Origin of the sequence: Glaciecola siphonariae (assembly GCF_042652645.1) — a bacterium.
GTDB lineage: Bacteria > Pseudomonadota > Gammaproteobacteria > Enterobacterales > Alteromonadaceae > Glaciecola > Glaciecola siphonariae.
Map to the genome: position 1 here is coordinate 1,845,201 of NZ_JBHSGU010000002.1, position 57,671 is coordinate 1,902,871.

The following is a 57,671-nucleotide window of genomic DNA, read 5'->3' on the forward strand; positions in this document are numbered from 1 at the left end:
GCAGGCTTGGTACGTCAACTGTCTTATGACGATGGCGTAGACGTAGATGAATCGGAAGTGTCTTATGGGGTGAGCCTCACCAGCAAAATCAAGCTTGGAAAAGCCACTGACGTGCGACTTGCATTTAACACAGGCTCAGGCTTGGGTCGCTATTTAGCCCTAAATGCTGCCAACGGGGCTGTTGTTACGCCCAATAATGAACTTGAGAATATCGACTCAATGGCATACGCGGTTTCGCTTCACCATAAGTGGAATTCGTCGTTTCGCAGTAACCTCACCTATTCTGCGTTTGATGCCGACATAGACACGACGCTTTTGAGCGAAGGCAGCACCGAAAAAACATTCAGTATGCGCGCTAATCTGTTTTATCAGCCTACCGCTAAAATTACCGTAGGAGGGGAGTACGCCTTTGCTAGAAGAGAGCTAGCCTCTGGCCTAGACGGAGACATGAACCGCTTACAATTTATGTTGAAGTACGCATTTTAAAGCCGCATCGCTCTGTCGGCATCGCTCTGTAGGCATAGGTCTGTCGGCATAGGTCTGTCGGCATAGGACCGTCAGTATCGACCATACGCTGATGCCACAGAGCACATTTCGAAAAAAAGATGCCAAGGTGAAAACGCCAAGACTAAGATGAAAGCGCGCCAACGAACACGTCACAATGACTGCATTCGTTGGCGCGCTTAATTCATATTTAATAAACGCTTTAGCATCAAACAAGCTCTAGCACCGCGCTAGAAGCCCCTAGAATACCACCGGATATTTTTTAATTAACGCAGCAATATCGTTTATGCATTCTTCGCTGAGTACTAAATCAAAGGCATCCATGTTTTCCGTTAACTGGTCCATCGTAGTTGCACCAATTATGGTTGACGTAACGCCGTCTATTTGATCACACCATGCCAGCGCAAGCTGACTCGGCGTCATGTCATAGCCTTTAGCGAGTGCGCAATACTCTTTTATCGCCGTTTGCGCAGTGGGTGTATCTCTAAATAGCCCTTGACGCTGCACCAAGGTAAAGCGACTGCCTTTGGGACGCGCGCCGTCAATGTATTTTCCCGAGAGCATACCGCCAGCAAGCGGAGACCACGGCAAATAGGCGACCTCTTCAAGCACGCACGACTCAATTAAAAAAGGCCAATCCTTTAGATGCAGTAAGCTAAATTCATTTTGAATAGATACGGGCCGAGGCACCCCTAACTCGTCACAGAGCACAAGATAAGTATGTATGCCCCACGGTGTGTCGTCAGACAGGCCCCAATGCTTGATTTTACCTTGTTCAATCGCCTGCCCTAGTGCTTGGACAATTCCTTTCATGCGCTCACGCTCTTGGGCCACGTCTAGCTTGCTTGATTTCACTTGATTGGGCCAGTGTTTACCAAAATGCGGTGACGTTCTATTCGGCCAATGCAGTTGATACAGGTCGATACAATCTGTTTTTAAACGCGCTAGAGAAGCGTCAATAGCCTTAGCGATGGTGTCTTTTGAAATAAACGCGCCGCTTCTAATATACGGTAAGCCTGCACCGGCAATTTTGCTGGCGATAATCACGCCTTCGCGTTTATCTGGATGTCGACTAAAAAAGTCGCCTATGACGCGTTCGGTATCGCCATAGGTTTCAGAGTTTGGCGGCACAGGGTACATCTCAGCGGTATCAATGAAGTTTACGCCACGCTCAAGGGCATAAATAATTTGCTCATCGGCGTCTTTTTGGGTGTTTTGGATGCCCCACGTCATACTGCCTAAGCAGACGCGCGACACAGACAGACCACTTCGGCCTAGAGGTGAATATTGCATAGCTTCCCTTTTGAATTATTGCATGTAGGCGCCAGATTGTTCACAAATCGCGCCCATAATGCAATGCATATACGTGCATCTACATACGCATTTTCAAAGCCAAAGGTGCAAGATTTTATCCAATGAGCGCCTTAATGTGCGCCACCGCGCTGCGGCTAAGGGCATTTAGTGAATAGCCACCCTCGAGCATCGAAACAATGTGCCCATTACAGTGTTTTTGAGCAAGCGCTTTAATATTTTCGGTGAGCCAAATGTAGTCTGCCTCCACCAAACGCAGATGCCCAAGACTGTCTTCGGCGTGCGCATCAAAGCCTGCTGAAATAAACATCAGTTGGGGCGAAAACGCGTCGAGCGCCTGCCACCAATGATTGACCATTTCTCGGTATTCTAATCCTTTAGTGCCTGCAGGGATGGGCACATTTAAGATGCCGTCTCGGGTAGGAGAATCGCCAGAAAAAGGATAAAACGGATGCTGAAATGACGAACAAAACATTACGCGCGCGTCATCTTTAAATATGTCTTCAGTGCCGTTGCCATGATGGACATCAAAATCAATTATGGCAACGCGCTCAAAGCCCCTGTGCTCAAGAGCATGAAGCGCGGCTAGGGCAACGTTGTTAAATAAGCAAAATCCAGATGATCTTGCGCGTTCGGCGTGATGTCCTGGCGGCCTTACTAAACAAAACGCGCTTTGCGTTTCATTTGCCACCACCATGTCGACGGCCACAATGCCCGAACCTGCCGCGTGCAGGGCCGCGTCTAATGTGCTTTCCATCATAATAGTGTCGTCGTCTATCCACACTCTTTCGCCAACCTGAGTGGGCGCTTTGTCAAAGATGTTTTGCACAAAATCTTTGTCGTGCGCGAGCACGAGCTCATCAAAATGAGCAGGTTTTGCATCGGCAAAGCGCACTACCAACTCTAAACCCGAAGACATGATTTGGTCGTTAATGCTGTGCATCCTTGCAGGTTGCTCTGGATGGTCTGGGTCCATATTGTGAAGTGCACATTGCGGGCTGCCAATAATGGTGATGGTCATGATTTATCCTTCAGATAGCGAATAAGCTCAATTTCACCTGGGTCAGGATTGAACACACGCTTAAATTCAAATTGTTCAAATACCGAAATCATTGGCTTATTCTCAGATTTCACAATAGCAAACATTTTGCTCAAACCCCGCGCCGTAGCGATACTGATCATGTGCTCAAGCAGAATCTTTGCCATGCCTTTACCCTGATGGTCTTCACGGGTGACAAAAGCGACTTCACAGGCATTATCCTGCGGATATAAATAATACCGCCCAACCGCCTCAATGATGTTTCTTGAGCCCTCTTGCCTGACTATGGTCAGCGCTACATCCTTGCTTTGGTCAACACTCACCAAATCACAGGACTTTTCGCGGGTCATGCCTTGAGGAATATAGTTATAGCGCAGGCGCACCGTCTCTTTTGTGTGCGAATAAAAAAATTCCTGCAGGCGGCGCTCATCAGCAGGGTTAAGCGCCCTTAGATAAAAGGTCTCGCCTTTTATGGGCACACGCTTTATTTGCACATTACCCAGTTCAGGAATGTCTGTGGGATATTGCTTTTGATAGTCGGGCACCCACACATGCTCGCGAATTTTACTCAACAAGGCCTCGCGAAATTTAGGGTGCGCGACGCGTATTAACTCCAGCGCTCGCTCTCGCACGCTTTTTCCTTTTAAACTGGCAATACCAAACTCGGTGACCACGTAATGCACATTACCTCTTGATGTAACCACGCCAGAGCCTTCGCTCATGGTTGCTACAATGCGCGATACCTCGCCACCTCGGGCGGTTGATGGCAACGCAATAATGGGCTTTCCGCCTTTGCTTTTGGAGGCACCAGACACAAAATCCACTTGCCCGCCAATGCCGCTGTAAAACTGATAACCAATAGAGTCGGCAACAACTTGGCCAGATAGGTCAACCTCCAGCGCGCTGTTTATCGACACCATGCGTGTATTTTTTGCAATATTTGCGGGTTTATTCACATAGGAGCTAGGGTAGAACTCCACGTGCGGATTGTTGTGTACAAATTCATAGAGTCGCTTAGTTCCTAAACAAAAACTGGTAACGGTTTTACCCGGGTGGAAAGTTTTACTGCGATTATTAACCACCCCTTTTTGCATCAATTCCATCACGCCGTCGCTGATCATTTCAGAGTGAATGCCAAGATTCTTGTGCTGATGCAAATATCGCGTTACTGCATCAGGCACTTTACCTATGCCTAATTGCAAGGTTGCTCCATCTTCAACCAACATTGCCACGTATTGACCAATTCGCTCTGTGATTGATGACTTTTCTGCAATGTCCATCTCAGGTATGGCTTGCTCATGCTCCACACAAGCACTAAATTCGCTAATATGTAAAAACGAATGACCGGCCGTACGCGGCATCTTGGGGTTAATTTGGGCGATGATGTGTTTGGCACTGCGCGCCGCTGACATCACCACGTCTACCGATACGCCCAATGAGCAATAGCCGAGTTCGTCGGGAGGTGAGACCATAATGAGCGCAGCGTCGAGGGGCAATGTTTCGTCGGTAAATAAGCTGGAAACCTCAGACAAAAAACAAGGCGTGTAGTCGGCTCTTCCCTCTTCTACCGCCTGCCTAACGGCATCACCGTGAATAAAAAACGTGTTTATTTTAAAACGATGTTTGTATTCAGGATTGGCCCATTTGTTATCTGAAATAGTCACGGTGTGCACCATTTCCAAATCTTTAATGTCTTTGGCGTCTTCAATAAGGCTGTCAATTAAATGATTGGGTACTGCGGCGTTTGAGCCAATAAATAAGCGGCTGCCCGATTTAATTAAGCTCGGCCAGTCTACGGCATTCGTAAATTGGGATTTAACTGACTGCATATTGCCTCTTTGCTGTTTTTATAACGGTTTTTTAAGCTTTGATTTTTACCTCAATGCTGGCGTTATCTGTTTAGACCCGTTGATTCAATTTATTGGCTGATATTTAAGACCCAAGTCTTTTGTTCTCAACAAGCTTAGCAATAAAGCATGACGAAAACATTGATCTGGCGCTAAAGTCTGATGTCGATGCTATCTGCACAGGCGCCATCCTGATAGACTGCTTGCTAATACTGATGCTACGTGCAAGTTACGTGCTCGCAACAACCTTACGAGAAAGCCATGAGCGAACAAAAGCAAACGCCAGCAACACGCCAAAATCGAGATATAAGCGCAAACACCACCGACGGTAGCGAAGGACGCCACCGTATGTCTTATCGCGATGTGGCTATGCACAAAGTCATGCTGCAAGATATTGTGCGCACCGAGGCTTACCAAAAATCGATTGAATCGGTGGTTAAATCACACCATAGCGTACTTGATTTTGGCTGTGGCACTGGCGTGCTCTCGATGTTTGCGGCGCGAGCCGGCGCCAAGCGAGTAATGGCCGTTGACCGCTCTGAGTTCATTCAGTCCGCTCAGCACATAGCGCGCGCCAATGGCTTTAACAATATCGACTTTTACCATGATGACCATGAATCTCTGAGCCTCGACGAGCCTGTTGATGTGCTTGTGTCAGAGTGGATGGGACACTGCTTATTTTACGAAGCAATGCTAGAGCCGCTGCTTAGCTTAAGAGACCGATACCTGAAAGACGACGGCATTATGATACCGAGTACGCTCTCTCTTCGCATGGGGCTGGTGAATGATGAGGCGATTTTAGAAGACTTGAGGTTTTTACATGAGCGCCCTTATGGGCTTGATTTTTCGGCCATTGCAGATGCCCCTTTAGAGCAATCCGATTTAGTTGCTCTTGAGCCTGAATGTATGCTTGAAAGCGTTGCCTTACTCGGCACGCTGAATATGAAAACACTTGAGAAAGCCAGTACGCCTCGCGTATTTACGGCAAAGCTTACGCCAAGCGAAACCACCGACATTTACGCGCTGTGCGGCTGGTTTAGCGCTCAGTTAAGTCAAGGGGTAGAGTTTGGTACGGGCCCTTTTGATACGCCCACGCACTGGGATCAGATATTGTTTCCACTGCCGAAGCCTTTTCACGTCTCGCCGGATAAAGACATTACAATAAGTTTATCGCCACTCACCGAACAGCTTGGCAAAGAACAGTTTTGGTCGTGGTCCATTTCAGATGGAGAAAACACACTAAGCGTGAATGAGCTAAGTCTTCAGCGGCAAAGGCTCAAAAGTGTCCCGCAGGGAAAGCTTTGAGGCATTAACAACTAGCCAATTATTGAGCAAGCCTCATACTTCGGTGAGGCGTCGTTAAGAGCCTGCCTCAATAGCCTTGAGGGACTCAAACGTCGACTTTTCATTCTCAACATATTTTGTCCATTGACGAGCGGCACCTCGGCTGCTCGCAAAACCCTCTGCCTTTGCCAACTCATCAAGCGCCATAGCAAACTGACGGGTGTTATAAAGTGCAAGCCCTAACACCATGTGAGTATTGCCAGGGTTATCCAAGTTGCCTTTTTCAATGGCAATATTTGCAGATGCGATGGCCTTGTCGTATTGTTCAAGGTTGAAATAGAGCAGCGCTAACTGAGCATCAATTTTACCGTCGTCCGACATTTGTGCGGCTCGCTGCATCACCGGCACTGCCTTTTTCTCTTCTTTAGCGCGCTGCCATGACTGGCCTAAAAACGTCAAGTTGCGCAGATTGGCTTCGAGCAAACCAGAGGCGATGGCATCTTCCATGAGCTTCGCACCTTTGTAGGGTACGCCATGGTAGTAATACAATTGCGCTAAATTATAGGTATCGGATGCGGTAGTAATAAAGCCTCGTTGATAGGCAACTTCCATGGTCGCAAGTTGCTCCTCTTCACGCTCCAATTCACCATACATACCGGCGAGCTGGATCCAGTATTTAGGCTCGTCATAAAGGCGAATAAGCTTCACGATGATATCTTTCACTTTCTCTGGCTGTTTAAGCTCAAAATAAATAGCTCGCTGCAAGGTAAGCCAGTTCTCATCGGGTAAATAGCCGGCCTCTTCATGATTGGCTATAGCCTGCTCAATGTACGAAGCCGCTTGTGTATATTGCTTGTTTTGATAAAGCGCTTGAGATTTTAATATGTAGTTTTTGGGCGGAATTTTACCGTCATTGAGCGCTTCCCATCGTTCTAAATATCCCACTACCTTATCGTACTGGCCCTGCATCATGCTGAGCTGCGCTAAACTAAAGAGGGTAGTCTGCTCAAAGCTTACCGGAATAGGCTGTTGTTCAATCGCAGTCTTAAATGCCTCGATAGTTTCGTCAAAGCGCTCTTCGTTGTAATAAATAAAGCCGTAAAAGTTATACATCATCGCGCGCTCGTAGCTGTTCATGCTATCGGCTTTACTGTTGACTTCATCGAGTATCGATATAGCTTCATCTACGTTGCCGGCATCTGCAGCGCTTTGCGCCCGAGCAAGCTGCTCATAAACTTTTGACCGAAGCGCTGGGGTGCGCCGCGTCGCTCTGTCACCTAGTTTTGCGCTTGTTTCGCTCTGGGCGTTCACAGATGATACATAGCCAAGTGAAAGCGCTACGCCAAATCCACCTAACATACCGTGGCTGCTCGGAAGAACTAACAGCGTGGTAGAGCAAAGCACTGCCAATCCACGATAAAAAGAGCGTAATATCTGCATGATCATCACCCGTCTATCTTAAAGGTTACGCGATTTTGCACGCCCGACACTTCGGTTGGTTCGCCATTAATAACGCGAGGTTTGTATTTAAATTTAAGCACAGCGTCCATAGCAACTTGCTCAAAAATACCTTCAGGCTCGGCTTCAACTACCACTGGGTCGCGAACCGCACCGGTCTTGGTCACTGTAAACTCCACAATTACATAGCCTTGAATACCGCGCTGCAAAGCACGACGGGGATATACTGCGGCCACTTTTGTGATGGGGACATATTCTCCGTCGCCAGACTCCAAAGCAAGGCCACCGTCGAGACCAATATCGTTACTGATATCGGAGCTGAAATCCATACCACCACCGTCGCCATCTGGAGTAGATGCTTCCATTTGCGGTGTTTCCATCTGCGGTGGCGGCTCTTGTGGTTTAGGCGGCTTTTTTGGCTTGCGCTCTTTTTGCTCTACCTGCTCATCTTGCTTTACGCGCACAAAGTCAAGCACGCTACCGCGGGGCGGTTCAGTTAATGCACTACCGCCACTCTTAATGAGCGACTGCATTAAAAAGAACAATCCCAAGGTAATAGCTGCGGCCAGCACTAGGGCGATGACAATTCTAAACATAATGATTCGGCTCTTTCTCGTTAGAGGGCAAAGTCTAAGGCTCTTGAGCCGCTATCGACACATCAAGTATGCCAGCAGCACGCGAGGCATCCATCACTTTTATCAGGGTTTCGGTAGTGGCCTTTTTATCTGCTTGAATCACCACTGTTCCCTGCGGGTTCTCAGCGTGCAAACGCTCGATATTTGCCTGAACCGCGCGCACATCTACCCGGCGCTTGTTAATCCAGATTTCGCCTTTGTCGCTAATCGCAACTAAAATGCTGGCACGGTCTTTTTTAACCGCTGTAGAGGCATCAGGTCGATTTACGTCGATGCCCGCTTCTTTTACAAATGACGCCGTAACAATAAAAAATATAAGCATGATAAACACCACGTCTAGCATAGGCGTCATGTCAATTGTTGCTTCTTCTTCATCTACTAAATTTTGGAAATGCTGTTTCATAATGTTTCCTTGCTAAGCCTCAGCCCTAAGGCTTAGTTAATGTCTCGTTGAAGTTGCAGAGCGTCTTCTAAGTGCGTGCGCTCTGCTTTTGATGTGCGCGTTAAATATGCTGATGCAAATACACCTGACAGCGCGCCCACCATGCCGGCCATAGTTGGAATAGTTGCTTTTGATACACCCGACGCCATGGACCGAGCGTTACCAGAACCAGAAATTGCCATCACGTCAAACACTTCAATCATGCCGGTAACCGTTCCCATCAAACCTAATAATGGACATAGTGCAACTAAGGCCTGAATAATCGGAATGCTGCCGTTGAGCTTTAAAGACAAGCGCGAGATGTGCGCCTGGCGTATTTGCTCAGCAAACCATGAGGAGCGATCTTTACGAGCGCGCCACTGCATGGTGATGTCTTTTTTTAGTTTCTTGTGAGTAATATTGATATAGAGCACGCGCTCTAATATCAGCAACCACATCACGAAAATCAATACGCCGATTACAATAAGAACCTGTCCACCGGTTTCTGTAAAATCGCGTATCGCTTCAAAAAACTCAATCATGCTTGTTGTCTCCGAATACTGCCTTTTTTAGCTTATTTAGCGTTACTGGCTTGCGTTTGCAGCTCTGCACGCTCAGCAATCACGCCAGAGGCTTGCTCTTGGAGTATGTACACTATATTTTTGCTGCGCGTATTAAGCACTGCATACAATAATGTCATCGGGATTGCGACAACTAAGCCTAACACTGTGGTAACAAGAGCTTGAGAGATACCGCCGGCCATTAATTTCGGGTCACCGGTACCGAATAAAGTAATGGCTTGGAACGTGTTTATCATACCCGTTACTGTCCCTAGTAGGCCCATTAGCGGAGCGACCACCGAGATAATCTTAATAATAGTTAAAAAGCGGCTAAGCTTTGGCACTTCGCCCAAAATTGCTTCGGTTAAGTGCAGCTCCAACGATTCGGTGTCGGCATGTGGGTATTTGTCACGCACCAACATGATGCGGCCAAGAGGGTTATTGTTTTTGAAGCTTGGGTTTTTCAACTGGCTATTCACCTTAGCGCGAATAATCGATAGGCTAATTAAGCGCTCTATTGCTAGCAGCAAGCCAATTGCGCCTACCACTAAAATGATATAGCCCACTAAACCGCCCTGCTCAACTCGCTCTTGCAGGCTGGGGGCTTGCACGAGTAAACCCAAAATCGAACCGCCTGTTGGGTCTAAACCAAAGCGCACCAAATCGCCGTTAGATGCTTCAAGTGCACTAATGGAGTTTAAAAAACGGTCTGCAGGTTGGCGCACAAGCTCAGATACTGTGCCGGTCACACCGTTGAACTCTAAATATTTGCCGTCGGCAACTAGCGCAAAAGGTCCTACCCGCGTCACTTCTTTAGTCACTTTTTGACCGCCGGCCTCAACGACTTGGGTGTTGAATTTAGTGACCTTACCCGACTCTGTCATTTCTCGCTGTACTTCAAACCACACACGCTCAATTTCTTCAATAGACGCAAGTTTTGAAGATGACCCCATCGACTGCGCCATTTTATCTAAAAATGTCGCGCGATCAGGTATCTGTGCCGAAATCACCGAATTGTAAAACTTGTTTTTAGTATCTCCAGCCACCTGCTGCAGTACGCCAAAGAGCTCTTTCAATGAACCTAAACGATTGTCTAAGGCACCGTTGAGATCAGCCAGTTTAAATTCGTTTTCTTCAAAATTAGTTTCAAGCTGCTCTGAGGTACGCAATAAAGCATCGCGCCGCGCAATCGTCTCACGCAATATACGGTCTTGTTCAGAACGCTGAGAAATAAAGTCTTGCTCTCTCGCTTGGTTCTGCTGAGACTGGGAAAACTTGCCCTCTTCAAGTTGCTTTAGCAAGGCATCTAAATCAAGCGCACGTTCATTTTGTTGAGCTTGGCCTGCAAAAGCGAACGCACCGATAATAGTAACAACAGCGGCCTTACTGACCCATGATTGAAATAAGTGTTTCATTTATCTTTAATCCTTAGTCAGTAATCGACACTGGCACCATGAGTAAGTCGGGTGCAAGTTGTTTTTTAGCGATACGCAAGCCTTTAGTGACCTGCGTGCGATAGCTTGAATCGAGCTCTTCCCACTGGCGTGTTTGTTTGTTGTAAACGCCTTGGCGCGATGCATCGCGAGTTTGGTATAAAAGTGCGGTGCGGCCTATACGCAAAAATTCAACGTCTCGTTCTTGACCGTCTACGGTCAGTAAACCTGAGTAAGCTTCGATAGTGCGGCCATAGTCCATTTCAACTTGAAAGGCCTCCATCACGCGACGAAACTTCTCAGAGGGCGCAACATCGGCTCTGTCCATCATCGCTTGCAAATCAACGATGCGGTCTTTGCGCTCTTGTTCCAAAAATGGAATATCTAGCGCAACAAACTGCTCAAGTCCGTCTATCATATTAATCATTAGCGGGGTGATTTGACGCTCAATCACACTAACCTCGTCAATGGCGTCGTTGAGGCTTTGCATTTCATCCTGCTGATTTTGGATTTGCTTGCGCAGTTGTCCGTTGTATACCTCTAACCCTTCCATTTCTTTTAATAGGGTTTTGTATTGCTGTAGTTTGCTGTCAATTTGTCCGGCAATGTTGTCTATCTTGTCTTGAGACTGCTGTGCAGACTCGTTAATTTGCTCGGCAAGCTCTGTGGCAGGCTCAAGATATTGGTCTTCTTGTGACTGCGCGGGGGCAGCAAATACGATGGCCATGAATACAACCATGGGTATCGCAACTGTAGGGGTAAACACCTTCATACAAAATCCTAATGATTTAAGTGGACGTTTTTGACAAATTGGTAGCCCAACTTGCCTGAAATAATCCGAAGAAGGATAGGGATTATCTGTGACAGTTTTATTACAAACATCCCCTTATGCATGTGATTCACAAATCTGTCATAAAACTAATTTGATCTAGAAAACGGCAAGATCAGTTAATACCTATTGGTCAGCACATTTACATACGTACCTAAGGAATCACCATTGAAACAATTGATGCAAAATACCCCACGCTCGCTTTTGTTTTTAACCCGTATTTTTTTTACCAGTACATTACTCGTGACAATAGCACTGGGCAACAAGGCTTTGGCTGCAAACACCTCTGGCGTGCACGGGCCAAATGTTGATGCAAACGACCGTTCGATGCAGTTACGACTTGCTCTGTCTCCTGGCGATGAAGATGGGCAAACCGACAATTGGGGATATCGGCTTCATTATCAACATTCACTGAATGACCGCGTAAGAGGGCGTGTTATTGTGCAGTTTCGAGACCGCAGTGAATTTCAGTATGAGTATCTGCGCGGCGAAATCTTATACAACTTCAAAAAACGGGCAGACCAAGGCATCTGGTCAAGCGGCGTGCGCTTTGATATTCGCCAAAGACGCAGTGATAACCCAGAAGAGTTTGCCGTTAACTGGACAAATCAGTGGGATTTGGCAAACGGTATTCGTATTCGCGGTATCTTAATCGGTGCTTGGCAGTTTGGGTCTGATCGCGCCTTTAGCGGAACTGAGATTGAAACACGCTCAAGCATCAGCAAAAAACTCGAAAATGGTCTGAGAGTGGGTGTTGAAATGTTCAATGAATTTGGTGAGATAGGCGATTTTGGTTCGTTTGACGAACAATCACATCAAATTGGTCCCTTCATTGGAGGCTCTGTGGCAGGCTTCAAGTATGAGTTTAGATACTTGGCCGGCGTGTCAGACGCAACGCGCGATCACAACTTCGGGCTGCGTTTCAACAAATCTTTCTAAGGTCGCATTTGTCGCAAGCCAGCACTTTGCTTGCCTTTGCGCCCTAGTTAGCAATTTTTAAAGCCTTTCGGGTATAATAGCACCTCATATTTAGTGAGGTGCACGCACATGAAGTATCACTTTTCATCCCTAATAATAAGCTCGATCATGATCTTTGTTTCAAGCTTTGCTCATGGCAACAATGGCGGCGTTCATGGCCCCATTGTAAAGGCTAATACCCAACAATTTGACTGGCGCATTACCCACTCGCCTGCCGACCAAGACGGCGCTCAAGATTTGTGGGCTCAGCGCGTGCATTATCAACACGCCCTGAATAATCGCTGGCGAGTGCGCATTGTGGGTCAGTATCGCAAACAACCCGATTGGGATTATGACAGCGCAAAAATTGAGATGCTGTACAACTTCAATAAATTTGGCGAAAACGACAATTTTGCCAGCGCCGTGCGCCTTGACTATAGAACACGCCGTGGATCGCGACCCGATGACATTGCCATACATTGGACCAACCAATTTAATTTTGATGCTAAGAACTTCGTGCGTGCCATTATGATAGTCGGTAAGAATGTTAGCGGAACGCAGAGCCGTGATGTGCGCATTGCCACTCGCTTTGCCTACTATCATCGCCTCAATTCAACATATCAAGTAGGACTTGAGTTGTTTGATCAATACGGGCAAATATCAAATATTGCCGATTACGATGAACAACGACATCAAGTCGGTCCGGCAGTCATGGCGAAATTTGGTAAGTTTCAGGTATTTGCTCGCTATTTAGCTGGCTTAACCGACTCAACGCCAAACAATAATTTCTCAATGCGCTTGATTTACAACTTCTAGCGCTCAGTAAAAAGAATCTGCGTACTATGCCTAAACGGAGCGCCTGTAGTGTTTGTCATTACCCAAGCAGCCATTGCATTTGCAAACATGTTACGCAAATCAGCAGCACGGTTGCAATTTCTATATTGCAGGACCCCACCGAAACAAAGCACGCAAAGAATTCGGCGAGGCTAATTCCATTAGTCATGCCTCAGGCCGAGATATTTGTGGGACTTTTCCCTAACGACTTTGTACCGGCGCGCGAAAAACTCAAGCAGTTTACAAATACGCTACTGCTCTACCCCAATGAAAGCTCACTCACGATGGATGAGTATCATCATCGCTGCGGTGAATTTGGCAAGCCGGACCACATCATTTTGCTGGACGGCACATGGCGAAAAGCAAAAAAGATGTGGCTTAATAACCCATGGTTACATGAGCTAACGACGGCCACACTGCCAGCAGACCGAGCGTCTGAGTATCGCATAAGAAAAGCGCCTTTTGCCCATAGCTATAGTTCGATTGAAGCGCTCGCAACAACCCTAAACATCTTAAATATTGCGCCAAGTGCGCCCTTGCTTAAAGTGTTTAGCGCAATGCAAGCAAAATGGCCCGTGCTGGGCACAAAAGCGCTGTAGTTTTTGTGTTTAGTGCCGATATTCTTTACGCAACCTTAATCAACTGTGCGCAATTTTCAGCGCACACGCCACGTAACCCACCATGGAACGCTGCATGCACTGGATGTTAGCAAAAGATGAAAAAGCGACCCTAGCTGAAAGAGTCAAGCTTTTGTACTGGAACGCAACCACCGGGGTTGTGATAACCCTCGCAGCGTTCTTTGGCGTGTGTATCATGCAGCTTGATAACGCCCCGAATTACCTCGTCGCAATTTATATGTTTTTGATGGGCTTAATTTGCGCAGTGAGGTTGGTTGATGCAAGACGCAAATTGGCAAGCGACTATGACTTTTCGCAAACGCCTGATCAAGATTTTGCGACTTTCAGCGCGGGCGTATTGGCAACCGGCTTGGTATGGGCAAGTTTTAGCGTCACGTTTATGCAGCATGCAAGCCTGATAGAGCTCAGCTTTAATGCGATTATCCTTGCCGCACTAACCGGCGGTGCATTAAGCGTTTTAGGTGCGGTACAAAAACTTGTTTTTTCATATACAAGCTTACTACTCGTGCCCTACTGCGTTGCTGGTTTTTTTGTTGACATAGAGAACTTTGCAATCATTTCAATGCTCGGTTTAGGCTATTGGTTAGTCAGTATAAAAGCGTCATTTATTAACAGTCAGTTTATACAAAACACGCTTGAAATCGCTGATCAAAATACCAAATTACTTTCGCAATTAACGCAAGAAAAAACCAGCCTAAGCGAGAGTAACAAGGCGTTATCTGAGGCGCGCAGTAGTCTGCACGCTTATACCCATCAGCTAGAACAAAAAGTGCAGGAACGCACCGACGACATTATGCGCCTATCAAACCTTGATAGTTTAACCAACTTATACAATCGCAAGGTTCTGCAATACAAAATCGAACAAGCGCTTGCCTACCGTATTGGTATTGATAAACACACAAAAGCGTCGATTTTGTTTATTGATTTAAACGGCTTTAAAGAAATCAACGACCAGATGGGACATTATGAAGGCGATCAAGTCCTACAAAACATAGCTGAACGGCTCAACGCCATTCGACAAGCCTTTACGCCGCATATAACCCTCGGGCGCTGGGGCGGAGACGAGTTTGTGATGCTTGCCATGCATCGAAGTGAAGACAATGTTTCATCCTTAGTTGAAATGATTCAGCATGACATCTCAAAGCCCTTAATGGTTGCTGGCGTTTCCCTCAGCGTTGAATGCTCAATTGGTGTCTCTTGCTATCCTGACCATGCTCAATCGGTTAACAAGCTCATTCAATATGCCGACATGGCCATGTATGAAAACAAACGCGCGATTAAAAATACCGACCCCATCTTCAGAGAACATCTTTTACACAAACATGAGCGCCAACGATTTATAAAAATTGGCTTGAACCAGGCAATTGAAAAACGCGAATTGCATCTGGCCTACCAACCGATTGTAGATACGCAAAATAGTGCCACCTGCGGTATTGAAGCGCTATTGCGTTGGCAGCACGCAGACGAGCTTATATCTCCTGCTGAATTTATTCCCGTTGCAGAAAAGAGTGAGCTGATAGTTAAAATCGGCTTGTGGGTCTTGAAGCGTGCTTGTGAAGAGTCTTTGCAATTATGTAAGCAAAATAAGCTCTATTTGTCGGTAAATATTTCTGCCATGCAGCTAAAACAAGCAGATTTTATTGATGATGTTCGAAAAGTGTTAGCCCAAACACAGTTTCCTGCACAAAGCCTTCAGCTAGAAATAACAGAATCATTGATACTGGAAGAAAAAGACACAGTGGCAGAGGTAATATCAACGCTTAGGCAAACCGGTATTCGCATTGCCATCGACGATTTTGGTACAGGGTATTCGTCGTTGAAACAGCTACAAGATGTGCCTTTTGACGCCATCAAGATTGACCGCTCGTTCATCATTAACATGACCGAAAAGGACATTGCAATTTTAACCGCTGCAGATTTTATTGCCCGCCAGTTAAACGCAGCGACTATTGTTGAGGGCGTAGAAAGTATAGAGCAGCTTAACAGCCTTCGCTCGCTCGGCTTTAAGCAATATCAAGGGTATTATTTTGCCCGCCCAATGCCGGCCGACGCATTGCCTGCATGGTTTGAGACACAGCTGAATCTTCCAAAAACAGCAAATGAAAAGGTCGACGTGTAATTGTTGAACTGTTCAATAACAAAAATGCGCCTGCGATGATTCAAACAGGCGCTTTAAGGGGCTTGGGAGCACTATTGACTAAAAGTCTCTCGAATAACTCAAGCTAAATGAAATACCTTCTTCCTCAAACAACAAATCAAGACCTTCTTGAGTGATTTGCTTATCTTGATTGAGCAGGTTCTTCACACTGAATTTAATTGATGAATTAAAATCAGGGAAGTAGGTATAAATCATATCAACAGAGTGAAAGGTTTCTTCTTCAGCGTCTTGGTTACCGCGCGTGCCAGGCACAATAATGCGTGGACCAAAAGCGTTATACACCAAGGTTGCACTATGCTCGCCATTGTCTGAATCGTAACCAAGCTGCAGATTGGCAACCCATTCGGAGTGACCGACTAAGCGACGTTGGTTGTTAGTCACAATGTTTGATGCGCTAGTGGCGTTTAGAGCATCAAGCACCTGACGCTCAAACAATGAAATTTCATCGTCATCAACCGCACCTAAGGTCACTTCTGAGTCAGACAAAGTTAAGTTGCCGCTTACATAAAAGTTAGAAAAATTGTCGCCTAAGAAAAGAAGGTCTTGCAAAAACTCCATTTCTATTCCGTACAACTCACCCGACTCACCGTTAGCGGTTAATAGGTTCGGTGCAGCGCCGCCCACTGTGCCTAGCTCAACAAGTTCGATGGGCGTTTCAATGTCTTTATAAAATACAGCCACTGACAGGTTGTTGCCGTTGGCCATATACCATTCCCAGCGAAAATCAAAATTATCTAATTTTGAGCTTTGCAAAAGAGGCGAGCCTCGAACTAAAAATTCCGTCAATGGATCTATAAAGAAAGTCGTGCTGATATCACGTAAGTCGGGGCGAATGGCCGTCTGACTTACATTTAATCTGAACTGCATTTCTTCGCTCATCAAATAGGTAAGCGCTAAAGAAGGAAAGAAATCATCTTCTTGAAACGCAATATCTCTGATTTCTTCACCTTCAACGGAAAAGGTGTTGGCATGCGCGCTAAAAGGCACGGATATCTGACGAAAATCCTCCCAACGAACGCCGCCGCTTACTCGCCAAAGATTATTAATGAACGCATCGGCCATTATATAGTAAGCGTCAATTTTTGTGCCGGCCGCGTATTTATCACCATCAGCAACACCAGACTCTAAGATACCTGAGCCGGTAGCACTATTGTAAAAATCATCGTTTTGGAGGTTTTCAGGCGAAAATATTTCGTTAACTCGATTGCCGAAGGTAAAGTCATCGGCAATTGCACGGTGGGGAACCGTTATCGAGATATTGTCAGCAGTACGGGCTTTTTCAAAAAAGTCTCCGCCCACTTTAAATTCAAGCTCTAAATCTTTCAGATATAAGGGATAGCCAAAGTTCCAACCCAAAGAATCAGAAACATCGCGAAGCGTTTGAAAGTCTCTTTGCACCGCGGTAGCAGAAACGTCCTGCAACTGCTGGCTTTCAAGTACGCCATTTTCAAAATTTAGCTGGTACACCAAATCTAAACTACCCGGCTGCTGACGGCGCGCGCGGCTGGTTCCGTAGTACCAGTCAAAATAGGTATTTTCTAGCTGCGGAAAGTTATGCGTGCCTTTGATTTGATTTGAGTTCATTCGGCGCTCTTCAAAGAGCATATCGATACGGCTGAGCTCTGTCGTACCAAAGATGGTCTCGTTAACGTCCACGAAATCGCGCACCCGAACCCGATCGCGCATGTCGTGCAACAAAACATTCGTGATATCAATGCGGTGGTTGTTGTTGTATTTGTACCCAACGTTGAACATCCCGCTCCAGTTCACGTTTTGTTCGGTAGAGATGCCATCAAAGCTTTGCGCAAAACATTTACCGTTATTTACATTTTCAGGCGCTAGGTCGCTACATCCTACCGTGCCTAAATTAGTGCCGTTAAATTGCTCTTCAACCTTCCAGCTGTTGTCATATGACAAAGTCGATAAAAAGCCAATTTCGCTCTCACCGCTTAAGGCATAAACATCGCCAAGCGTAACACCTAGGCCAAAGTCAGGGCCAACGCTTTTTTCATCCGGACCAATATCCCAGTACATTGAACTTAACAGGGCTTTACGTTCGTTAAGTGTCAAAGGGAAGCGACCGCTACCTTCAATGCCGTCATCAGACTGTGCTGTTTCTAAGTTATTGTAGATAATACTGGGCAGCGCTCTGGTGCCGTCATCACGACCAGACCAGTCTTGCCCACCACCGCTATAGAAGAAACCGTCGTCGCTGTTGTTGGTATTGCTACCGATACTGCCCGAAAGTTTAAATACGAAGTCGTCAGGGATAGTTTTGGTACGGATATTTACGTTACCACCACCGAAATGCGCTGGCATATCAGGAGAGAAAGATTTTTGTACGCTCAGACTCTCGATAATATCGGCTGGGAATAAATCCAAAGGCACAACTGAGCGAGTAGGGTCTGGCGATGGCACACCCATGCCATTAAGCTGAGTGCTTGAGTAACGTTCACCCAAGCCACGTACGTAAATAAATTTACCGTCTACTAAGGTAAGACCCGTTACACGTCTTAAGGCGCCTGCAGCATCAGAATCGCCAGTACGCGATATTTGATCTGCGCCGAGTATGTCTGCAACAAAGGCCTGATTTTGGCGCTCTTGTAATACTGCGGTAGCACTTCCTTTGAGGCGAGTACCCGTGGTCACCACTTCTTCAATGGCTTCATCTTCGTCAGACTGAGCATAAGCAGGTGCTAATACTGCGCTTGTCATCAATGAAGACAAAATAGCTAAATGAAGCAGTGACTTCTTTGTGCTGGTTTGAGGCAACAAGGTGCGTGAATTAAAACCCATGTTTTTAAAACTCCATTGTGCGCGATACATCGCTTGCACACATCTTTAGTTAAAACCATTAAGGGCCCTCTTACTGTTTCAAGGGGCCCTTAACTTAACCTGCTGTTTACTAACAATTAATCAAGGTTCGATTAATCGTTAAGCCCAACACTTACCCAACCTTGCGTCCAATCGTTGTTCGCATCCATGGCACCGATGTAGTCAACGCTGTCGAAGAAAGCATCTACTGCAGAAGGGTCAGCACCTGCACCAAGTAGCAAAGAATTAGCCGCAGGCTGATAACCGTTTGCCGCTAAACCAAGCTCGCCAGGAGCAACTGTCGCGTTAGTCGCGTCACCGTTGAAGAAATTTGCACTAAAGTCGCTGTCAAAATTCTCTTCGCCACAGGCAATCACAGAGTTTTGTATAAACAGAGTACCTGCTGTCGCGTTAGCTTGTGCTTCGTCGCCGTTTACGCGTAAGCAGTTTTCATAACCAGTAGGTCCTGTTACCGCAAAGTTCCAAAGCGAGCCTGCTGTGCCAGCACGTAAGCGCACACCGTTTGCACCCGCTTCGCCGATTACAGTCACGTTAGCAATGCTTGGATTGGTAAGTGGCGTTGCCGCTGCGTCAAATTCGCTGTTGTCTGCTTCAAAGGCGTTGTCGCCAGTGTCATCTTGCTTAATTAAGACAAACTGCGCATTACCCGTCCAACCAAATGACCAGTCGAAAGAGTCATCACCAATAGCGGTTAACACAACGTGCTTCACATTTACGGTACCGCCAAAGAACTCAATGCCGTCATCTAGGTTTTGGTGAACGTGAATGTAGTCGACTACTGTACCTGAGCCCACGCCAGCAAACGAAATTCCGTTTAGCTCATCGCCGTTACCTAAGGTACGACCGGCGTGTTTGACCACTACGTAGTTAAGCGTACCCGAATCGTCATTAGGCATGTTGCCACCGAACTGACCAGCATCGCCTTCGGCGCTTACGCCACAGTTATTTAACTCGTTTTCTGTGGTTTCACCCACCTGGTCACCGCAAGAGTTTGCAGGAGCGCGGCCTAACAGCACCAAGCCGCCCCACTGACCTTGCGCAGTTTCTTCGCCAGTCACATCTTGCACTGAAGTCATAACAATTGGCGCATCCGCTGTGCCTAATGCTTCAATTTTAGAACCGCGACGTACCACTAAGAAGTCTTCACCTTCTTGTCCAAAAAGCGTAGTGCCTTCTTGAATGTACAAAATCGCAGAATCTTCATTATCACCGCCCACTGCTGTGCGACCGTTTAACACCCAGTGTGCATCGTTGGTCAAGGTAACGTTTGCTGTAAAGGTTGTGTCTGCACCAAGCTGATAAACAGGCTTGTCGGTAATAGCAGGGAAGCTAGATGACACATCTGTCGCAAGGCCTTGGTCTAATGCGTTTTGCACACCAGTAGGGAAGCCACCAGCCAAACCAAATGCCCAACCTGCAGCCCAGTCGTTTTCGCCATCAAATGCACCGATGTAGTCAGTTGCAACAAAGTAGCTGTTGTCTTCTGATAAATCTGCGCCTGCACCTAGCAGTGGAGAGCTCGCCTCTGGCGTTCTGCCATCTGATGCAAGGTTTAAGTCGCTTAAAGAAGCAAACACACGGTTAGTTGCTTCGCCGGTAAAGGTTTGCTCTGCAAAACTGTCACCAAAGTTCGCATCTTGCTCACATGCAATCACTGAGTGAGTGATGCTAAGGCTACCCGCTGAAACGTTTGCTTGCGCTTCGTCACCGTTAATACGTAAGCAGTTTGAATAGCCTTCAGGCCCTGTAATAACGAAGTTTTTCAAAGTACCTGCCGTACCAGCGCGTAATCTTACGCCGTTTGTATTAGCTGCACCTTGAATCGTGACGTTAGCCACAGTTGGATTGGTAAGCGGTGTTGCGGCTGCATCAAACTCACTATTGTCAGATTCAAAGGCGTTATCGCCTTCAGCATCGCTTTGTACGATATATACAAACTGTGCATTACCTGTCCAACCAAATGACCAATCAAAAGAGTCATCACCAATATCTGTGAGCACCACGTGACGAACGTTTACTGTGCCGCCAAAGAATTCGATGCCGTCATCAAGATTTTGATGCACTTGGATGTAGTTGACATTTGTGCCAGAGCCCACACCGGCAAATGAAATACCGTTGAGCTCGTCACCGTTACCTAAGGTACGGCCTGCATGCTTAACAATCACATAGTTAAGCGTACCAGAGTTATCTTCTGGGTCGGTGCCGCCAAACTGACCGGCATCACCTTCTGCGCTTACGCCGCAGTTTGCAAGTTCGTCAGCGGTCGTTTCACCCACTTGGTCACCACATGAGTTCGCAGGAGCACGGCCAAGCAATACTAAACCACCCCACTGGCCAATATCGGTTTCTTCACCGGTCACGTCTTGTACAGACGTCATGGTGATAGGCGCTGTTGCGGTGCCAAGTGCTTCAATGCGTGAACCACGGCGAGCAACTAAGAAATCTTCACCTTCTTCACCAAAAATAGTGGTGCCGGCTTGAATGAACAATACTGCGCTATCTTCGTTGTCACCGCCTACCGCTGTGCGTCCATCTAAGACCCAATGTGCATCATTAGTGAAGGTCACGTCGGCAGTGAACGTCGTATCTGCGCTTAAGCGATAAACAGGCTTGTCGGTAATCGTCGGGAATTCGTTAGAAACGTCTACCGCTAAACCTTGCTCCAATGCATTTGACACATCAGACGGGAAACCGCCATTTACGCCAACCGTCCAACCTGCCATCCAGTTGGTTTGACCGTCAAAGGCACCTACGTAGTTAGCAGCATCAAAGCTGGTACGAATGTCGCGTGGGTTAGTACCGCTTGTGAGCAACACTGAGCCTGCTTCTGGGCTATAGCCATTGGCAGATAAACCTAAAGCGTTTTGTGCGAGCACTTGGTTGCTTGCTTGACCTAAGAACCAGCTTTCAGTCGTGCCGCTACCAATCGCTTGGCTGTTAAAGTTATCGCTTGGGTCTTCACAGGCAATGATTGAGCCTGTCATGGTCAATTCGCCGCTAGCTGCGTTGGCCGCAGACTCATCGCCATTTACGCGCAAGCAATTGTCATAGCCAGCGGGGCCAGTAACTAACACGTTAGTAAGGTTGCCCGCTGTACCAGCGCGTAAGCGTACGCCGTTGGTGTCGTCGGCACCTACAATTGTCACGTTTGCAATAGCAGGTTTGGTAAGTGGACGAGCAGAGGCGTCAAATTCACTGTTGTCAGCTTCGATGGCGTTATCGCCTTCACCCGCTGCTTGTTGAATATATACATATTGCGCTTTACCGGTCCAACCAAAAGACCAATCTAAGCTGTCATCACCGATGTCGGTTAACACTACGTATTTCACATCTACCGTACCGCCAAAAAACTCGATACCGTCGTCAAGATTTTGGTGAACCTGAATGTACTCAACCGTCGTGTCTGAACCAACACCTGCAAATGAAATACCGTTTAGCTCGTCACCGTTACCCAAGGTACGGCCAGCATGCTTAACAACCACATAACGTAAAATACCTGAGTTGTCGTCTTCAACGGTGCCACCAAACTGTCCAGCGTCACCTTCAGCGCTCACGCCGCAGTTATCTAACTCTGCCGCGGTCGTATCGCCAACTTGGTCACCACATGAGTTTGCCGGAGCGCGGCCTAGCAGAACAATCCCACCCCATTGGCCAATGCCGGTTTCTTCACCGGTTACATCTTGTACTGACGTAAATACAATAGGAGCCGCTGCGGTGCCGTCAGCTTCTATTTGTGAGCCGCGGCGCACTACTAAGAAGTCTTCGCCTTCTTCACCAAAAATGGTGGTGCCTTCGTCAATAAAGAGCACGGCAGAATTTTCGTTGTCTCCGCCTACTGCCGTACGACCGTTTAATACCCAGTGTGCATCATTGGTAAGCACGACGTCTTCGGTAAAGGTGGTGTTTTCTGACAAGCGATAAACAGGTTTGTCGGTAATTTGAGGGAACTCAGATGAAACATCCGTCGCTAAACCTTGGTCAAGCGCAGAGGTAGGACCGTCTGGCGTTGTGGGCGGCTGCGTCGGTGGTGGAGTCACTGGCGGCGGCGTAACTGGCGGCGGATTATTTACCACGGTGCTGTTATCAACATCACCTTCTGAAATATTGATATCTCCACCGCATGCTGCTAACAATACCGCTGCCGCGAGCGTAGAGGATTTAAACAATCCATTTAGTTTCATTCGAGTTCTCCAAGAGTATGAGTATCTGTTCAATAAACGCGAATGAGATTAACTTAGGAAGGTGACAGAATTGTTACAGGTGCACTTTGTCACAAAAGTTTAATAAATGATAAGATATTGATTTTTAATGCGTTTTTAGTTTTTGATTAACAAGTTACGCTGCCGCTCCAGTAACCTTCCGGTGACGGGGTAATAATTGCTTTGTTCAACAATTTTTTGTCCTTGCTCAGACAGAATAAAATTTAAAAAGGTCTTTTCAAGTGTGGGCAATGGCTCACCGGGCGGCTTATTAACAACAATGTATAAATATCGTGTAAAGGGATAGCGCTCAGCAATAATATTTTCAGCATTAGGCGCATAATATTGGCCTTCAGAGTTGCCAATCGCAACCGCTTTTACGTCGGTATTACCATGACCTAATGCCGCATACCCCATGCCCCCAATACTCGAGGCTACCGACTGCACCACTGAAGAGGAGCTAGGCATTTCGTTGACTCGCTTATCGTAATCCCCATCGCAAAGTGCCAAATGCTTGAACAAATCGTAGGTCCCTGATGCTGAATTACGACCAAACAACTCTATGCGACGGGTGTCACCAAACTTACCTATTCCCAACTGTTGCCATCGACTAAGAGGAGATGGCGAGCCACAAAATCGGGTCATCGAAAATATCGCATCGATTTGCGCCAATGAAAGTCGACTCAGCGGATTATTCTTTTCCACATAAAGGGCCATCGCGTCTATTGCTACAATTAGGCTGGTTGGCGGATAGCCATATTTGCGTGTAAAACGCTGAATTTCGTTTGGCGTGAGGGCGCGCGACATGGGCCCAATACTAGCGGTGCCTTGAGTAAGGGCCTGAGATGCAGTTGCCGAACCCGACGCTTGAATTTGAAATTTCACATGAGGGTATAGCGTTTGAAACTGCTCTGCCCAAAGCGATATCAGCGTCGCGAGCGTGTCAGACCCAATAGACGTTATCGAGCCATATACACCGGGAGTGGAATGATAGGGATAGATCTTCAAAGGCTCACTCGGCGCTTCAATACCAAGCGGTATGCGCACCTCATCATCTGATTGCGATTCGCCGCTGATTTGCCCAGCATAAACATGCACAGGCGCTATCAACATAAGCGCAAACACAAGCCGCGATGCAGCAAAAGCGGCAATACTGGCTGCGGTTTGACGTTTTTTGCTATCACGCCCTTGGTGTTGACGCTCATTGGTTTGACGCTTAAAAAACACTTTCACATTAATCTGCTTCGTCTAAGGCAATAAGCTCAGGCGGCAGTATAAAATAAAACTTGCTGCCTTTGCCCACTACGCTCTCTACTTCTAAATGTGCGTTATGGTGGTGCAGGACGTGCTTCACAATAGACAAGCCTAAGCCCGAGCCGCCGGTTTTGCGTGAGCGCGCTTTGTCTACACGGTAAAAACGCTCTGTTAATCGCCTAAGATGCTTATCTTCAATACCATCACCGTTGTCTTTCACCGCGAAATAAGCGCTGCCTGAGCGGCGTTTCCATATTATCTCAATATGACCTTTGGGCGGTGTGTAATGCATCGCATTGAATATAAGATTTGAACAAGCGCTGCGCATTTCAGACTCCACGCCGTAAACCTTAAGCTCTGGGTCTACCTTAAACACAATTTCATGTTGCCTGTCTTTGTTTAAGGCATTCGCTTCCATTTCAATCTGCTGAAACAGCGCGCGCATATCAATCACGTTTTCAAAAATCCGCTCCGCACTTGACTCTATACGAGACAAAATTAGCAAATCTTCTATAAGATTCTGCATGCGCCGCGTTTGCGTGCCCATTTCATTCAGCGCCTTGTTTACTATAGGAGGCGTGCCCTCAGTACTGGCGCTAAGCACTTCTAAATAGCCATTAATTACGGTCAGAGGCGTTTTTAGCTCATGGCTCACATTGGCCACAAAGTCTTTGCGCATTTCCTCTAGATGCGACACCCGAGATACGTCGCGCACAATTAACAAAAGCTGATCCTCACCGTATTCCATCATCCGATATTCAAAGGTTTTATGCGGATTGGTAGGCGCTGGGATTTCAATCGGGTACTGATAGTCTTCACTTTCCAAAAACTCAATAAAACGAGGATGCCGAATCAGATTATCTATACGCCGGCCATTGTCGTCAGGCCAACGCAGCCCAAGCTCAATACGTGCGTTTCGGTTACACCACATAATCCGAGCTTGGTTATCAATCACCACCACAGCATCGGGCAAGGCCTCTGAGCCCTCTCGGAAACGCTTGACCAGCTCACCAAGGTTTTTACGCTTATTGCGGTTGCGTCGCTGCAGATAGTACACACCCTCATAAATATGATGCCATATACCAGGCGCACTCGGCGGCGACATTGTGCGGCTTTGCCATAACCATTTCGTAAGCTTATATAAATGCAGGTAGTTGTATGCCAGTAGGCAAGCAAAGAGCACCATAATCGCCAGCGCAACATCGTTTACATAAGCACCGGCAAGCAAGCTTAGGCATAACAAAATACCAAAACGAACCAGAGTTTTAGACCACGATTGGGGGTAATACATGATTTATATGGCCTCAGCTAAGACCGCAGAGGCACTACGCTTTATTTGAAAAGCGATATCCCGAACCTCTGACGGTTTGGATCATGGCGTCGTGCCCATGCTGTGAAATGGCTTTTCGTAAGCGGCGAATGTGCACATCTACTGTGCGGTCTTCTACATATACGTTAGTGCCCCATACATTGTCCAGTAATAGCTCGCGACTGTAAACACGCTCAGGATGAGTCATAAAAAAGTGCAGAAGCTTAAATTCTGTCGGGCCAATATCAACCGAATCGCCGTTACTGGTAACACGATGCGACACAGGCTCAAGCACTAAGCCATTAAATTCAATGGGTTCTTCTTTTGAGGTGGGTGTTACGCGGCGCATCACTGCCTTGATACGAGCCACCAACTCTTTCGGTGAGAAAGGCTTAGTAACATAATCATCGGCGCCAGCTTCAAGCCCTCGAATTTTGTCATCTTCTTCGCTTCGTGCAGTAAGCATGATCACAGGGATGTCTTTAGCAAACTCGTGACTTTTGAGCTTTTTTGCAAGCTGAACGCCGCTACCGCCCGGCAACATCCAGTCGAGCAATATCAAATCTGGATAAGGCTCTTTGATTTTTGCCAAGCCCACATCGTAGTCTTCGGCCTCGTCAACCGTAAACCCTGCCTGCTCGAGCACAAAGCTAAGCATTTCTCTAATTGGCGCTTCATCTTCTACAAGTAATATCTTGCGCGACATTTTTTTCACTCGTGTCATTGAATGTTGCCCGTATTATTGGAGTGCTCTGTGACAGTTTTATGAAACAAAGCACAAAATATGTCAAGGAATATGCGCAATGCTCATGCAATAAGATAAATAAAGCAGACTAAAACCAATTATTTATGAAAATGAGCGCCCTATGCAGCATTTTGATTTTGACCATCTTGTACAAGCTTGTTAACCTCTCGCGTCTTTTCTTTCGATAGGCAGTACAGCAATATTATGTGGTTTAAAAATCTTAAACTTTATCGCTTCACTCAGGCATTCTCTCTGGACACCGAAAAACTGCAGCTTATGATGCAAACTATGCCGTTTCGCCACTGCAGCGCGCAGGAAATATCGAGCATGGGCTTTGTGTCACCCCTTGGTATAAAAAATGATGCAGACCCACAGTTATTTCATCAATCGGGCAAAGCATTTTGGTTTACGCTAAAGCGCGAAGACAAAATATTGCCCGCCAGCGTAATTAATTCTGAACTGGCTGAAAAAGTCGCGCAAATTGAGCAAGAAACCGGCGCCCCAGTCGGTAAAAAAGCGCAAAAAGAATTTAAAGAAGATATTATTCAGCGGCTGTTACCGCGAGCATTTAATAAGCATGCCTTTATCAACGGTTACATTAGCCTCGATGAGCAAATCGTAGTAGTAGATGCCAGTGCAGACGGCAGTGCCGAGGTATTTTTAGCAGCGCTCAGAAAATGCTTGGGTTCGCTTCCTGTTGTTCCTTTTGCAAAATCACAGCAGCAAGAAATTTTAACCAATTGGGTGCTTAAAGATGCGCCAGAGGGCATTGAGCTGTTAGATGAGGCTGAATTTAAGTCGCCTGCCGACGACGGTGCGCTCATTCGCTGTAAACAACAAGACCTAGACGCCGACGAAATCTTGGCTCATATTCAAGCGGGCAAGTGGGTGCAAAAAATAGCCGTTGCCTACAAAGAGCGCCTAAGCTGTATCATAGCCGAAGACCTGTCGATTAAACGTTTAAAGTTTACTGACTTGGTAACGCAGCAAAATGAAGATGTGAGTAAAGAAGACATGGCTGCACGCTTAGACGCTGACTTTACACTTTTTGTAAGTGAGATAGACGCGTTTGTAAAAGACCTAGAATCCATGTTTGATTTAGCAGCAGACGCGTAAGACAAAATGCAATTTGGCGGCTGAGCAAATGTAACTAATCTCAATTAGGTTGAAAGTTTTTTTAACTATTGCCTATCTAATGAGTACATTCATTTACTTCTTGGTGCGCCAAAATGCTATCTCGCAAACTAACTATCGCAGCGTTTCTGCTGCTTTCTTTTGGGGCTCATAAGCAAGTCGATGCCCAAATTTCAGTCTATGACAGCATGTACTTCCCAACAACGCAGTCTCTGGAGGGCAACCGAAGAGCACCGCGTATATATTCGGTTTTAGAGATTGATTTTGGACAACATAAAGCAGGCGAGCCCGCCTATTTTTCTGACTTAAAACAGACTTACTTACCATCATTTAATGCAGACATTTCTGATTTCACAACACCTGAGCAGCCTTTTGGCGTTCAGGGCGTATCCATTGCAGCGGCGACAGACGAAGCACGGTTGAGCCAAATACGGGCGAAAGTACAGAAGCGTTTATTAGGTGACTACTCACCTAAGTTACATGCGCTAATGGAAACAATCAGCGTTGAACAATTAGATGAAATAAATGCAAACAGTTTCGATTTCAGAAACGCTAAAGGCGGATCGCAAGGTCACTTGGCTTTATCGTTAAGCCGACTTGGTGATGTAGATGAGTCAGATTCATTTCATTATTAGAGTCAGGCAGTGAGTCTCTGCATGCATCTAATCTATGAGTCTTCGTGATTACTGAACCTTATCTGCACTTACCGGCGTCGCGGCAAACGTACTCGCCCCACCTAATGCTGTCGCAGTAAACGAAGCCGTAATATAGTTAGCCCAAGTATTGTATGCCAATGCAAACAACGAAGGTTTAAGTAAAAGAGTCATAATAGTTAAGGTCGTTAATTAGAACATTAAATAAGAGGGCTAAAGTTGAAGATATTGCAGAACCTCCTACTATTAGATAAGAACGCCTATGGCTAATGTAAGGTTAGCGTTATGAAACACTTGTTTTTGTTCGTTGCTTTTCTTTGTAGTTTCTCTTCTTGCAGCTCTGCGCAAGCCACAGACTTTGTATTTGACGAAGTCTCAGACATGCCTTTTCATAGCGATGTACGCGACACACTCGAACAAGCATATAGCTTATTGGAGCATAAAATAAGTTATCGTTCAGTGCCCTTAAAGCGAAGCTACAGAGAAGCCGAATCTGGTCGTTTATCGGGTCTAATGGGGCGAGTATTCTATGCCCAAGACAACTACAAAAACTTAGTTAGAGTGCCTGTTCCGATTGCGTCCTTTGATATTGTACTGGTTGTAAATACCCATTCGTGCTCGCAATGCGACGTTACAAATATCAAACAGGTTACCGCTGTATCAGGCTTCGAGGCTTTACTTTATTATCGCAAGAATAATAAGGTTAACTTTATGCTTTCTGAAGTTTCTGACCGAGCAACCTTGCTCAACATGATGGATAAAGAACGCATAGAAGCGATGATTATTAGCCGAGTGTTATTGCCTGACGAACTGCTTAGTGCAAACCCACACTGGAAAGTGACAACATTGGCTACAGAGTATTTGTTTCATTATTTGACCCAAGAAAACGCATATCTCATTCCAGAGCTAAGCGGTGCTATCCAAACTGTGCTCGAGCACAAACTCCTTTTAAAAAACACAACACTTCCTCACTGACCGCTGTAATAATAGGAAGCCTATGGGCTAATTTGTCTTGATCTCTTTGTTTAACTGCTCATTTCATTATTTAATGATTCTGGTACAACTTTCATCAGTTTGCGATGATGTAGGCCGTGCGCAAGTATTATTTTAAGATGCCCACATTTTTAAAAATGATAAGCTCCCCACTAGGGTCGGTAAAACCTTGAGCTGAAACCTTTGTGACACCAAGCGCGGCTGTTGTGATAGGCGCTAGGCTTTGAGTGTTTGGTTCAATGGTAGTTTGAGTGTGAGCATGGCTGAGCAAGGAGCTGATAGAAGGCGTTAATGCATTCGCTTTATAGGTCAATTCAGCGGCCGGCAAAAAGACATTACCTCTTTGTCTCACGTCGAGCATCTCTGCATAGGCGCTTAAATCGCTGCCCACAAATAGGTTGTTGATGAAGTGATTGTCGCCACCGACTATGCCCGAATATCCTTTGATCTGCGTTGAATGCGGATAGTGATAAGGTGTACTGCGTTCAGGGACTGAACGCTGCGTCACCTCCCCCGCAAAGAGATTGTGCAAATAGGCATTCCCTTGAGACCAATCTGATAATGCGCGTTTTGATAAAAATATATTGTTGTCGATAATGGCTGGGCCGTGATTGACTTCGAGCCATAGGTCTTGGTCGTCGTTGTCGTGAAGGACATTTTCACTTATGCGTGTGCCCTGCGTCATCCAGTCGAGCCAAATGCCTCGATGTGAGTCGAATATGTGATTGCGGGCAATTAGAGTATCGATAGGTGCATGGAGTTTAATACCCGCCATTTCATAGCCGTCAAAGAGTTTTTGTTGATGGATATCGTGAATAGTGTTTTGCGTGATCTCGCTAAAAATAGCTCCCATGCTGCCAGCTATGCCCGCTTGCTCACAGTGAGAGATATGATTACCGCGCACTAGATGCCCACCAACACTTTCTTTGTTCCAGTCTCTGGCTAACGCGCGCTCGATGGTGCCAACATAGCCCGCAGCCGAGTCTGCTGCGGTGTTATCAAATTCATCACCATATTTCCCTAAACTCAGGCACACTGTTCGAGCGTGACGAATGCGATTATTTTCAATGATCCAACCTTTACTCCAGTGAGTCCCAACTGCTGCTTTTTGCTCAGCAGTTGGTGGTGCCCAATTTGTGGCAGCATGGGCAAATTCAAAGCCGTTAACACGAATATAATTAATATTTGGCTTAGACGGATAGAATAGGGTTTCACGCACATTAATTTCTATCCCTTCAATATTGGGGTCGAACCCGTTAATTTGCGCATAGATATTAGTGTGCGTGTCGTTAACGCTTGCATACCATAAAGACCTATTTTCAAGCTTCGCAAGCGCTGCCTGATATTTTTCGACATATGCCGCAAGGCTAAACTCATCGTGTCTTTTGAAGACAAAATACAGATCAGTCTTTAGCGGCAAGGACTGAGTACTGCGGTGTTGAGGCAAATAGCTGACAAACACTTCACTGGAATTCCAACTTGCAGTACTAATGACCGAAGCACTTGCAAGCAATTCACCGTCTGGCGAATTTGCGCGAATTTCAACCACGCCACCTCTACTGCCTTGAACGGGCGACGCTAATATTCTAACAAAGCCAGCGTCGTCGCTTAAATCAACGTTTTTAAAGCGGATCCAGTCCCCCTCCTTAATTAGAATGGCATCTTCGGCGTTTGCGTCGACTTTTGATTCAATAGCCCGAGCGAACTTGTGATGATGTGCAAACAGCTTTCCTTCAAAGGTTGGGGGCGATTGACTTATTTGAGACTCGCCAAGCGCAAGCTTTTCAAGACGCATTAAAAAAGGTGTGTCGTTTTGCACAATCTCATCAATAAAAGCCTCGGCATCAAAAGGTTTTCCAAGAACCGTCGCTAAGTCAGGTGATTCCCAAAGCCAAGTTCCATTGGCATAAACGGCGCCTGTATGGTGATCGCGTCCTTCATTCTTAAACCAGTCACCGCGAATTTTGGTGTTGTAAGGGTTGTAGTTTTCAAAAAAGGCATTGGGCAATGTAAGCTGCCACACATTGTCTTGAACATACTCCCAGCCCTTCATCTTCTCTGACCCCTTGATGATGACTCTTTCACCCTCAGCCGCGCGATAGTGAATCATTTTGCGGGGTGAGTGACCGCCAAAATGGGGGTCGATGCTTTCTCTGTATGTCCCACTACTGACTACAATTGTATCGCCAGCGCGTGCAACTTCGGCGGCTTTGCTTATTGTGTAAAAGGGGCTGTCGTACTTACCCGAATTTGTATCTTTACCCTGCTTTGACACATACAGTATTTTGCCTGAACCTTCTGATTCAATTTGATGTTGGGCTACAGATGTATTTGCAGATTCAAGCCATGCGCAAGAGAAAAGTCCAAGTACTAATAAGCACAGCACCGCTTTTTTTAATATCGCATTTAACATCCTGGCCCTCTTTTCATGTTTCGGTTCTTTATTTATGGTTATTTATTTTTGCTCGATTACTCGTGAAATCATCTGGTTGATAATGATTGATTTAGCTTAACAAGTAATTTACATTAGCCTATTGTGATTCATACTAGTTCATACTAGTTGCAATTGGCAAGCACTTCTACAAACACGGCAAAAACAAAGGCAGTGAGAATACGATTTGAAAACTAAAGTTGAGCATATAGCCGCTGATATCGAAGCTAAAATTCAGGCGAAAGTCTTGAAGTTCGGCGATCTTCTGCCCTCGCTTTCACTGGTTCAAACGCGTTATCAAGTGTCTAGAGATACGGCTAATCGAGCTTATCGCAACTTAAAAAGTAGGGGCATCATCGAATCGAGAAAAGGACGTGGCTATTGCGTTGCTAATACTGAGGCTGGGCGAATTTTAAATATCTTTGTGTTACTCGATGAGCTGTCGGAATATAAAAATACCTTGATCACATCTTTTGCTAACACGTTACATAAAAAGAATAGCTATACACTTTTCTTTCACCACTATAACGTAGCTTTGTTTGAGCAGCTTATTAAACATAGTCTAGGCAATTATACGCATTACCTGATAAGCCCTATTCCAAACGCCGCTCACTTAGATAAAGTACTCAAGCGCATTCCACAGCATCAGCTCATGTTTATTGATCGCCGAGATACCCAAACTCTGACACCTCGCTATGTTGGTCAAGCATATCAACAAGATATTCAAGATAGTCTTCTAGAACTTAAGCCTGCGCTGCAAAAATATGAGCGCTTTGAGTTTGTTTTTGGCGCCTCGCCATACCATCCAATGGAGCTTAAAACAGGTTTTATACGCTTTTGTGAGCAGCACGCGTTTAAATACAAGATTTTGCTAGAGCGAGGCGATATTCATATTAAAAAAGGTTGCGCGTATTTAATTATAGATGACGCAATATTGGCGTTTGTTGTGAAACAAGCAAAACGTCTTTCACTACGAATCGGTGAAGATATTGGCATTGTGTCTTACAACGAAACCTGCCTCAAATCTGTCATCGCAAACGGTATTACTACTATCTCAAGTGATTTTGAGCACATGGGAAAAACGCTTGCTTGCGTACTACAAGACTCCTCATTCCCCGAAGATGTTCATAACCCAATGAAAGTATTAAAAAGGAATTCACTATGACCTCTCCCGATGCCATCATTAAAGATGTTATTACTGAAGAAAACATAAGATTTTATGCACAATCAGGCTACCTGATCGCACCGGATGCCCTTTTGCCATCTAACATTGAGGCTTTGAATGAGGATATAGTGGATATTTTACGCGGTAAACGCGGTGAAATAGAGGGTTTAGCAACTGTACAAGCAAATGACAGCGATGACATTGCCTGCATTCGCCGATACGCTGCTATACATTTTCCGCATAAGCTGTCGAATCTTATAAAGGATTTTGCCAAGCATCCAAAAATTATTGAGGTATTACGCGCCACCGTTAGCCAAAATCTTAAGTGCTTACAATCGATGTTTTTTGTGAAAGCGCCGGGTAAGAAAGGGCAAGCTTGGCATCAAGATGAATACTTCATTCCTACACGTGACAAATCTCTTACCGGAGCTTGGCTAGCTTTAGATGATGCGAATGAAGAAAACGGATGTTTATGGCTTATTCCAGGCTCTCATAAGGATGGCGTAATACGCAGACGAATCGAAAATACTAATGCGGCTTTTGCAGATACTGAAGTGGCCGACATTTACCCTTATGAGCCATCTGACTTCGTAAAAGTAGAAGTTAAAAAAGGCGCAATTGTGTTTTTCAATGGATATTTGCTGCACATGTCTTTGCAAAATACCTCTAAAAACTGCTTTCGCCGCGCCTTGGTATTTCACTATAGCAGTGCACAAACCATGCTGCCTTGGAATCTCGATGGGCGCATACCACATACCCACGACTATCGAGACATTTTTATAGTCGCAGGTGAAGACCCATATGCCTTTAAAGGCACCGAAGAACTCGCTAAACCCTTTATACGCGCAGATAAGTTAGACTTTTCGGTTTAATACCGCCGAGAGTTTGCTATGCCCTGCTATTACAAGCCAAAGCAAAGAACTAGCTCAATCAAGAACGCCATGTTGAGAACACAAAATCCATGCAATGACCGCTAACATAATCGGTATTGAATAAGCTTAATTTGTCTTATTCCCTTATCCCTCATTATTAGCTAAATTAGTAAACAATTAAGTTAATAGGTCGATAGCACTTAAGCGATAATTTTTAAGTATTTGTATTGAGCCATACAAAGATACGTATCTTTGTGCTAATTGATTCGTGATCTTAACCAATAGGTAAGCCACTTGCTGACTAACAACAAACCTAAAGTACCTAAGAAGTGGACAGACAAACGCTACCTTGCAAAAGACTGTGTGTTTGCTAACGATGCTCGCTTTCTTGCACTTTTTCATGCTTCCCCTGTCCCTTTCGGCATAACAGATACGAGTGGAAAAATTCATGCGCTCAACGCCGCTTTTGTGCAAACTATTGGCTACGATCTTAAAGAAATAGAATCCCTAGATGACTGGTGGCCAAAAGCGTATCCCGACCCTGACTACCGACAAAAAATTAAAAACGAATGGGCTGAGCGCCTGACTGTTGCTATCCAGAACAAAAAAGACTTTGAACCATTAGAAGTCGTGATTACTTGTAAAAACAAGAAGAATCTAGTGATGTTTGCTGTTGCTACCCCACTTGCGTTTTTGGGAGAAGACGCCTTTTTAGTCACCTTTGTTGATGTGTCAGATGTGAAGAGGGCGAGGACAAAAATAGAAGACCTGAGTGATTGCTTGATGTCCACTAGCTCTGTGTTATTGGAGCACAAACAGCAGCTAGAACTAGAGCGTCAAAAAGTGTTTGATAACGAAGAGCGCATGCGCCTAGCCTTAGAAGGAGCCAATGACGGTCTTTGGGATTATAATGCTGCCACCGACACTGTCTACTATTCGCCACGTTATAAATCGATGCTGGGATACGCTGACGATGAACTGGAGAATAAAAAGGAAACTTGGGAGCAACTACTCCATAGTGAAGATAAGGCAGAAGCAAAAGCAAGTATCAATAGATTTCTTGAGCATCCGGACAGTCACTACCAACATGAATTTAGAATGCTTCACAAGCAAGGCCACTTTGTAAACATTCTTTCGCGAGCCTTTGCGGTAAAAGACAGCGCCGGAAATATATCAAGAATAGTTGGCACACATGTCGACATAAGCAATCAAAAGGCGATTGAAGCGAAGTTACAGTATCAATCAAGCCACGACTCTTTAACCGGACTCATAAATCGAAGAGAATTTGAAAAGCGTGCAGACGAATTAGTACACCGTGCTCAGCAACAAAAGACCGTTCACGCGCTTTGCTATTTAGACCTTGATCAATTCAAACTTGTAAATGATACATGTGGCCACATCGCCGGCGACGAATTGCTTTGTCAATTAAGTCGAGCCCTCGAAAAACAAATAAAGCCAAATGACACCCTAGCGCGATTGGGCGGTGATGAATTTGGTGTATTGATGCAAGACTGCACGGTAGAAGAAGCTTCATACCGCGCCACTCTTTTGCACGAGGTGATACGTGATTATCAATTTGTATGGGAAAAACGTAGTTTTAGAATAGGCTCAAGCATCGGTTTGGTTGTTATCAATCAGGACTCGGGTGGATTTTCTGAGCTACTAAAAAAAGCAGATGCTGCATGCTTTATGGCGAAAGATAAGGGCAGAGACTGTATTCATATTCATGATGAGAACGATGTTGATTTAAAGCACAACCATGGGGAAATGGAATGGGCAAGTAGGATTACCACTGCATTGGATGAAAACAAGTTTTGCTTATATTGTCAGGAAATTCAGGCAATCAATGGCAGTGCATTTAAGCATTATGAGCTGCTCATCAGATTGCGGGGAGACGATGGTAAAACTATACCACCTGGCGCATTTTTACCAGCCGCAGAGCGATTTAACTTAGCGAAAAAAATCGATAGATGGGTTATCGATGAAGCTATTAAAACCCTGGCAGAAAATAAATCGATATTTAACCGCTTAGCACTGATTTCAATCAATCTATCTGGTCAATCCCTTGTAGATGAAAGTTTGGCAGATTATGTCATCGGGCAACTTGAGCAATTAGATGGTCATCATACAAAAATCTGTTTTGAAATAACAGAAACCGCGACTATCTCCAATTTGGCCGTCGCCACTATTTTTGTCAACAAACTCAAACAATTCGGCTGTAAATTTGCCTTAGATGATTTTGGGAGTGGTTTATCGTCATTTGGATATCTTAAAAACTTATCGGTCGACTATTTAAAAATAGACGGTATTTTTGTTAAAGACATCGTAGAAGATCCTATCGACCGGGTTATGGTTAAATCAATTACTGATACCGCAAGAGTTATGGGATTAAAAACGGTAGCTGAATTTGTTGAAAATGATGAGATTAAAGCCATCTTGCAAAACATTGGCGTAGACTATGCTCAGGGTTATGGGGTCCATGTACCTGAAGCATTTGAGAATATCATCGAGCAACTTAAAGCATAATAAATATTTAAGCACATCAGCCCTTACTCAATGGGTGCGTGAGGCGCTAGTTCTTGAGTATACCGACAGCAAAACGAAAAAACCCAAGCAAAGCTTGGGTTTTTAATCGTTTTCTTACCTGTTCACATGACTTTATTCGCCACACTTTATTCGCCATACTTTATTCACAACAATAAAGTCTTCATCTTCGGTGTGTAGGCTTAGATGTATAGGTCTGTAGGCCTATGCAAATAAGGCTTTTGCGTTGTCTCTTAGGTCTTGGAACTCTGGTGTTTGTAGCTCGTCAATATCATTAAATACGCCGCGCTGCGCCGCTGCTGTTAACACATCGTCAGGTTTATCGACCAAGCCTGCTAGCGCTGCGCCCACTCGCACAAAGTCAATGTAGCTTATTTCAGGCTTTACATACTCGGGGTTGCGCCAGTGCTCTGCACATTCAATAAATACGTCATTAAATTTCCATTCGCGCATAATACTGCCACCAATCCGACCGGCTAGTTTGTCAATTGCCACGTCTAAAAACGTAGGGTTAGCAAACACACTGTCGTGACGTTCAGCTTCGGTCAGTACCGGCAAGGCGCCGATATCAGCTACCAAAGCTGACAGCGTCATGGTATCTATGCTTAAGTCTTTCTTTTTTGTTGCGCGCTGATAGAGCGCCATTACCGCCATTGCGTTGCCCACAATGTTAATAATATCGGTCCACTTTTTTGCCATGTATTTTTTTACAATCTCGTTTTTCGACACAAACAGTTGCTCCATGGCCAAAGCGGTAGCAATGTTTTTAACCTGCGCAAGGCCTATGCGCGTAACTGCCTGCGAGGTTGAGGTCACTTTTATCTCTCGGCCTAAATAGGCAGAGTTTGAAATCTTAATCATTCGCGCGCTCAAAGATGGGTCTTGGCCAATTACGTCAGCCATTTTAAGCAGATTGATGTTGGGATCATCCGCCGCTTTACGCACTTTCAGCGCGATAGCAGGGAGGGTGGGCAATACAAGAGTGTCATTATTTATTTTTTCAACCAATATGGTCAGAAGTGCGTTTTGAGTAGACATGTAAAGGCCTTAATTTCCTATTTTCGAATGTGTATTAAAGTCCTTTTTTGCGCATAAATTACGCAATTGCGTCCATCGCAGTCAAATGTAAAACCGTAATCGACTCACCCTACTCCACTTTCAGCTTTTGCTGATAAGGCGGCCATCCGAGCGGCTTACCTGCTAGCACATGCAAATGAATGTGATAAACAGTCTGCCCACCATCTTGATTACAGTTCATAACGGTTCGGTATCCCTGCTCTGCTACACCTTTTTGTTGCGCAATACGTGCTGCAACTCTGTGCATATAACCTACAACAGCCTCATCTTCTGGGCCGATGTCGTTGGTAGTAGCAATTGGCTTTTTAGGAATCACCAAAAAATGTATTGGGGCTTGCGGGTTAATATCAGAAAACGCGAGCACCCTGTCGTCTTCAAATAGTATATCGGCAGGGATTTCTTTTTTAATAATTTTTGTGAAGATAGTTTCTGACATTTTTCAATCTCGCTAGAGGCTAATAATCGAACAATATATTAATACTATACTTTGTGCTTAGGCGAAGACAAAAAACAACAGTACAACACCCAAAATAAGCCGATAAATAACAAATGGCAACATACCTATGCGTGATATCCAGCTTAAGAATAAATGGATACACAAATATGCGGCTGCGAACGAAAACGCAGCGCCATATAGCAGCGCAGTCCAATCAACTGCGTGCTGCGCTTCAACTAAATCTAGCGCAGAAAATAGCCCGGCAGCCATAATAATAGGCATCGACAGCAAGAACGAAAAACGCGCAGCTGACTCTCGGTCTAAACCCAGTAACAAACCCGCGGTCATGGTAACACCAGAGCGAGACGTGCCCGGAATAATCGCCATTGCCTGTGCAATGCCAATCAATACTGTATCTTTAAGCGTAATTTTATCAATAGACTTTTTCTGCGATGCCTTTGCATCTGCGTACCAAAGCGCTAAGCCAAACACAATAGTTGTGGTAGCAATGATTAATGCCGAGCGAGCGTTCAGCTCAATCCAGTCTTTCATCAAAAAACCAAATAACCCAGCGGGAACGGTCCCTATTATCACAAACCACGCCAAACGGCTGTCGCTGGTTTGCTGCTTGGTAAATCCGCTTTGTAGCCACGCCATTAGTAAGCGAACAATATCATCACGAAAATAAATCATCACCGCGAGCAGGCTGCCGACATGCACGGCTACATCAAACGCCAAACCGTGACTACGCCAGCCTAAGATTTGCTCTGGCAAGATTAAATGGGCCGAGCTAGAGATGGGTAAAAACTCTGTAAGGCCCTGAATGATCGCTAAAATAATAATTTCATATATCGTCATGATCTATGGTGCACTCCATGCATACTCAACCGGCCACAGTCGCTGAGAGGTTTTATCATAGTCTTGCCACATCTGGGCATAAGACTTTTTGGTTACGGGGTGTATATGGTCGGGAACAATGTCCGCCATAGGCTGCAGCACAAAAGCGTTATACTCAATTTCTGGCCGCGGTAAAATAATGGGCGTCTCACACACTTTGTCATCAAATGTGAGCAGATCTAGGTCGAGGGTGCGTGGTGAAAACTTTTCGGCTTGACGCTGACGACCGCAGTTTTGTTCAATATCTTTGAGGGCTAAACAAACCTCATCCACACCCAGGGTAGTGTGGGCCATCGCGACCAAATTATAAAAATTATCGCCGCTAAACCCCACCGACTGGCTCTCATATACCTTCGAGAGACTGAGTTCTCCAAAGCATCTAAACATTTGATTCAGCCCAAGCGCTGTATTCTCTTCTTTATTAATGTTCGACCCAAGGCTTACTAAAATACAGTGCCTTGTTTGCTGCGTACTATTCACTACATCGGCCTTTCACGACAAAAACATACGCCTACATTATCGGCGTTATCTAAAATATCGGGTTTGGTCAGGGTAAGCTCTAGTTTATCTACAGGAAATTCAGCAAAAATAGCATCAACCATAGCTTGGCCAAGCGCCTCAAGCAGCTTAAAAGAAGCCTTGTCAGCTATGTCAGACAAACGTTCGGCTATTTTGCCGTAATCAAGGGTGTCGTTCACGTCGTCTGACTGACCTGCCTTGTGCAACTGTGTATAGAGCACAAGGTCTGCCAATACTCGCTGTTTTTGATGGCGCTCAAAGTCGTATACGCCAATGAGTGAATACAGCGTGAGGCCCTGTATAATGACTTTATCCACGTTTTAGCTTCCACTTTACACAACGGCAAAATGCGCATTCGCAATTCGGCCTTGGTTTTAGTAATCTTAAAGCAAGTGTATCGCGAATAAGGCAAGCAAGTACATGACAACATGGATTGTTTTTTTTGTGGTTGGCGCCTATCTCGGCGGGTCAATCTCAAGTGCCATATTACTATGCAAGGCCTTTGGCTACCCAGACCCGCGCACCAAAGGCTCTGAAAACCCGGGCGCAACTAATGTGCTGAGAGTAGCCGGTAAGCCTATCGCATCATTAGTCCTTGTATTCGACGTACTCAAAGGCGCTCTGCCTTGCTATTTAGCATTTATCATGGGCTTGTCTGAATTTGCCATTGGCCTGATTGCGATTGCCGCCTGCATAGGCCACATGTATCCAATTTTCTTTGCTTTTAAAGGCGGTAAAGCCGTGGCAACAGCCCTTGGCGCGATGCTGCCAATGGGCTGGCCGCTGGCATTAGCGCTTGTTTGCACGTGGCTGCTAAGCTATCGGGTAACACGATACTCATCGGTAGCTGCCCTTATCACGGTTGGCTTAGCGCCCATTTATACTTATATTTACAAAGCCCAGTTTACCCTTGCAGTATCCATGCTCAGTTTGCTAATTGTTGTAAAACATCGAAGCAACTTAATACGCCTAATAAAAGGGCAAGAGTTAAAACAGACACGGCTGCAACAGCCGCATGCTGAACCAGCAGCGAGCGACACAGAGAAGTAAAATCGCTTAAATGGCTTGTAGCGAATCTAGCGGCCAGCGCGGCATGGCTTTTTCGTGTAATGGCGTGGTCTCACCGGCCATCAGGCGCTGACAACCTGCATAGGCAATCATCGCGCCATTGTCGGTGCAATATTCAAAGCTTGGATAAAACACCTTAAAACCATCTTTTTTACTGGCCGCTTCAAAGCTCAATCGAAGCTGTTTATTTGCAGCAACTCCGCCCGCCATAACAATGGTTTTATGTCCAGATTGCTTTAAAGCTCGGCGACATTTTATCAATAGTGTATCGATGACAGCCTCTTCAAAGGCCTTGGCAATATTTGCTAGCGTTTGAGGCTGCTTGTCACAACTGCGTATGGTGTTGGCAGCAAAAGTTTTTAGCCCGCTGAAACTAAAATCTAGTCCTGGACGGTCGGTCATTGGGCGCGGAAATGCGTAGTGTCCGCTTTCACCTTGCTCGGCGAGTTTAGCTAACAAGGGGCCGCCTGGGTAGTCCAAGCCAAGCAGTTTGGCGGTTTTATCAAAGGCCTCACCGGCGGCATCGTCTACCGACTCCCCCATCACTTCATATTGTCCAATTCCGCGAACATTTACGAGCATACTGTGACCACCTGACACTAACAGAGCCACAAACGGATACTGCGGCGCTGGGGTATCTAGCATCGGCGCGAGCAAATGCCCCTCCATGTGATGCACCCCCACAGTAGGGACTTCCCACGCGTATGCCAGCGCCCGCGCCATAGACGAGCCAACTAAAAGCGCACCAATCAAACCCGGTCCGCGCGTATAGGCAATGCCAGAAATATCGGTTTTGTTGAGCTTTGCGGCGGCCAATGTGCGCTGCACTAGAGGCACAATTTTGCGAACGTGATCGCGCGAGGCAAGTTCAGGCACCACTCCACCGTAGTCGGCATGAAGCTTTACCTGACTATAAAGCTCATGGGCTAGCAGGCCATGCTCACTGTCATAAATTGCAATACCCGTCTCATCACATGAGGTTTCTATGCCTAATACCTTCATTTTATTGTGTCTTCTCGTAATTTGGGGGGCAAACTGCTTGCCTTAAACCGTGGTTTGCATCCTTGGCCCAAAGCCTTGGCTGAAACCAACTCATGGCGAAATTATACAGGCGAAATTCGTCCATGGGTCAAATATCTGCTTTTTTTGCGATATCTACCCATTAAATCGCGATTCAGGACTTTACACCTGCATTCAGAAAGAGTACTATTTCGCACCATTTTTTAGCCCGGGTAATTAAATTAACGTATCAATTACCTATGTCTACCCGGTTGATTTAATTTCTGAGGTGAGTAACTAAATGCCAATTGTTAAAGTAAGAGATAACGAACCGTTTGACATCGCATTACGTCGATTCAAGCGTTCATGTGAAAAAGCAGGTGTACTGTCTGAAGTACGTCGTCGCGAGTTTTTTGAAAAGCCAACTTGGGAACGTAAGCGCAAGAAGGCTGCTGCCAAGAAACGTCACATGAAAAAATTGGCGCGTGAGAATGCTCGCCGCGTTAAGTTATACTAAGCTTAATTCGCACTGTTCTCGAAAAAGGCGCTCATTGCGCCTTTTTTTGTGCCTGCTGTATATCAAGAAGTCTGTCAGCCACCGCACCCTGAACGCTGGTTTTTATCAGGGGATAACGCAAGAGTTAAGCAACACCCAAATTTATTAGTTTGATTTGTGGTAAAAAGTCCTATTATTGAGAAAGTAATAGTACAAAACTAAAAGCGGCTAAAAGTTAACAAAAGCAATTGACAATTTTCTACCCAATAATGCCGTGAGCGGTAATACCGGCATGCAAAGCAATGGGTAAACTTAAGCTTGCGTCAGCGAGTATGCATACGAGCATGTATAAACCCTATTGCGAGCTGCAATCAACATCGTGCAATCTACTGAAAAGGAATAACAGATGTCACTACTCACACAATTGAAAGATGCGCAAAAAGATGCCATGCGAAGCAAAGATAAATTAAGTTTAGGCACTATCCGTATGGCACTAGCTGCGGTAAAACAACGCGAAGTAGACGAGCGCATCGAATTGAACGATACAGACGTTCTGCAAATACTCACCAAAATGGTAAAGCAACGCCAAGAGGCGGCCGTGCAGTTTGAGAATGGCAATCGCCAAGATTTAGCCGACAAAGAAAATGCTGAAATCGCGGTGATCAAACGATTCTTACCTCAGCCCTTAAGCGATGCAGAAGTAGAGACGCTCATTGATGACGCAATTAAAAGCTCAGGCGCGAGCGACATCAAAGACATGGGCAAGGTCATGGGCATTCTCAAACCACAAGTTCAAGGCCGTGCCGATATGGGCAATGTGAGTAAACTGATTAAAGCAAAACTGGGCTAAATAAATATTATGGCGGGACGCATTCCACAAGATTTTATCGAAGACTTAGTATCGCGAGCCGATATTGTGGATGTTATTGATAACCGCGTGAAGCTCAAAAAAGCGGGGCGAAACCATCAAGCCTGCTGCCCATTTCATAATGAAAAAACACCGTCGTTCTCGGTGAGTCAAGAGAAACAGTTTTATTATTGTTTTGGCTGTGGCGCTAAGGGCAACGTACTGAGCTTTTTGATGGAATACGACCGCCTCGAGTTTGTCGAAGCGGTTGAAGAGCTGGCAAAAGAATACGGTATGACTGTGCCACGTGAGCAAGGAAGCAAGCCTGGTTTTACCCCGCAACAAAAATCAGATCGTGAAAAAGACTATCACCTGATGGAAGAGGTCACGAAGTATTTTGTCCATCAGCTCAAACATGCAGACAACGCAAAGCAGGTCATTGAATATTTAAAAGGACGAGGTCTTAGCGGTGACGTAGTCAAATATTGGGATATCGGTTATGCGCCCGACAAATGGGACGGCGTATTGGCCACATTTGGGGGTGATGAATCTAAGCAAAAGCGTTTGATCAATCTTAAATTAGTTAATCAAAACGACAATAACCGTCGCTATGACTTCTTTCGCGACCGCGTGATGTTTCCTATCCGCGACAAACGCGGACGGGTAGTGGCCTTTGGTGGTCGCATTATCGGTGGCGATGGACCTAAATATCTAAATTCGCCAGAAACGCCGATTTTTCATAAAGGGTATGAGCTCTATGGCTTATATCAGGCCCGTCGAGAAAACCGAAAGCTCGAAAGACTATTAGTGGTTGAGGGTTACATGGACGTAGTAGCCCTCTCTCAATATGGTATCAGCTATGCGGTAGCGGCGCTTGGCACAGCCACCACGCCTGAACATATTCAAATGATGTTTAAGTCAACAAGCGAAATCGTTTGTTGCTACGATGGAGATAGAGCCGGACGTGATGCTGCATGGCGAGCGCTTGAAAACGCCCTACCGTATCTTAAAGACGGGCTGATGATGAAGTTCTTGTTTTTGCCCGACGGGGAAGACCCAGACACCATGGTACGCAAAGTCGGAAAAGATGACTTTGAAGAGCAGCTCAGCAAGGCAGTTCCACTGTCGAGCTACTTCTTTGAATCGCTTATGCAGAATCACTCAATAGGAAGCATTGAAGGCAAGGCCGCATTTAAAGCCCAAGCAATGCCGCTGATTGAAAAAATTGCTGGCGACAACCAGCGTGAACTGATGACAGCAGAGCTGCATCGTTTTTGCGGCAGTCGCGACAGCTACGAAAATGACTTAAACATTGCTAAGGCAAATCAAAACAAAAAAGCAAAATTTGACGGTTACCGAGCCCCCACATCAAGAGGCTTAACGCCTGTAAGAATGATGCTGCGCTTGTTGATGGATAAACCGTCTTTGGCCGCACAATATCCGAAAGTGAAGGTGGCGGCGCTCGCCAACTCCGGTATAGCTGGCATTAGCATGCTCATTGAAATGCATGATTATTGCTTGCAACATTCTAACAACACCACCGCTGGCATTATCGAGGCATTTCGCCACCATAAGCATGCTGCGCATTTAGACAAACTGCTCGAAAGCAAGCTTGAAGAACAGCTCAATATTGAAGCTGAATATATCGAATGCTTTCGCAAGCTTTTAAGAGCACATTATGATGCACGTTTAGATGAGCTCACTGCGAAAGCAAATCAGCCCCAAGGCCTTAGCGAGATTGAGCAAAAAGAGCTCACTATGCTCCTACAAAAGCGGAAATAATGCTTGCCAGTGCGGCGCATTATTAAACAAATATAAAAAGCATCAGCTTGCCTAGATTTTGAACTTTCGATTTGTAGAGCGGTACTATAATTAAGGTGGAAAATTAGTCAGTGAGTATGTTATACTGGCGAATTCGCTGAAAAGTGGTATGACGAGTCGGGCAAGGTGTTTCGACTCAACGTTTATTAGGCCTTAGGCGGCGTAATTCCTTTTAGGAGTGCGCGGCAAATATGGCGCCCAATTCGTTCAAGCAAAGCTTTACGAAAACAGAGGCAAAAGACTTGAGAAATCCCTCGTAGTCACCATATTAGGCTCCCATTCTAACGTGTAAGGTATATTGTGCAAAGCAAGCAGTCCCAGATAAAAATCCTGATTGCCAAAGGCAAAGAGCAAGGTTATTTAACATTCGCTGAGGTGAATGACCACCTGCCTTCTGACATCGTAGATTCCGATCAGATAGAAGACATCATTCGCATGATTAACGACATGGGCATTCAAGTGTTTGAGCAAGCACCTGATGCCGATGAGTTATTGATGCAAGAAACCACGACTGATGAAGAAGTTGCCGAAGCGGCAGCGCAAGCATTGGCCACAGTGGAAAGCGAGATTGGCCGTACTACCGATCCTGTGCGCATGTACATGCGCGAAATGGGCACAGTAGAGCTTCTTACTCGCGAGGGCGAAATTGAAATTGCAAAACGCATTGAAGAAGGTATTAACCAAGTTCAGTGTTCGGTTGCTGAATATCCAGAAGCTATTACCTATTTGCTCGACCAATGGGACCTGTTTGAAGCTGAAGAAATTCGTTTAAGCGACATTATTATCGGCTTTGTAGACCCGAACGAAGACGACGTTGCTCCTAGCGCCACCCATGTTGGTTCTGAATTGTCTGATGAACAATTAGACGATGAAGATGACGATGGCGATGACGACGAAGATGATGAAGAAGACGATAATAGCGTTGACCCTGAGTTAGCCCGTGAGAAATTTGCTGACTTGCGCAAGCAATACAACAAAGCGCGTAAGGTGATTGAAGACAAAGGTCGTGCGCACAAATCTGCGAAAAAAGAAATTGCAGCACTCTCAGATGTGTTTAAAGAATTTCGTCTAGTGCCTAAGCAGTTTGACCGCATGGTTAAAAACATGCGCAGCATGATGGACAGAGTCCGCATCCAAGAACGTTTGGTCATGAAGTTCTGCGTGATGCAGGCAAAAATGCCGAAAAAAGAATTCATCAAACTCTTTGCTGGCAACGAAACATCGACTGAGTGGCTGTTTAAAACATTAAAAACTGATGCCGCTTATGTGCCAAAACTTCAAGAGTATCGCGAAGAAATTGAGCGCTGCGTGAGCAAGATGAACGCCGTTGAGCAAGAAACCGGCTTGATCATTCCAGACATCAAAGACATCAACCGCCGCATGTCGATTGGTGAAGCGAAAGCTAGACGCGCTAAGAAAGAGATGGTTGAGGCAAACTTACGTTTGGTTATTTCAATTGCTAAAAAGTACACCAACCGTGGTCTGCAATTTCTTGATCTCATCCAAGAAGGTAACATCGGCCTTATGAAAGCGGTAGACAAGTTTGAATATCGCCGTGGGTATAAATTCTCTACCTATGCAACATGGTGGATTCGCCAAGCGATCACTCGCTCTATTGCAGACCAAGCGCGTACTATTCGAATCCCAGTGCACATGATTGAGACAATTAATAAGCTTAATCGTATCTCGCGCCAGATGTTGCAAGAAATGGGACGCGAGCCTACACCGGAAGAGTTGTCTGAACGTATGGTGATGCCTGAGGATAAAATTCGTAAGGTATTGAAAATCGCGAAAGAGCCTATCTCTATGGAGACGCCCATTGGCGATGATGAAGATTCGCATCTTGGTGACTTCATTGAGGATACGTCAATCACTCAACCTCTCGATTCAGCGACTGGCGGTAGTTTAAAAGACGCTACTCAGGAAGTGCTAGCTGGCTTGACCTTACGTGAAGCAAAAGTACTGCGTATGCGTTTTGGCATAGACATGAACACCGACCATACGCTTGAAGAAGTTGGAAAGCAGTTTGACGTTACACGCGAGCGTATTCGTCAAATCGAAGCAAAGGCTTTACGTAAATTGCGCCACCCTAGTCGTTCAGAGCAGCTTAAAAGCTTCCTTGATGACTAATGATTGCGGTGCAAATGAGCACCTTGCATATCAAATAAAAAAACCAGCTTTTGCTGGTTTTTTTATGCGTGCTTTTTTATGCCTAATTTAAGGACACACCTTACTGGGCGATTGCTCTCAAAATCTTGTAAAGGGACACTAAGTCAACTGGCTTCCCTACATGATAATCAAATCCTAACTGGCTATACATCTCAATGTCTTCGCTTGAAATATTGGCTGTAATAGATACCAATGGCACAGAAGACGACTCGGCCCTAATCGCCTTGCACGCCTCAATGCCATCCATTATGGGCATATGAATATCAAGAAAAATGATATCGGGACGCTCTTCTTTGTAGCTAGATAGAGCCTCCAAACCGTTAGAGGCAATCAAAACCGTCGCCTTAGTCTCTTCAAGCATTGAACAAAAAATAACTTGGTTAATCTCATTATCTTCTGCTAACAATATCGTTTTGCCGTTTAAGTCAGGCGCTTCAACGTCTGACAGTTTCGGATAGTCTTGAGTGGTCTCAGCGATATGTTGAAGCGGGATAATAACCCTGATGTTTGAGCCCTTGTTAACCTCACTATCAACCTTAATTTGACCTTCCATCAAGTTAATTAATCCTAAACTAATGGGCATGCCCAAACCTGTTCCACCAAACTTACGCGTGGTCGATGCATCGGCCTGAGAAAATCTGTCAAACAGCTTTTCGATATATTCTGGTGTCATTCCGTGGCCCGAATCAATGACGCTAAATATGAGCGCATCGTCATCGATACCTTCATTCGTGCCAATCTTGATAACAACGGAGCCTTTTTCAGTGAACTTGATGGCGTTTGAGACTAAATTAACCAGAACCTGCTTGATGCGCAATGCATCGCCAAGCCAACCCTCATGGTAATTTGCACATATTTCATAAGACAGGAATATTCCTTTTTTGCTGGCCATCACATCCATTTCGTTGACCACCTGCGTCACTAATTCTTCAAAATTAAAATACGTTTTTTCAAGAACAACCGCCTGCGCCTCAATTTTAGAGAAGTCTAGAATATCGCTGATAATGCCAAGAAGTGACTTCATTGAATAACTTGCCGTGCTTATCAGCTTGTTTGCCTTTTCATTTAATGACTGACGAGACAGCAGTTGAAGTGAGCCGTGTATACTATTAAGCGGTGTCCGCAATTCATGGCTCATATTCGCCAGAAACAGAGACTTAGCCCGCGACGCCTCTTCCGCTCTATGTTTTTCATGCGATAGCTTTTGATTTGCTTGTGCAAGTTCGCGCGTTCGCTCCTTAACCTTTTCGTTGAGGTCATCATTTAGCCCCTTAATAACCTGCAGCATGTCATTGAAGCGCTCGGTAAGTAAACGCACCTCTGTCCATTTTGATGACACCTTTAAACGCTCGCTAGTATTATCTTTAATCAGTGTGGCTTGCGTAGCCAGTGACTCGAGTGGCCGCGTGATTAAGTAAGATAATGAAATTCCAATCACCAGAGACACCAACATCACGCTCAGCAAAACCATAGCGAAGAAAAATTCGATATCATCAATCTGCTCAAATACTTCTTCTGTATGAATTTTTGCCACTATTCCCCAATCATATCCATCAATACGCCCGGTTGCTGCTACAACTGGGTTTCCTGCATAATCCAATGCATCCCACATAAATGTGCTGTCGCCATATAAGGCTTCGATTGCAGGAGAGTTAGCGGTGTCTTTTGCTACTATGCGATTAAACTCTCCCTCATTGTCGTAGCGAGTACTGGAGACAAACAATGCGTCTGCATCGTTATTTTTGATGGCAAGCACCCATTCGCCGGTGCGGCCCAAGCCACTCACCTCATTCACTATTTCGCGAATAAAGTTCGGCTGTACACTTAATTTTATAATGCCAATGGCGCTGCCATCGAGCATGAGTTCATCATATCCAACGAGCAGTGTGGTGCTGCCGTCTCTGCGCAGCGTAATATAAGGAAAGGCTTGCGCATTGGTCATAATATTGGCGGGCAGAGTGTCTAGCGTGCTCGCAACCGCAGCGCCCTGCATGTCAAACACGCTGATTTCTTGTATGTTGCTGATAGAGGCCGCGGCATCTGAAATGATCTTATCAATTAGCCTCAAGTGCTTATCGGAAGGCGCAAGCTGATGAGCGTGTAAACTCGTTCTTAGTTGCGTCCTACTGGCAACCAAGGCGGTATTATCTTCAATTTTGTCAACGCTCGATAAAATTCTGTTTTGCGCGATTTTAGTGATGGCCTCAAGGCCCTTTTGAACCTGTGTTGTATGTTGCTTGCTCACAAATGAAGTCAGAAAGTAAAAAGCAATCATCAATGGAATGAGCGTTGACGCCATCAACGCAATAATTAAACTAGATTTAAGCCGCAATCTTTCTACCCTGCTGTTTAACGAATATAAAAAGCAACACATAGAGCTATGCCGCATTTAACGCTTATTCTGTTTGGTTTATTTCGTGGTTTTGTACAGTATAAGCACATTATGTGCCGCATAGTCAGAATGTCAATTACCTGTTTATCTAACGCTAGCGGCATTGAAAATGCAGCCTTTCTTCCTTTACCCACAGTTTCAGATTAGTAGCCAGTGTCAGATTACCGGCAGTCGGCTTTAAACACGTACAATAAGCTATAAAACTTAAGCTTTATATCGCATTGCCACATTACAGCGCTCATAATTTTTACCATAGCGCTGCATGGTTTCATCGTCGTGATAAAATCCATTTTTTTCATACAGGTGAATCGCAGCTTCGCACTTGCTATTGGTGAGCAAGTATAGCTTTGAGGCGGGTATGTTTAGCGCCTGCTCGATGACATACTGCAGCAATCTTTCCCCCACTTTTAAACCACGGCAGTTTGGGGTAACGCCCATTTTCGTTAGTTCGAAACTGCCTGCATCACTGCGTAATAGAGCGCACGTTCCCACCACGCCCATCTGCCTGTGACGGGCAAAAAAAACATAGCCGCCGTTATCGATGATGTACTTTTGTGGGTCTGCTAGTACGCGTTTATCAATGTCTTCTAAACGGAACATTTGTTCAATCCAGATTTTGTTAATCGACTCAAAATGCGGGGCTAGGGCTGGCGTAAAAGGTAAAAACTCAAGGTCGTTTTCAATGTTGCCCACCTGATTAATTTTATCGTGCACGCTCAGCGTTCGCTCTACTAAGCTCATGCGCTCAAGCGCTCGCTCAAAGTTAATGAGAGACTGATAAAACTGGTTGCCGCTTTCAGTACACATAGCCTCTGCAGCTTTGCGTACCGCGCGCCATGTAGGCTGCACATCACTTAAAGTAGACCTGCCTTTTTTGGTTAATGATACCAAGCGTCTGCGCTTATCTTCCGGGTCTTTAATGAACTTAATAAGCTTTGCTCTTGCCAGCTCTTGGCAAAATTGACTCAGTGCCGGCTGCGATAAGCCCAAACGCTTTGATGCGTCGACTACCGACACCTGCTCATACTTATCTAGCAGCGCAAGTAAAGGAAACCATTTAGGGTTCAGCGGCATGTTAAACACTTGATATACCTGAGCCGCTTGGGCTGAAAGCTGATCCGAAATCCGCTTTAACCGGCTGCCTAAAGCAAGCTCTGCGAGTTCATCTAAAAAATCGTCTTGGTTCATTTTTGCATCCACCAAACTGTGTGTACTTGCAGCACACTTAGCGTTAAAACAGCTATTAAAACGCGCACTCAAACGTATATTTCATCAAGAAACTTAATGCACATTTAACAAGCTATTTATATGGGTACTTATAAAGGCACTTATATAGGAGCTTACATGAGCGCTTATATAAACACTTACATAAGTACTTATGTAAATTTATACAACATCGATTTAAGATGGTCAACAGCTGCTTAACAAACAAAAAAGAGAGGCCTATAGCCTCTCTTTTTATTTGTTGATTGCGTTTTTAAGTGAATAAGCGCTTAAATTGAGTTTTCACCTTTTACATAGGGTACTTCGTCTTCAAGTTCTTCTAGTTTACGGCTGCGTTTTTCGGGCGACCCTGTACCTCTTGCCAAATATGCATAGGCTGTGGGCACAATAAACAGCGTCATAAACGCTGAAAGAAGCACGCCAGCAAAAATCACCATGCCTATTACCATGCGCGACTCAGCGCCCGGCCCAGAAGCCAACACTAGAGGTAAAGCAGAAAACACGGTGGTGAAGCCAGTCATCACAATCGGACGCAGACGCTGCATGGCAGCGCGCCGAATGGCTTGCTCAAACTCCATGCCGGCATCGCGAAGCTGATTTGCAAATTCTACTATCAATATCCCGTTTTTCGCCGCCAGTCCAATCAGCATAACCAGTCCAATTTGCGAATAAATATTTATCGTCATATCAGACAGGTACAAGCCCACATAGGCGCCAACCAATGCCAAAGGCACCGTAAACATGATCACCAAGGGGTGTATCCAACTTTCAAACTGGGCGGCCAGCACCAAATAGGTCACCGCTAAGGCTAGAATAAAGATGAAAATAAATGATGAACCCGACTCCTGATACAGCTGCGATTCGCCTTTATAATCAATAGACACCTCGGCTGGTAACTCGGTTGCCACAATATTTTCAAGGTAGGCTAAGGCCTCACCTATCGTGTAGCCGTCAGCGAGGTTGGCACTAATGGTAACAGCACGCATGCGATTGTAGCGATTGAGCGTATTGGATGTTGCCTGCTCACGAATATTGAGCAGGTTATCCATGGGAATAAGCTGACCGGTTCTATCGGAGCGCACGTAAATATTATCAATGCTATTGGGGCTTCGGTAATCTGCTTCATTACCTTCCATAATCACATCGTACTCTTGCCCGCGATCTAAAAAGGTAGATACCCTTCTCTGACCCAACATCGTTTCGAGGGTGCGACCAATTTCAGAAATCGACACGCCTAGGTCAGCCGCTCTGTCTTTATCAATATCAATCAGTAGCTGAGGCGATGTTTCTTTATAGTCAGAGTCCATGCGCAGCAAGTTAGGATTATCGCGCGCTTTTTCCATCACAATATCGCGCCAAGCAACTAAGTCCTCATAGGTATTACCCTGCAAGACAAACTGAACCGGTCGCCCGAGTCCTCGCCCACCTATAGCGGAGCGCATGATTGCAAAGGCCCTTACATCGGGAATATCGGAAAGCTTGCCGCTCACTTCGTTCATTAGGTCAAAGGTTGAACGCTCGCGTGTTTCCCAGTCGGCCATTCCAACAATGGCAATACCTGCCTGCCCGCCAAAACCTGGCGTACGCACTAACACACGAACAACCTCGCCTGCATCTCGATAGGGCAATAATATACTCTCTATCTTTTCTAGGTTTTTCGCGTTACTTTCATAGCTTGCGCCTTCTTGTGCCTGCATCAAAATAAAGAAATTACCTCTGTCCTCACGCGGCACAAATTCTTCTGGTATTTTGCTCTGCAGCTGCCAAATTAAGGCCATGCTCACCAATACGGTCAGCGCCACAAGAACCGGTTGCTTCATTGTTGTGGCAAGTCCGTTGTAATACTTTTGCTCGAGTGTTTTAAAGCTTTTATCTACCCACAAACCAAAGCCCGAACTGCGGGTACGTTTTTTCAAAAGCTTTGAGGCCATCATTGGTGAGAGCGTTAGCGCGGTAAAACTCGAAAACGCCACCGCCGCCGCGATGGCAAGCGCGAACTCAGTAAACAAGCGCCCAATATTCCCCTCTAAAAACACTAGGGGTACAAACACTGAAATGAGCACTAAGGTGGTGGCAATAACCGCAAAGCCAACTTCTCTTGCGCCTCTAAAAGAGGCTAACAAGGGGGGCTCGCCCATTTCTATGCGCCGATAAATATTTTCAAGCACAACAATGGCATCATCAACCACTAAACCAATCGCCAAGACTAAGGCCAAAAGTGTCAGCAAATTAATAGAAAACCCTAACACGTACATCACCATAAAGGCCGCAATTAAGGAGACAGGCACGGTGACCGCAGGAATCAAGGTGGCTCTGACGTTGCCTAAAAACACATAAATCACTACAACGACCATCATCATTGCAATGGCGAGCGTGTTGTACACCTCGTTTATCGACTCCTCAATAAACACTGACGAATCATAGCTTGGTACAATAAAGATATTATCAGGCAGGGTTTGTTCAATCCTCTCAATGGCCTCACGCGCGGCGCGCGCTACCTCAAGCGTATTTGCTTTTGACTGCTTTACAATCCCAAGGCCAATCATATTAACACCATCGCCCCTGAAATCGGTCTCGTCATCCTCTGCGGTTAGTTCAACCTGAGCAACTTCCCCTAATTTAACCAAATACCCGTCAGCGCCTGCGGCAACGGTGAGCTTGGCAAAATCGCTTGGCGACAAAAAACTACGGGCCACTCGTACGTCGAAATCCCGTGTTTCAGATTCGACTCTGCCGGCAGGCAGTTCAACATTTTCTGCTCGGATGACTCGCTCAATGTCGCTAACAGTAATCCCGCGTGCGGCCATCGCATTGCGGTCGAGCCATACTTTCATGGCATAACTGCGGCCACCGCCTAAATTTACCCTAGCAACACCGTCGGCAATCGACAAACGGTCGACAATAAATCGGTCTGCGTAATCGGTGAGCTCAAGCGTGCTCAAGTTATCGCTGCGCAGGTTATACCAAACCACAACATCTTCATCTGAGTTTGATTTTGCGACTTCGGGCGGAAACGCTTGATCTGGCAGGTCATTGAGCACGCGAGAAACACGCTCGCGAACGTCGTTTGAGGCTGCATCTATATCGCGACTTAAATTAAATTCAATCGTGACACTCGAGCGGCCATTTCTGCTTGAAGAAGAAATATTTTTAATGCCTTCAATACCGCTGATACGGTCTTCAATCAGTTGCGTGATGCGGGTCTCTACGATTTCCGCTGAGGCGCCAGGGTAACTGGTGTTAACCGACACAATGGGCGGGTCAATGTCAGGGTACTCACGAAGCGATAAAAAACTAATCGCAACAATGCCAAATACTAACAGCAGCAAGTTAACCACACTGGCAAATACAGGACGTTTAACCGATAAATCAGAAATTAACATCTCAGCCCCTTACAAATCTAAAACGCGGACAGCAGAGCCATCTCGCACGCGTAATGTTCCTTCACTTATGACTTTTTGACCGGCTTCCAAGCCGTCAAGGATTTGTACTAAGCCGGGCTTACGTTCACCTACCTTCACCTTAGTTTTAATGGCTTTTTCTTGCTCGTCTACAACAAAGACAAACTGCGAGTCGCCCTCAGGCACTAGGGCTGATTCGGGTATAACAAGCGCATCTAAAACGCGTTTTTCAAGATTAATTTGCAGCAGCATACCAGGGCGCATTTTCATGTCTTGATTAGGCAGTTGGGCGCGTACCTGAATAGAGCGCGTAACCGGGTCGATACGAGAATCGATATTTGTGATTTTGCCTACAAACTGCTCGCCGGGATAGGCGACAGAACTTGCATATATGGTTTGGCCATTTTTAACACTCGCTAAATGCACCTCAGAAATACTGAAATCGACTTTAACTACGCTTAGGTCATCTAAGGTGGTAATTAAATCACCAGGCCTGACCAAACTGCCAACGCTGACCATACGAGTGCCCAAGCGGCCGCTAAACGGTGCGCGTATGATCAGCTCTTCTAAATCGGCTTGAGCAACGTCTCGCTGAGCGCTTAACGCTTTTACGCGGGCCTCTTGTTCGTCGAGCAATTGCTCAGACGCTGCGCTCTGGTTAGCTAGGTTTTTGATTCGGCTGAGCTGGCGTTTTGCTTCAGCCACGTTAATTTCAAGCTCACTAACGCGGGCTTCTTCAGCGCGGTTATTTAGCTCTACTAGTATTTGTTGCGCCTCAACAATATCGCCATCGTCAAAGGCAATCGTTTCTATCGTTTCGGCTTGCTGTGCGGTAATATTTACCGACTCGTTGGCAACTGCTGTACCGAGTGCCTCTACAATAACCGGAAAGGCCTGCTTGCTCGCAAGGCTCACAACCACCGGCGTTTGCCCTGAACCGCGCGGCCCACCTTGGCCTTGTGCTTGTTCTGGCAAATTGATATAGATTAAAAAGGCAACTAAGGCAACAACGCCAACTAAGAGTGGCGAGATTTTTATAAACTTTGACATATTTCTCCTGACGGCTGCTGATACTCAAGGTGGGCACAAAACAATAAGCATAAAAATGCTGTATAGATCAGCTAGCGAATTAAATTTACGTAACAACACGTATTATAGGATATAACGATTGAAACTGTGCATTATTTCACTTTTTGGGCTGTTTATTTTTGCGTGCTCAGACGCATCTTTCGATGCGCCGGCATGCCGGATCTCTCCTAAAGCCCAAAGCGAAGCGATGAGTAACGCAATAACTAAAGTTTCGCCTTCAAAAAACGCAACGGGAGCCTGTGTCGTTCGCTTGCAATCAAAGTTGCTTGTAATTGAACGCGCTTCCGGTAAATATGACCTTGCTTCATCAAATAATCTTTCGTTTTTTGAACACAATAATGTTGCTGGTGCCGCCTCATCAGAAATTGAGTCAATGAGCTCCCAATGTCAGGCCCACCGAGCCATGTGGTTGGAGACGGGCTTTAACGTCGAAGTGGGTGCACAGCTTGCTAAACAAAGAGACAATACCCTGCTTTTTGCCTGCAGCTTGGCCAATGGGTTTGACGGCAGTGAAGTGAGTATTGCAGCGCCACCGTGGGCAGACGGCCAAGTACAACAATTGCTCTATATTGACCCTTTTAACATCGAACAAGACCAGTGGCATCACCCCGACAATTTGACTGGCGTTCGTGACGCCTATGTAAATCACGGCATGCTGAATGCGCGCGAAGTCCAGTAAATTCCTACCTCAACCGGATAAATACTTCTTATAAATTTAAGTGATTGAGCATTTTCGAGCTTTTCACGTACTATACCAATACAATGTTTTAGTACTGTTCAGGAGTTACAATGCCGCAATACAATGCCCCATTAGCAGATTTTCAGTTCTTGCTTAAAGACTGGTTAAAAATTGACGAACACTATGCAAATGTGGATGCACAAGGCATGGACAGCGAGCTGGTGCTTGAAATCATCGGACAAGGTGCGAAATTTGCCGAAGAAGTGGTTGCCCCCTTAAATAGAGAAGGCGATGAGCAAGGCTGCACTCTAACTGACGGTAAAGTCAAAACGCCCGATGGCTTTGCCCAGGCCTACCACGAATATATTGCTAACGGATGGAATGCAATGCTTGGCAATCCGGAATTTGACGGACAAGACCTGCCATATTCTGCGGCGGTGCCGGTGCACGAAATGCTAAATTCAGCCAATTTAAGCTGGCGATTAACCACGATGCTAACGGAAAGCGCGGTGCTCGCAGTTGATAAACACGCAACCGATACACTTAAGCAGACCTACTTAGCCAAGTTAATCAGCGGCGAGTGGACCGGCACGATGAACCTAACCGAACCGCATGCCGGCACTGATTTGGCACTTTTAAACACTAAAGCTCAGCCCCAAAGTGACGGCTCGTACCTAATTACTGGTAACAAAATATTTATCACTGGCGGTGACCATGATTGGACAGACAACATCATTCATTTGGTGTTAGCACGCTTACCAGACGCGCCCGCTGGTGTTAAAGGCATAAGTTTATTTTTAGTACCCAAATTTTTGGTGGATGATAGCGGTCAACCGGGTGAAGCAAACAAACTAAGCGTCGGCAGTATTGAAAAGAAAATGGGAATTAAAGCCAGTCCGACCTGCGTGATGAATTACGACGGCGCAAAAGGCTATTTGGTTGGCGAAGAAAATAAAGGCTTGGCCTGCATGTTCACTATGATGAACGACGCTCGTTTTCAGGTGGGTTTACAAGGATTAGGAACATGTGAGGCATCATTCCAAGGTGCTGTGTCGTACGCTAGAGAGCGCTTACAATCACGCTCACCCACAGGTCCAAAACAGCCCGAGGCCAAAGCCGATTCGCTGATGCATCAGCCCGACGTACGCAAAATGCTGCTCACACAAAAAGCCTTTACCGAAGGCTGTCGAGCACTCTCTTTACTCTACGCCCAGCAGATGGATATTGAGAAATACACTAATGATGAGCGCAAGCATGATGCCGAGCAGGTGATTGCCTTCTTAACGCCTATTTGCAAAGGCTTTATGACCGATATAGCCACAGAGGTGACTAACCTTGGCATTCAAGTATATGGCGGACATGGCTACGTGCGCGAGTGGGGGATGGAGCAACTGGTGCGAGACACACGTATCGCCCAGCTTTACGAGGGCACTAACGGCATTCAAGCGGCCGATTTGATTGGTCGTAAACTTACGCGCGACGGCGGTAAAATGTTGGGCAAAACGGTGGCAATGTTGGCCGAACGCATTAAGCAAATGACCGATGCCGAAAAGCGCCAGCAAGCGACTGACTTACTTAAGGAGTTTGAACAAAGCTCAACTGCGCTTTTAGGTCGTGAGCCAAATGATATTGCTGCCGCCGCCACCGATTACTTGCACTACAGTGCTTACATCATTTTAGGCATCCTTTGGCTGGATATGGCGAGCAGCGCACAGGCATCCGGCAATGAGTTAATTGCCAAAGGAAAACAAAACACATGTGCGTTCTACATTAAGCGATTATTACCTAGAAAAGATTTGCACAAGCAAGTTATACACAGTCGGTCAGATGACGTACTGAACGTAGCTGATCAAGAGTTTGATTACGTATAACAGCTTTATCTTTTGCCATGAGTGAGCCTGTGCTCGGCTCATGGCAGGCGCTAAAGGCTTGATCAAAATCGTTTAATATATCAGCTACCGACTCAAGTCCCACGGAAAAGCGAACTAGAGTATCGCTGATGCCATGCGCCGCCCGCTGTTCAGGCGTGTAGGCTGCATGCGTCATACTTGCAGGATGCTGAATTAGGCTTTCTGCGTCTCCTAGTGACACGGCACGTTGAATCATTTTCAGCTCATTCATCAAGGCCTTCCCACTCTCTAAGCCGCCGTTAAGTTCAAAGGCAATCATTCCGCCAAATAATCGCATTTGTTTTTTCGCCAACTCATGCTGTGGATGCTCAACCAAGCCGGGATAATAGACATGTTTTACCGCGCTATGGTCTGTTAAATATTGTGCCACTGTTTGCGCCGATTGACTGTGACGCTGCATTCTTAGCTCAAGCGTTTTCAGACCGCGCATAATGAGCATCGCGGTAAATGGTGACATGCACGCGCCGGTCATATCCTTTAAACCTTCAACGCGTACCTGATTAACCAAGTCAGTGCTGCCCACTAGTAAACCTGCAACTAAGTCACCATGCCCGCCTAAATATTTGGTGGCAGAATGAATCACCAGATCTGCGCCGAGGGCTATC

Annotated in this window: 46 protein-coding genes (2 of these 46 cut by a window edge); 19 read left to right on the forward strand and 27 right to left on the reverse strand. The window is 45.8% G+C overall.

Annotated features, from left to right (window positions below; translation table 11 throughout):
* Positions 1-486, forward strand: partial view of a DcaP family trimeric outer membrane transporter gene (locus ACFO4O_RS09470; protein WP_382407759.1) — the 3' end only. 684 nt of this gene lie to the left of the window's left edge; the window shows 486 of its 1,170 coding nt (coding positions 685-1,170); its start codon lies off the left edge, out of view; the stop codon is at positions 484-486.
* A 258-nt stretch (positions 487-744) separates the two neighbouring features.
* On the opposite strand, the gene ACFO4O_RS09475 is transcribed toward ACFO4O_RS09470, so the two are convergent.
* The 3 genes from ACFO4O_RS09475 to ACFO4O_RS09485 form a co-directional block, all read right to left on the reverse strand.
* Positions 745-1,797, reverse strand: coding sequence for an aldo/keto reductase (locus ACFO4O_RS09475; protein WP_382407761.1), 1,053 nt, complete (start codon positions 1,795-1,797; stop codon positions 745-747).
* 115 nt (positions 1,798-1,912) lie between these two features.
* Complete coding sequence (locus ACFO4O_RS09480) at positions 1,913-2,836, reverse strand: histone deacetylase family protein (RefSeq protein ID WP_382407763.1); 924 nt, start codon at positions 2,834-2,836, stop codon at positions 1,913-1,915.
* A complete protein-coding gene (locus ACFO4O_RS09485; protein WP_382407764.1) occupies positions 2,833-4,683 on the reverse strand; it encodes a GNAT family N-acetyltransferase in 1,851 nt (616 codons plus the stop codon). Before ACFO4O_RS09485 ends, ACFO4O_RS09480 begins: the two co-directional genes overlap by 4 nt.
* 279 nt (positions 4,684-4,962) lie before the next feature.
* Here ACFO4O_RS09485 and ACFO4O_RS09490 point away from each other — a divergent pair, with 279 nt between their 5' ends.
* The gene (locus tag ACFO4O_RS09490; RefSeq protein WP_382407765.1) at positions 4,963-6,006 is read left to right on the forward strand and encodes a 50S ribosomal protein L11 methyltransferase; all 1,044 of its coding nucleotides are present in this window, start codon (positions 4,963-4,965) and stop codon (positions 6,004-6,006) included.
* 54 nt (positions 6,007-6,060) lie between these two features.
* On the opposite strand, the gene ACFO4O_RS09495 is transcribed toward ACFO4O_RS09490, so the two are convergent.
* From ACFO4O_RS09495 to ACFO4O_RS09520, 6 genes are all read right to left on the reverse strand, one after another.
* Entirely contained in the window at positions 6,061-7,344 is a 1,284-nt protein-coding gene (locus ACFO4O_RS09495) for a tetratricopeptide repeat protein (RefSeq protein ID WP_382408301.1), read from the reverse strand.
* Positions 7,345-7,430: 86 nt separating this feature from the next.
* Positions 7,431-8,039: an energy transducer TonB gene (locus ACFO4O_RS09500; protein ID WP_382407767.1), complete on the reverse strand. Its 609-nt coding sequence runs from the start codon at positions 8,037-8,039 to the stop codon at positions 7,431-7,433.
* Positions 8,040-8,073: 34 nt separating this feature from the next.
* Positions 8,074-8,481 (reverse strand): ExbD/TolR family protein, encoded by a 408-nt coding sequence (locus tag ACFO4O_RS09505; protein ID WP_382407769.1) that lies wholly within the window; start codon positions 8,479-8,481, stop codon positions 8,074-8,076.
* Between the two features lie 32 nt (positions 8,482-8,513).
* Positions 8,514-9,041 carry a MotA/TolQ/ExbB proton channel family protein gene (locus ACFO4O_RS09510; protein WP_382407770.1) on the reverse strand — a complete coding sequence of 176 codons (528 nt, stop codon included), beginning with the start codon at positions 9,039-9,041 and terminating at the stop codon, positions 8,514-8,516.
* Between the two features lie 32 nt (positions 9,042-9,073).
* Positions 9,074-10,474, reverse strand: coding sequence for a MotA/TolQ/ExbB proton channel family protein (locus ACFO4O_RS09515; protein WP_382407772.1), 1,401 nt, complete (start codon positions 10,472-10,474; stop codon positions 9,074-9,076).
* Positions 10,475-10,487: 13 nt separating this feature from the next.
* A complete protein-coding gene (locus tag ACFO4O_RS09520; protein ID WP_382407774.1) occupies positions 10,488-11,264 on the reverse strand; it encodes a DUF3450 domain-containing protein in 777 nt (258 codons plus the stop codon).
* A gap of 225 nt (positions 11,265-11,489) precedes the next feature.
* Here ACFO4O_RS09520 and ACFO4O_RS09525 point away from each other — a divergent pair, with 225 nt between their 5' ends.
* The 4 genes from ACFO4O_RS09525 (at position 11,490) to ACFO4O_RS09540 (ending at position 15,869) form a co-directional block, all read left to right on the forward strand.
* Entirely contained in the window at positions 11,490-12,260 is a 771-nt protein-coding gene (locus ACFO4O_RS09525) for a hypothetical protein (RefSeq protein WP_382407776.1), read from the forward strand.
* 147 nt (positions 12,261-12,407) lie between these two features.
* Positions 12,408-13,094, forward strand: a complete 687-nt coding sequence (locus tag ACFO4O_RS09530; protein WP_382407778.1) for a hypothetical protein — start codon at positions 12,408-12,410, stop codon at positions 13,092-13,094.
* Positions 13,095-13,120: 26 nt separating this feature from the next.
* The gene (locus ACFO4O_RS09535; RefSeq protein ID WP_382407779.1) at positions 13,121-13,711 is read left to right on the forward strand and encodes a tRNA-uridine aminocarboxypropyltransferase; all 591 of its coding nucleotides are present in this window, start codon (positions 13,121-13,123) and stop codon (positions 13,709-13,711) included.
* A 94-nt stretch (positions 13,712-13,805) separates the two neighbouring features.
* Entirely contained in the window at positions 13,806-15,869 is a 2,064-nt protein-coding gene (locus ACFO4O_RS09540; RefSeq protein ID WP_382407781.1) for a putative bifunctional diguanylate cyclase/phosphodiesterase, read from the forward strand.
* 78 nt (positions 15,870-15,947) lie between these two features.
* Here ACFO4O_RS09540 and ACFO4O_RS09545 read toward each other — a convergent pair whose 3' ends face one another.
* The 5 genes from ACFO4O_RS09545 to phoB all read right to left on the reverse strand — a co-directional run bounded on the left by ACFO4O_RS09545 (position 15,948) and on the right by phoB (position 26,211).
* Entirely contained in the window at positions 15,948-18,704 is a 2,757-nt protein-coding gene (locus tag ACFO4O_RS09545; protein ID WP_382407783.1) for a TonB-dependent receptor plug domain-containing protein, read from the reverse strand.
* 131 nt (positions 18,705-18,835) lie between these two features.
* Positions 18,836-22,924 (reverse strand): hypothetical protein, encoded by a 4,089-nt coding sequence (locus ACFO4O_RS09550; RefSeq protein WP_382407785.1) that lies wholly within the window; start codon positions 22,922-22,924, stop codon positions 18,836-18,838.
* Between the two features lie 135 nt (positions 22,925-23,059).
* Positions 23,060-24,175, reverse strand: a complete 1,116-nt coding sequence (locus ACFO4O_RS09555; protein WP_382407787.1) for a PstS family phosphate ABC transporter substrate-binding protein — start codon at positions 24,173-24,175, stop codon at positions 23,060-23,062.
* Position 24,176: 1 nt separating this feature from the next.
* Complete coding sequence (gene phoR, locus ACFO4O_RS09560; RefSeq protein ID WP_382407789.1) at positions 24,177-25,487, reverse strand: phosphate regulon sensor histidine kinase PhoR; 1,311 nt, start codon at positions 25,485-25,487, stop codon at positions 24,177-24,179.
* A gap of 34 nt (positions 25,488-25,521) precedes the next feature.
* Positions 25,522-26,211: a phosphate regulon transcriptional regulator PhoB gene (gene phoB / locus ACFO4O_RS09565; protein ID WP_382408303.1), complete on the reverse strand. Its 690-nt coding sequence runs from the start codon at positions 26,209-26,211 to the stop codon at positions 25,522-25,524.
* A 243-nt stretch (positions 26,212-26,454) separates the two neighbouring features.
* Between phoB and rdgC the strand changes: the two genes are divergently transcribed.
* Together rdgC and ACFO4O_RS09575 are read left to right on the forward strand one after the other, a co-directional pair.
* A complete protein-coding gene (gene rdgC, locus ACFO4O_RS09570) occupies positions 26,455-27,366 on the forward strand; it encodes a recombination-associated protein RdgC (RefSeq protein WP_382407791.1) in 912 nt (303 codons plus the stop codon).
* A 113-nt stretch (positions 27,367-27,479) separates the two neighbouring features.
* Complete coding sequence (locus ACFO4O_RS09575) at positions 27,480-28,019, forward strand: hypothetical protein (RefSeq protein ID WP_382407793.1); 540 nt, start codon at positions 27,480-27,482, stop codon at positions 28,017-28,019.
* A 48-nt stretch (positions 28,020-28,067) separates the two neighbouring features.
* On the opposite strand, the gene ACFO4O_RS09580 is transcribed toward ACFO4O_RS09575, so the two are convergent.
* Positions 28,068-28,211, reverse strand: a complete 144-nt coding sequence (locus ACFO4O_RS09580; RefSeq protein ID WP_382407795.1) for a hypothetical protein — start codon at positions 28,209-28,211, stop codon at positions 28,068-28,070.
* 111 nt (positions 28,212-28,322) lie between these two features.
* Between ACFO4O_RS09580 and ACFO4O_RS09585 the strand changes: the two genes are divergently transcribed.
* On the forward strand, positions 28,323-29,012 hold the full coding sequence (locus ACFO4O_RS09585; protein ID WP_382407796.1) for a hypothetical protein: 690 nt from the start codon (positions 28,323-28,325) through the stop codon (positions 29,010-29,012).
* Between the two features lie 127 nt (positions 29,013-29,139).
* On the opposite strand, the gene ACFO4O_RS09590 is transcribed toward ACFO4O_RS09585, so the two are convergent.
* Complete coding sequence (locus tag ACFO4O_RS09590; RefSeq protein WP_382407798.1) at positions 29,140-31,443, reverse strand: carbohydrate-binding protein; 2,304 nt, start codon at positions 31,441-31,443, stop codon at positions 29,140-29,142.
* A 205-nt stretch (positions 31,444-31,648) separates the two neighbouring features.
* On the opposite strand from ACFO4O_RS09590, the gene ACFO4O_RS09595 reads away from it, so the two are divergent.
* The 3 genes from ACFO4O_RS09595 (at position 31,649) to ACFO4O_RS09605 (ending at position 36,024) form a co-directional block, all read left to right on the forward strand.
* Positions 31,649-32,626, forward strand: a complete 978-nt coding sequence (locus ACFO4O_RS09595) for a GntR family transcriptional regulator (protein WP_382407800.1) — start codon at positions 31,649-31,651, stop codon at positions 32,624-32,626.
* Complete coding sequence (locus ACFO4O_RS09600) at positions 32,623-33,498, forward strand: phytanoyl-CoA dioxygenase family protein (RefSeq protein WP_382407802.1); 876 nt, start codon at positions 32,623-32,625, stop codon at positions 33,496-33,498. Before ACFO4O_RS09595 ends, ACFO4O_RS09600 begins: the two co-directional genes overlap by 4 nt.
* Before the next feature lie 294 nt (positions 33,499-33,792).
* Positions 33,793-36,024: an EAL domain-containing protein gene (locus ACFO4O_RS09605; RefSeq protein ID WP_382407804.1), complete on the forward strand. Its 2,232-nt coding sequence runs from the start codon at positions 33,793-33,795 to the stop codon at positions 36,022-36,024.
* Between the two features lie 222 nt (positions 36,025-36,246).
* On the opposite strand, the gene ACFO4O_RS09610 is transcribed toward ACFO4O_RS09605, so the two are convergent.
* The 5 genes from ACFO4O_RS09610 to folB all read right to left on the reverse strand — a co-directional run bounded on the left by ACFO4O_RS09610 (position 36,247) and on the right by folB (position 39,288).
* Positions 36,247-37,080, reverse strand: coding sequence for an HDOD domain-containing protein (locus ACFO4O_RS09610; RefSeq protein ID WP_382407806.1), 834 nt, complete (start codon positions 37,078-37,080; stop codon positions 36,247-36,249).
* Positions 37,081-37,189: 109 nt separating this feature from the next.
* Positions 37,190-37,555 carry a histidine triad nucleotide-binding protein gene (locus ACFO4O_RS09615; RefSeq protein WP_382407808.1) on the reverse strand — a complete coding sequence of 122 codons (366 nt, stop codon included), beginning with the start codon at positions 37,553-37,555 and terminating at the stop codon, positions 37,190-37,192.
* Between the two features lie 57 nt (positions 37,556-37,612).
* On the reverse strand, positions 37,613-38,413 hold the full coding sequence (locus ACFO4O_RS09620; protein WP_382407810.1) for an undecaprenyl-diphosphate phosphatase: 801 nt from the start codon (positions 38,411-38,413) through the stop codon (positions 37,613-37,615).
* Between the two features lie 3 nt (positions 38,414-38,416).
* A complete protein-coding gene (folK, locus tag ACFO4O_RS09625; RefSeq protein WP_382407812.1) occupies positions 38,417-38,932 on the reverse strand; it encodes a 2-amino-4-hydroxy-6-hydroxymethyldihydropteridine diphosphokinase in 516 nt (171 codons plus the stop codon).
* Positions 38,932-39,288, reverse strand: a complete 357-nt coding sequence (gene folB / locus ACFO4O_RS09630) for a dihydroneopterin aldolase (RefSeq protein WP_382407814.1) — start codon at positions 39,286-39,288, stop codon at positions 38,932-38,934. Before folB ends, folK begins: the two co-directional genes overlap by 1 nt.
* Positions 39,289-39,391: 103 nt before the next feature.
* Here folB and plsY point away from each other — a divergent pair, with 103 nt between their 5' ends.
* Positions 39,392-40,021 (forward strand): glycerol-3-phosphate 1-O-acyltransferase PlsY, encoded by a 630-nt coding sequence (plsY, locus tag ACFO4O_RS09635; RefSeq protein WP_382407816.1) that lies wholly within the window; start codon positions 39,392-39,394, stop codon positions 40,019-40,021.
* A 6-nt stretch (positions 40,022-40,027) separates the two neighbouring features.
* On the opposite strand, the gene tsaD is transcribed toward plsY, so the two are convergent.
* Positions 40,028-41,041: a tRNA (adenosine(37)-N6)-threonylcarbamoyltransferase complex transferase subunit TsaD gene (tsaD, locus tag ACFO4O_RS09640; RefSeq protein ID WP_382407818.1), complete on the reverse strand. Its 1,014-nt coding sequence runs from the start codon at positions 41,039-41,041 to the stop codon at positions 40,028-40,030.
* A gap of 298 nt (positions 41,042-41,339) precedes the next feature.
* Between tsaD and rpsU the strand changes: the two genes are divergently transcribed.
* The 4 genes from rpsU to rpoD all read left to right on the forward strand — a co-directional run bounded on the left by rpsU (position 41,340) and on the right by rpoD (position 46,332).
* The gene (rpsU, locus tag ACFO4O_RS09645) at positions 41,340-41,555 is read left to right on the forward strand and encodes a 30S ribosomal protein S21 (protein ID WP_110430302.1); all 216 of its coding nucleotides are present in this window, start codon (positions 41,340-41,342) and stop codon (positions 41,553-41,555) included.
* Positions 41,556-41,940: 385 nt separating this feature from the next.
* A complete protein-coding gene (locus ACFO4O_RS09650; RefSeq protein ID WP_382407820.1) occupies positions 41,941-42,384 on the forward strand; it encodes a GatB/YqeY domain-containing protein in 444 nt (147 codons plus the stop codon).
* A gap of 9 nt (positions 42,385-42,393) precedes the next feature.
* Positions 42,394-44,163, forward strand: coding sequence for a DNA primase (gene dnaG, locus ACFO4O_RS09655; protein ID WP_382407822.1), 1,770 nt, complete (start codon positions 42,394-42,396; stop codon positions 44,161-44,163).
* Positions 44,164-44,499: 336 nt separating this feature from the next.
* Positions 44,500-46,332 carry an RNA polymerase sigma factor RpoD gene (gene rpoD, locus ACFO4O_RS09660; protein ID WP_382408305.1) on the forward strand — a complete coding sequence of 611 codons (1,833 nt, stop codon included), beginning with the start codon at positions 44,500-44,502 and terminating at the stop codon, positions 46,330-46,332.
* A gap of 100 nt (positions 46,333-46,432) precedes the next feature.
* On the opposite strand, the gene ACFO4O_RS09665 is transcribed toward rpoD, so the two are convergent.
* The 4 genes from ACFO4O_RS09665 to ACFO4O_RS09680 all read right to left on the reverse strand — a co-directional run bounded on the left by ACFO4O_RS09665 (position 46,433) and on the right by ACFO4O_RS09680 (position 54,438).
* Positions 46,433-48,703: a hybrid sensor histidine kinase/response regulator gene (locus tag ACFO4O_RS09665; protein WP_382407824.1), complete on the reverse strand. Its 2,271-nt coding sequence runs from the start codon at positions 48,701-48,703 to the stop codon at positions 46,433-46,435.
* 264 nt (positions 48,704-48,967) lie between these two features.
* Positions 48,968-49,951: a bifunctional helix-turn-helix transcriptional regulator/GNAT family N-acetyltransferase gene (locus ACFO4O_RS09670; protein ID WP_382407826.1), complete on the reverse strand. Its 984-nt coding sequence runs from the start codon at positions 49,949-49,951 to the stop codon at positions 48,968-48,970.
* 305 nt (positions 49,952-50,256) lie between these two features.
* The gene (locus ACFO4O_RS09675) at positions 50,257-53,370 is read right to left on the reverse strand and encodes an efflux RND transporter permease subunit (RefSeq protein ID WP_382407828.1); all 3,114 of its coding nucleotides are present in this window, start codon (positions 53,368-53,370) and stop codon (positions 50,257-50,259) included.
* 9 nt (positions 53,371-53,379) lie between these two features.
* Positions 53,380-54,438: an efflux RND transporter periplasmic adaptor subunit gene (locus tag ACFO4O_RS09680; RefSeq protein ID WP_382407830.1), complete on the reverse strand. Its 1,059-nt coding sequence runs from the start codon at positions 54,436-54,438 to the stop codon at positions 53,380-53,382.
* A gap of 118 nt (positions 54,439-54,556) precedes the next feature.
* On the opposite strand from ACFO4O_RS09680, the gene ACFO4O_RS09685 reads away from it, so the two are divergent.
* Both ACFO4O_RS09685 and ACFO4O_RS09690 read left to right on the forward strand, forming a co-directional pair.
* Positions 54,557-55,156 (forward strand): hypothetical protein, encoded by a 600-nt coding sequence (locus ACFO4O_RS09685; protein WP_382407832.1) that lies wholly within the window; start codon positions 54,557-54,559, stop codon positions 55,154-55,156.
* A gap of 110 nt (positions 55,157-55,266) precedes the next feature.
* Entirely contained in the window at positions 55,267-57,027 is a 1,761-nt protein-coding gene (locus ACFO4O_RS09690) for an acyl-CoA dehydrogenase family protein (protein WP_382407834.1), read from the forward strand.
* On the opposite strand, the gene ACFO4O_RS09695 is transcribed toward ACFO4O_RS09690, so the two are convergent.
* Positions 56,966-57,671 carry the 3' portion of a methionine gamma-lyase gene (locus ACFO4O_RS09695; RefSeq protein WP_382407836.1) on the reverse strand. 590 nt of this gene lie beyond the right edge of the window, so 706 of the gene's 1,296 nt are visible here — the last part of the coding sequence; its start codon lies off the right edge, out of view; it ends in the stop codon at positions 56,966-56,968. The two genes, ACFO4O_RS09690 and ACFO4O_RS09695, sit on opposite strands and share 62 nt — an antisense overlap.

Bases quoted from the DNA above. Each gene is read 5' to 3' on its own strand.
- ACFO4O_RS09475 (WP_382407761.1), bottom strand. From the start codon at position 1,797: ATGCAATATTCACCTCTAGGCCGAAGTGGTCTGTCTGTGTCGCGCGTC.
- ACFO4O_RS09480 (WP_382407763.1), bottom strand. From the start codon at position 2,836: ATGACCATCACCATTATTGGCAGCCCGCAATGTGCACTTCACAATATG.
- ACFO4O_RS09485 (WP_382407764.1), bottom strand. From the start codon at position 4,683: ATGCAGTCAGTTAAATCCCAATTTACGAATGCCGTAGACTGGCCGAGC.
- ACFO4O_RS09490 (WP_382407765.1), top strand. From the start codon at position 4,963: ATGAGCGAACAAAAGCAAACGCCAGCAACACGCCAAAATCGAGATATA.
- ACFO4O_RS09495 (WP_382408301.1), bottom strand. From the start codon at position 7,344: ATGTTAGGTGGATTTGGCGTAGCGCTTTCACTTGGCTATGTATCATCT.
- ACFO4O_RS09500 (WP_382407767.1), bottom strand. From the start codon at position 8,039: ATGTTTAGAATTGTCATCGCCCTAGTGCTGGCCGCAGCTATTACCTTG.
- ACFO4O_RS09505 (WP_382407769.1), bottom strand. From the start codon at position 8,481: ATGAAACAGCATTTCCAAAATTTAGTAGATGAAGAAGAAGCAACAATT.
- ACFO4O_RS09510 (WP_382407770.1), bottom strand. From the start codon at position 9,041: ATGATTGAGTTTTTTGAAGCGATACGCGATTTTACAGAAACCGGTGGA.
- ACFO4O_RS09515 (WP_382407772.1), bottom strand. From the start codon at position 10,474: ATGAAACACTTATTTCAATCATGGGTCAGTAAGGCCGCTGTTGTTACT.
- ACFO4O_RS09520 (WP_382407774.1), bottom strand. From the start codon at position 11,264: ATGAAGGTGTTTACCCCTACAGTTGCGATACCCATGGTTGTATTCATG.
- ACFO4O_RS09530 (WP_382407778.1), top strand. From the start codon at position 12,408: ATGATCTTTGTTTCAAGCTTTGCTCATGGCAACAATGGCGGCGTTCAT.
- ACFO4O_RS09535 (WP_382407779.1), top strand. From the start codon at position 13,121: ATGCCTAAACGGAGCGCCTGTAGTGTTTGTCATTACCCAAGCAGCCAT.
- ACFO4O_RS09540 (WP_382407781.1), top strand. From the start codon at position 13,806: ATGCACTGGATGTTAGCAAAAGATGAAAAAGCGACCCTAGCTGAAAGA.
- ACFO4O_RS09545 (WP_382407783.1), bottom strand. From the start codon at position 18,704: ATGGGTTTTAATTCACGCACCTTGTTGCCTCAAACCAGCACAAAGAAG.
- ACFO4O_RS09550 (WP_382407785.1), bottom strand. From the start codon at position 22,924: ATGAAACTAAATGGATTGTTTAAATCCTCTACGCTCGCGGCAGCGGTA.
- phoR (WP_382407789.1), bottom strand. From the start codon at position 25,487: ATGTATTACCCCCAATCGTGGTCTAAAACTCTGGTTCGTTTTGGTATT.
- phoB (WP_382408303.1), bottom strand. From the start codon at position 26,211: ATGTCGCGCAAGATATTACTTGTAGAAGATGAAGCGCCAATTAGAGAA.
- rdgC (WP_382407791.1), top strand. From the start codon at position 26,455: ATGTGGTTTAAAAATCTTAAACTTTATCGCTTCACTCAGGCATTCTCT.
- ACFO4O_RS09575 (WP_382407793.1), top strand. From the start codon at position 27,480: ATGCTATCTCGCAAACTAACTATCGCAGCGTTTCTGCTGCTTTCTTTT.
- ACFO4O_RS09580 (WP_382407795.1), bottom strand. From the start codon at position 28,211: ATGACTCTTTTACTTAAACCTTCGTTGTTTGCATTGGCATACAATACT.
- ACFO4O_RS09585 (WP_382407796.1), top strand. From the start codon at position 28,323: ATGAAACACTTGTTTTTGTTCGTTGCTTTTCTTTGTAGTTTCTCTTCT.
- ACFO4O_RS09590 (WP_382407798.1), bottom strand. From the start codon at position 31,443: ATGTTAAATGCGATATTAAAAAAAGCGGTGCTGTGCTTATTAGTACTT.
- ACFO4O_RS09600 (WP_382407802.1), top strand. From the start codon at position 32,623: ATGACCTCTCCCGATGCCATCATTAAAGATGTTATTACTGAAGAAAAC.
- ACFO4O_RS09610 (WP_382407806.1), bottom strand. From the start codon at position 37,080: ATGTCTACTCAAAACGCACTTCTGACCATATTGGTTGAAAAAATAAAT.
- ACFO4O_RS09615 (WP_382407808.1), bottom strand. From the start codon at position 37,555: ATGTCAGAAACTATCTTCACAAAAATTATTAAAAAAGAAATCCCTGCC.
- ACFO4O_RS09620 (WP_382407810.1), bottom strand. From the start codon at position 38,413: ATGACGATATATGAAATTATTATTTTAGCGATCATTCAGGGCCTTACA.
- plsY (WP_382407816.1), top strand. From the start codon at position 39,392: ATGACAACATGGATTGTTTTTTTTGTGGTTGGCGCCTATCTCGGCGGG.
- tsaD (WP_382407818.1), bottom strand. From the start codon at position 41,041: ATGAAGGTATTAGGCATAGAAACCTCATGTGATGAGACGGGTATTGCA.
- rpsU (WP_110430302.1), top strand. From the start codon at position 41,340: ATGCCAATTGTTAAAGTAAGAGATAACGAACCGTTTGACATCGCATTA.
- ACFO4O_RS09650 (WP_382407820.1), top strand. From the start codon at position 41,941: ATGTCACTACTCACACAATTGAAAGATGCGCAAAAAGATGCCATGCGA.
- dnaG (WP_382407822.1), top strand. From the start codon at position 42,394: ATGGCGGGACGCATTCCACAAGATTTTATCGAAGACTTAGTATCGCGA.
- ACFO4O_RS09670 (WP_382407826.1), bottom strand. From the start codon at position 49,951: ATGAACCAAGACGATTTTTTAGATGAACTCGCAGAGCTTGCTTTAGGC.
- ACFO4O_RS09675 (WP_382407828.1), bottom strand. From the start codon at position 53,370: ATGTTAATTTCTGATTTATCGGTTAAACGTCCTGTATTTGCCAGTGTG.
- ACFO4O_RS09680 (WP_382407830.1), bottom strand. From the start codon at position 54,438: ATGTCAAAGTTTATAAAAATCTCGCCACTCTTAGTTGGCGTTGTTGCC.
- ACFO4O_RS09690 (WP_382407834.1), top strand. From the start codon at position 55,267: ATGCCGCAATACAATGCCCCATTAGCAGATTTTCAGTTCTTGCTTAAA.